General features: G+C 43.0%; 64 protein-coding genes, 2 pseudogenes and 1 other annotated feature (1 of these 67 running past the window's edge). Of the genes and pseudogenes, 47 read left to right on the plus strand and 19 right to left on the minus strand.

Annotated features, from left to right (window positions below; translation table 11 throughout):
- Positions 1–61: 61 nt before the first annotated feature.
- The 9 genes and pseudogenes from D7Y06_RS25870 to D7Y06_RS06340 all read right to left on the minus strand — a co-directional run bounded on the left by D7Y06_RS25870 (position 62) and on the right by D7Y06_RS06340 (position 4,825).
- Positions 62–217 (minus strand): hypothetical protein, encoded by a 156-nt coding sequence (locus D7Y06_RS25870; RefSeq protein WP_158591274.1) that lies wholly within the window; start codon positions 215–217, stop codon positions 62–64.
- Between the two features lie 13 nt (positions 218–230).
- Positions 231–677 carry a translation initiation factor IF-2 N-terminal domain-containing protein gene (locus D7Y06_RS06300; RefSeq protein WP_158591276.1) on the minus strand — a complete coding sequence of 149 codons (447 nt, stop codon included), beginning with the start codon at positions 675–677 and terminating at the stop codon, positions 231–233.
- 106 nt (positions 678–783) lie between these two features.
- Positions 784–1,113, minus strand: a pseudogene (locus tag D7Y06_RS06305) (sigma-70 family RNA polymerase sigma factor); the annotation flags it as partial.
- A 66-nt stretch (positions 1,114–1,179) separates the two neighbouring features.
- Positions 1,180–1,623, minus strand: a complete 444-nt coding sequence (locus tag D7Y06_RS06310; RefSeq protein WP_120406981.1) for an RNA polymerase sigma factor — start codon at positions 1,621–1,623, stop codon at positions 1,180–1,182.
- Positions 1,624–2,114: 491 nt separating this feature from the next.
- Complete coding sequence (locus tag D7Y06_RS06320) at positions 2,115–2,306, minus strand: cysteine-rich KTR domain-containing protein (RefSeq protein WP_120406982.1); 192 nt, start codon at positions 2,304–2,306, stop codon at positions 2,115–2,117.
- A 14-nt stretch (positions 2,307–2,320) separates the two neighbouring features.
- Entirely contained in the window at positions 2,321–2,851 is a 531-nt protein-coding gene (locus D7Y06_RS06325) for a GNAT family N-acetyltransferase (RefSeq protein ID WP_243119132.1), read from the minus strand.
- A 30-nt stretch (positions 2,852–2,881) separates the two neighbouring features.
- Positions 2,882–3,703: an MBL fold metallo-hydrolase gene (locus D7Y06_RS06330; RefSeq protein WP_120407071.1), complete on the minus strand. Its 822-nt coding sequence runs from the start codon at positions 3,701–3,703 to the stop codon at positions 2,882–2,884.
- Between the two features lie 66 nt (positions 3,704–3,769).
- Positions 3,770–4,372: a TetR/AcrR family transcriptional regulator gene (locus tag D7Y06_RS06335; RefSeq protein WP_120407072.1), complete on the minus strand. Its 603-nt coding sequence runs from the start codon at positions 4,370–4,372 to the stop codon at positions 3,770–3,772.
- Positions 4,373–4,450: 78 nt separating this feature from the next.
- The gene (locus D7Y06_RS06340) at positions 4,451–4,825 is read right to left on the minus strand and encodes a TnpV protein (RefSeq protein ID WP_120406983.1); all 375 of its coding nucleotides are present in this window, start codon (positions 4,823–4,825) and stop codon (positions 4,451–4,453) included.
- A gap of 56 nt (positions 4,826–4,881) precedes the next feature.
- On the opposite strand from D7Y06_RS06340, the gene D7Y06_RS06345 reads away from it, so the two are divergent.
- From D7Y06_RS06345 to D7Y06_RS06370, 6 genes are all read left to right on the plus strand, one after another.
- Entirely contained in the window at positions 4,882–5,505 is a 624-nt protein-coding gene (locus tag D7Y06_RS06345) for a carbohydrate ABC transporter permease (protein ID WP_243119133.1), read from the plus strand.
- A gap of 263 nt (positions 5,506–5,768) precedes the next feature.
- Positions 5,769–6,704 carry an AraC family transcriptional regulator gene (locus D7Y06_RS06350; RefSeq protein WP_120406984.1) on the plus strand — a complete coding sequence of 312 codons (936 nt, stop codon included), beginning with the start codon at positions 5,769–5,771 and terminating at the stop codon, positions 6,702–6,704.
- A gap of 239 nt (positions 6,705–6,943) precedes the next feature.
- Positions 6,944–8,323 carry an ABC transporter substrate-binding protein gene (locus D7Y06_RS06355; RefSeq protein ID WP_120406985.1) on the plus strand — a complete coding sequence of 460 codons (1,380 nt, stop codon included), beginning with the start codon at positions 6,944–6,946 and terminating at the stop codon, positions 8,321–8,323.
- A gap of 263 nt (positions 8,324–8,586) precedes the next feature.
- Positions 8,587–9,465: a carbohydrate ABC transporter permease gene (locus tag D7Y06_RS06360; protein WP_120406986.1), complete on the plus strand. Its 879-nt coding sequence runs from the start codon at positions 8,587–8,589 to the stop codon at positions 9,463–9,465.
- A 16-nt stretch (positions 9,466–9,481) separates the two neighbouring features.
- Positions 9,482–10,264, plus strand: a complete 783-nt coding sequence (locus D7Y06_RS06365) for a carbohydrate ABC transporter permease (RefSeq protein ID WP_120406987.1) — start codon at positions 9,482–9,484, stop codon at positions 10,262–10,264.
- Positions 10,265–10,311: 47 nt separating this feature from the next.
- Complete coding sequence (locus tag D7Y06_RS06370) at positions 10,312–13,359, plus strand: glycoside hydrolase family 2 TIM barrel-domain containing protein (protein WP_120406988.1); 3,048 nt, start codon at positions 10,312–10,314, stop codon at positions 13,357–13,359.
- Positions 13,360–13,432: 73 nt separating this feature from the next.
- On the opposite strand, the gene D7Y06_RS06375 is transcribed toward D7Y06_RS06370, so the two are convergent.
- Positions 13,433–13,666, minus strand: a complete 234-nt coding sequence (locus D7Y06_RS06375) for a hypothetical protein (protein ID WP_120406989.1) — start codon at positions 13,664–13,666, stop codon at positions 13,433–13,435.
- Positions 13,667–14,300: 634 nt separating this feature from the next.
- Here D7Y06_RS06375 and D7Y06_RS06380 point away from each other — a divergent pair.
- From D7Y06_RS06380 to D7Y06_RS06435, 15 genes are all read left to right on the plus strand, one after another.
- Positions 14,301–15,656: an MATE family efflux transporter gene (locus tag D7Y06_RS06380; protein ID WP_120407073.1), complete on the plus strand. Its 1,356-nt coding sequence runs from the start codon at positions 14,301–14,303 to the stop codon at positions 15,654–15,656.
- Positions 15,657–15,808: 152 nt separating this feature from the next.
- On the plus strand, positions 15,809–16,099 hold the full coding sequence (locus tag D7Y06_RS06385; RefSeq protein WP_158591278.1) for a glycerophosphoryl diester phosphodiesterase membrane domain-containing protein: 291 nt from the start codon (positions 15,809–15,811) through the stop codon (positions 16,097–16,099).
- Positions 16,100–16,241: 142 nt separating this feature from the next.
- Entirely contained in the window at positions 16,242–16,442 is a 201-nt protein-coding gene (locus tag D7Y06_RS26920; RefSeq protein ID WP_243119135.1) for a hypothetical protein, read from the plus strand.
- 143 nt (positions 16,443–16,585) lie between these two features.
- Positions 16,586–16,726 (plus strand): hypothetical protein, encoded by a 141-nt coding sequence (locus tag D7Y06_RS26470; protein WP_199714646.1) that lies wholly within the window; start codon positions 16,586–16,588, stop codon positions 16,724–16,726.
- A 26-nt stretch (positions 16,727–16,752) separates the two neighbouring features.
- Positions 16,753–17,028, plus strand: a binding site (T-box leader).
- Between the two features lie 166 nt (positions 17,029–17,194).
- The gene (locus tag D7Y06_RS06390) at positions 17,195–19,843 is read left to right on the plus strand and encodes a valine--tRNA ligase (RefSeq protein ID WP_120407074.1); all 2,649 of its coding nucleotides are present in this window, start codon (positions 17,195–17,197) and stop codon (positions 19,841–19,843) included.
- A 247-nt stretch (positions 19,844–20,090) separates the two neighbouring features.
- Positions 20,091–20,237: a hypothetical protein gene (locus tag D7Y06_RS26475; protein WP_199714648.1), complete on the plus strand. Its 147-nt coding sequence runs from the start codon at positions 20,091–20,093 to the stop codon at positions 20,235–20,237.
- 18 nt (positions 20,238–20,255) lie between these two features.
- Entirely contained in the window at positions 20,256–21,722 is a 1,467-nt protein-coding gene (locus D7Y06_RS06395; protein WP_120406991.1) for a tetratricopeptide repeat protein, read from the plus strand.
- A 107-nt stretch (positions 21,723–21,829) separates the two neighbouring features.
- Positions 21,830–22,174 (plus strand): STAS domain-containing protein, encoded by a 345-nt coding sequence (locus tag D7Y06_RS06400; protein WP_120406992.1) that lies wholly within the window; start codon positions 21,830–21,832, stop codon positions 22,172–22,174.
- On the plus strand, positions 22,164–22,598 hold the full coding sequence (gene spoIIAB, locus D7Y06_RS06405; RefSeq protein ID WP_120406993.1) for an anti-sigma F factor: 435 nt from the start codon (positions 22,164–22,166) through the stop codon (positions 22,596–22,598). The genes D7Y06_RS06400 and spoIIAB overlap by 11 nt, the downstream gene beginning before the upstream one ends.
- Positions 22,599–23,318 (plus strand): SigB/SigF/SigG family RNA polymerase sigma factor, encoded by a 720-nt coding sequence (locus D7Y06_RS06410; protein ID WP_120406994.1) that lies wholly within the window; start codon positions 22,599–22,601, stop codon positions 23,316–23,318.
- Between the two features lie 7 nt (positions 23,319–23,325).
- Positions 23,326–24,168 carry a DNA-3-methyladenine glycosylase family protein gene (locus D7Y06_RS06415; RefSeq protein ID WP_199714649.1) on the plus strand — a complete coding sequence of 281 codons (843 nt, stop codon included), beginning with the start codon at positions 23,326–23,328 and terminating at the stop codon, positions 24,166–24,168.
- An 80-nt stretch (positions 24,169–24,248) separates the two neighbouring features.
- Positions 24,249–24,719: a hypothetical protein gene (locus D7Y06_RS25875; RefSeq protein WP_158591280.1), complete on the plus strand. Its 471-nt coding sequence runs from the start codon at positions 24,249–24,251 to the stop codon at positions 24,717–24,719.
- 167 nt (positions 24,720–24,886) lie between these two features.
- Positions 24,887–25,927, plus strand: coding sequence for a lysozyme inhibitor LprI family protein (locus tag D7Y06_RS06425; protein ID WP_120406996.1), 1,041 nt, complete (start codon positions 24,887–24,889; stop codon positions 25,925–25,927).
- A gap of 116 nt (positions 25,928–26,043) precedes the next feature.
- Complete coding sequence (locus D7Y06_RS06430; RefSeq protein WP_120406997.1) at positions 26,044–27,132, plus strand: sugar kinase; 1,089 nt, start codon at positions 26,044–26,046, stop codon at positions 27,130–27,132.
- A gap of 244 nt (positions 27,133–27,376) precedes the next feature.
- Entirely contained in the window at positions 27,377–28,369 is a 993-nt protein-coding gene (locus tag D7Y06_RS06435) for a glycosyltransferase family 2 protein (RefSeq protein WP_158591282.1), read from the plus strand.
- A 5-nt stretch (positions 28,370–28,374) separates the two neighbouring features.
- Here D7Y06_RS06435 and D7Y06_RS06440 read toward each other — a convergent pair whose 3' ends face one another.
- Positions 28,375–28,686: a helix-turn-helix domain-containing protein gene (locus D7Y06_RS06440; protein WP_120406999.1), complete on the minus strand. Its 312-nt coding sequence runs from the start codon at positions 28,684–28,686 to the stop codon at positions 28,375–28,377.
- Between the two features lie 91 nt (positions 28,687–28,777).
- On the opposite strand from D7Y06_RS06440, the gene D7Y06_RS06445 reads away from it, so the two are divergent.
- The 3 genes from D7Y06_RS06445 to D7Y06_RS06455 are packed head-to-tail and all read left to right on the plus strand — an operon-like array spanning position 28,778 to position 31,497.
- Positions 28,778–30,304 (plus strand): hypothetical protein, encoded by a 1,527-nt coding sequence (locus tag D7Y06_RS06445; protein ID WP_120407000.1) that lies wholly within the window; start codon positions 28,778–28,780, stop codon positions 30,302–30,304.
- A gap of 12 nt (positions 30,305–30,316) precedes the next feature.
- On the plus strand, positions 30,317–31,084 hold the full coding sequence (locus D7Y06_RS06450) for a HesA/MoeB/ThiF family protein (protein ID WP_120407001.1): 768 nt from the start codon (positions 30,317–30,319) through the stop codon (positions 31,082–31,084).
- The gene (locus D7Y06_RS06455; protein WP_120407002.1) at positions 31,081–31,497 is read left to right on the plus strand and encodes a M67 family metallopeptidase; all 417 of its coding nucleotides are present in this window, start codon (positions 31,081–31,083) and stop codon (positions 31,495–31,497) included. Before D7Y06_RS06450 ends, D7Y06_RS06455 begins: the two co-directional genes overlap by 4 nt.
- Positions 31,498–31,544: 47 nt before the next feature.
- Here the strand turns inward: D7Y06_RS06455 and D7Y06_RS06460 are convergent, their stop codons facing one another.
- The gene (locus D7Y06_RS06460; protein ID WP_120407003.1) at positions 31,545–33,338 is read right to left on the minus strand and encodes a methyl-accepting chemotaxis protein; all 1,794 of its coding nucleotides are present in this window, start codon (positions 33,336–33,338) and stop codon (positions 31,545–31,547) included.
- 157 nt (positions 33,339–33,495) lie between these two features.
- Here D7Y06_RS06460 and D7Y06_RS06465 point away from each other — a divergent pair, with 157 nt between their 5' ends.
- Entirely contained in the window at positions 33,496–33,984 is a 489-nt protein-coding gene (locus D7Y06_RS06465; protein WP_120407004.1) for a superoxide dismutase family protein, read from the plus strand.
- Here D7Y06_RS06465 and D7Y06_RS06470 read toward each other — a convergent pair.
- The 5 genes and pseudogenes from D7Y06_RS06470 to D7Y06_RS06490 form a co-directional block, all read right to left on the minus strand.
- Entirely contained in the window at positions 33,981–34,856 is an 876-nt protein-coding gene (locus D7Y06_RS06470) for an alpha/beta hydrolase (protein WP_243119136.1), read from the minus strand. The genes D7Y06_RS06465 and D7Y06_RS06470 overlap by 4 nt on opposite strands.
- 96 nt (positions 34,857–34,952) lie before the next feature.
- Entirely contained in the window at positions 34,953–35,243 is a 291-nt protein-coding gene (locus tag D7Y06_RS06475) for a hypothetical protein (protein WP_120407006.1), read from the minus strand.
- Entirely contained in the window at positions 35,240–35,617 is a 378-nt protein-coding gene (locus tag D7Y06_RS06480; RefSeq protein ID WP_158591284.1) for a hypothetical protein, read from the minus strand. Before D7Y06_RS06480 ends, D7Y06_RS06475 begins: the two co-directional genes overlap by 4 nt.
- A gap of 40 nt (positions 35,618–35,657) precedes the next feature.
- Positions 35,658–36,263: pseudogene (locus tag D7Y06_RS06485) on the minus strand (ABC transporter ATP-binding protein).
- Between the two features lie 58 nt (positions 36,264–36,321).
- Positions 36,322–36,906: a TetR/AcrR family transcriptional regulator gene (locus D7Y06_RS06490; protein ID WP_120407008.1), complete on the minus strand. Its 585-nt coding sequence runs from the start codon at positions 36,904–36,906 to the stop codon at positions 36,322–36,324.
- 136 nt (positions 36,907–37,042) lie between these two features.
- On the opposite strand from D7Y06_RS06490, the gene D7Y06_RS27910 reads away from it, so the two are divergent.
- The 9 genes from D7Y06_RS27910 to D7Y06_RS06540 all read left to right on the plus strand — a co-directional run bounded on the left by D7Y06_RS27910 (position 37,043) and on the right by D7Y06_RS06540 (position 42,461).
- Positions 37,043–37,381, plus strand: coding sequence for a hypothetical protein (locus tag D7Y06_RS27910; protein ID WP_199714650.1), 339 nt, complete (start codon positions 37,043–37,045; stop codon positions 37,379–37,381).
- A 26-nt stretch (positions 37,382–37,407) separates the two neighbouring features.
- On the plus strand, positions 37,408–37,632 hold the full coding sequence (locus D7Y06_RS06500) for a hypothetical protein (protein ID WP_442970390.1): 225 nt from the start codon (positions 37,408–37,410) through the stop codon (positions 37,630–37,632).
- Positions 37,633–38,346: a M48 family metallopeptidase gene (locus D7Y06_RS06505; protein ID WP_243119138.1), complete on the plus strand. Its 714-nt coding sequence runs from the start codon at positions 37,633–37,635 to the stop codon at positions 38,344–38,346. It begins immediately after the preceding gene.
- Positions 38,347–38,519: 173 nt separating this feature from the next.
- The gene (locus D7Y06_RS06510; RefSeq protein ID WP_120407009.1) at positions 38,520–38,822 is read left to right on the plus strand and encodes a BlaI/MecI/CopY family transcriptional regulator; all 303 of its coding nucleotides are present in this window, start codon (positions 38,520–38,522) and stop codon (positions 38,820–38,822) included.
- A complete protein-coding gene (locus tag D7Y06_RS06515) occupies positions 38,823–39,824 on the plus strand; it encodes a M56 family metallopeptidase (protein ID WP_120407010.1) in 1,002 nt (333 codons plus the stop codon). It abuts the gene before it with no gap.
- Positions 39,825–40,052: 228 nt separating this feature from the next.
- On the plus strand, positions 40,053–41,276 hold the full coding sequence (gene nifS / locus D7Y06_RS06525; RefSeq protein ID WP_120407011.1) for a cysteine desulfurase NifS: 1,224 nt from the start codon (positions 40,053–40,055) through the stop codon (positions 41,274–41,276).
- Positions 41,266–41,703 (plus strand): Fe-S cluster assembly scaffold protein NifU, encoded by a 438-nt coding sequence (gene nifU, locus D7Y06_RS06530; RefSeq protein ID WP_120407012.1) that lies wholly within the window; start codon positions 41,266–41,268, stop codon positions 41,701–41,703. Before nifS ends, nifU begins: the two co-directional genes overlap by 11 nt.
- A gap of 240 nt (positions 41,704–41,943) precedes the next feature.
- The gene (locus tag D7Y06_RS26930; protein ID WP_243119139.1) at positions 41,944–42,132 is read left to right on the plus strand and encodes a hypothetical protein; all 189 of its coding nucleotides are present in this window, start codon (positions 41,944–41,946) and stop codon (positions 42,130–42,132) included.
- A 188-nt stretch (positions 42,133–42,320) separates the two neighbouring features.
- A complete protein-coding gene (locus D7Y06_RS06540; RefSeq protein ID WP_243119141.1) occupies positions 42,321–42,461 on the plus strand; it encodes a hypothetical protein in 141 nt (46 codons plus the stop codon).
- Between the two features lie 12 nt (positions 42,462–42,473).
- On the opposite strand, the gene D7Y06_RS25620 is transcribed toward D7Y06_RS06540, so the two are convergent.
- The gene (locus D7Y06_RS25620) at positions 42,474–43,040 is read right to left on the minus strand and encodes an alpha/beta fold hydrolase (RefSeq protein ID WP_147415598.1); all 567 of its coding nucleotides are present in this window, start codon (positions 43,038–43,040) and stop codon (positions 42,474–42,476) included.
- A gap of 429 nt (positions 43,041–43,469) precedes the next feature.
- On the opposite strand from D7Y06_RS25620, the gene D7Y06_RS06550 reads away from it, so the two are divergent.
- From D7Y06_RS06550 to D7Y06_RS06565, 4 genes are all read left to right on the plus strand, one after another.
- Positions 43,470–43,856 carry an integrase DNA-binding domain-containing protein gene (locus tag D7Y06_RS06550; RefSeq protein WP_120407013.1) on the plus strand — a complete coding sequence of 129 codons (387 nt, stop codon included), beginning with the start codon at positions 43,470–43,472 and terminating at the stop codon, positions 43,854–43,856.
- A gap of 235 nt (positions 43,857–44,091) precedes the next feature.
- Entirely contained in the window at positions 44,092–46,680 is a 2,589-nt protein-coding gene (clpB, locus tag D7Y06_RS06555; RefSeq protein WP_120407014.1) for an ATP-dependent chaperone ClpB, read from the plus strand.
- Between the two features lie 130 nt (positions 46,681–46,810).
- The gene (locus D7Y06_RS06560; RefSeq protein ID WP_243119143.1) at positions 46,811–47,554 is read left to right on the plus strand and encodes a GNAT family N-acetyltransferase; all 744 of its coding nucleotides are present in this window, start codon (positions 46,811–46,813) and stop codon (positions 47,552–47,554) included.
- A gap of 1 nt (position 47,555) precedes the next feature.
- Entirely contained in the window at positions 47,556–48,182 is a 627-nt protein-coding gene (locus tag D7Y06_RS06565; protein WP_120407016.1) for a hypothetical protein, read from the plus strand.
- Between the two features lie 31 nt (positions 48,183–48,213).
- On the opposite strand, the gene D7Y06_RS06570 is transcribed toward D7Y06_RS06565, so the two are convergent.
- Positions 48,214–49,053 carry an AraC family transcriptional regulator gene (locus D7Y06_RS06570; RefSeq protein ID WP_120407017.1) on the minus strand — a complete coding sequence of 280 codons (840 nt, stop codon included), beginning with the start codon at positions 49,051–49,053 and terminating at the stop codon, positions 48,214–48,216.
- A gap of 514 nt (positions 49,054–49,567) precedes the next feature.
- Between D7Y06_RS06570 and D7Y06_RS06575 the strand changes: the two genes are divergently transcribed.
- The 9 genes from D7Y06_RS06575 to D7Y06_RS06610 form a co-directional block, all read left to right on the plus strand.
- On the plus strand, positions 49,568–50,173 hold the full coding sequence (locus D7Y06_RS06575; protein ID WP_120407018.1) for a lactate utilization protein: 606 nt from the start codon (positions 49,568–49,570) through the stop codon (positions 50,171–50,173).
- Positions 50,174–50,191: 18 nt separating this feature from the next.
- Positions 50,192–50,377 carry a hypothetical protein gene (locus D7Y06_RS27915; RefSeq protein ID WP_330566402.1) on the plus strand — a complete coding sequence of 62 codons (186 nt, stop codon included), beginning with the start codon at positions 50,192–50,194 and terminating at the stop codon, positions 50,375–50,377.
- On the plus strand, positions 50,335–50,487 hold the full coding sequence (locus D7Y06_RS28210) for a winged helix-turn-helix domain-containing protein (protein WP_334294998.1): 153 nt from the start codon (positions 50,335–50,337) through the stop codon (positions 50,485–50,487). The genes D7Y06_RS27915 and D7Y06_RS28210 overlap by 43 nt, the downstream gene beginning before the upstream one ends.
- Positions 50,481–50,804: a hypothetical protein gene (locus D7Y06_RS26485; RefSeq protein WP_199714651.1), complete on the plus strand. Its 324-nt coding sequence runs from the start codon at positions 50,481–50,483 to the stop codon at positions 50,802–50,804. The genes D7Y06_RS28210 and D7Y06_RS26485 overlap by 7 nt, the downstream gene beginning before the upstream one ends.
- A 199-nt stretch (positions 50,805–51,003) precedes the next feature.
- Positions 51,004–51,969, plus strand: a complete 966-nt coding sequence (locus tag D7Y06_RS06590; RefSeq protein WP_120407019.1) for an Rpn family recombination-promoting nuclease/putative transposase — start codon at positions 51,004–51,006, stop codon at positions 51,967–51,969.
- A gap of 613 nt (positions 51,970–52,582) precedes the next feature.
- Positions 52,583–53,359, plus strand: a complete 777-nt coding sequence (locus D7Y06_RS06595) for a polysaccharide deacetylase family protein (RefSeq protein WP_243119145.1) — start codon at positions 52,583–52,585, stop codon at positions 53,357–53,359.
- A gap of 66 nt (positions 53,360–53,425) precedes the next feature.
- Complete coding sequence (locus tag D7Y06_RS06600; protein ID WP_120407020.1) at positions 53,426–54,739, plus strand: replication-associated recombination protein A; 1,314 nt, start codon at positions 53,426–53,428, stop codon at positions 54,737–54,739.
- 31 nt (positions 54,740–54,770) lie between these two features.
- Positions 54,771–56,057 (plus strand): aminotransferase, encoded by a 1,287-nt coding sequence (locus D7Y06_RS06605; RefSeq protein WP_120407021.1) that lies wholly within the window; start codon positions 54,771–54,773, stop codon positions 56,055–56,057.
- A gap of 1 nt (position 56,058) precedes the next feature.
- Positions 56,059–56,930, plus strand: the 5' portion of a protein-coding gene (locus tag D7Y06_RS06610; protein ID WP_120407022.1) for a hypothetical protein. Its footprint extends 214 nt past the window's final position; only the first 872 of its 1,086 coding nucleotides appear in the window; the start codon lies at positions 56,059–56,061; the stop codon falls past the right edge of the window.

Genomic DNA, 56,930 nt, shown 5'->3' on the forward strand with positions numbered 1-56,930 from the left:
AATTTGCATATCCTAATTCTTACCAAAAAGGAGCCATTTATTTCCAAAAACACAAACTTATTTACACTACCCGGTCATTTTTTGCGGACAGTTCAATACATACCTGTCTTTTTCTCTCCCTGCTCCTGCGTTTTCCCTCAATCCCACGCTCCCTCTGTATCTTCTTGGCACAAGCAGGGCAATGCCCATGATACATAAAAGATGATAGTCCTTTCAACTACCGCCTTAATTTATTGATTATCACAAATATATTTAGCAATTCTTTGGATTTCACTCTTTTCAAGACTAGATTGAGAACTGTTTAATTTTATCCCTAACAAGTCTCCAACGGCAACAATAACTTTGCTGTATGTATTCCACTCTTTAGCCAGTTCATATACTCTCATTTTATTTCTATATAGCGATTCATCTGCTACTTTATTTTTATCTACATGTTTTAATTCATTTACAAATTCGCTAACTGTATACTCTTCATTAATACTAATAACCCCTGTGTTTTCCGAAATATTTATATTTGTTTCAGATTGTAAATCAGAAATAGAATCTAAAATGTCCAATAATAGCTTAATTTCCGTCTCCTTTTCTGTTCCATTTGACATTTTCAATAGATTACCAAATTTATATGCTGTATAAATCGGATTATCTGAATAGTCTACTCCATAATCAATTTCGACCAAAAACCGTTTTAGGCTCTCCTTCAACTCACTAACGCCCAACATATCATTTTCATAAAAAATTGTTCTGCTATCTTTTATATCAAATGGTAATATAGTACCGTTTTCACCGCCTTTGTATCTCTGGCAGTCGGGCAACCGCTTTAGCGAATATCTCATTCCGTTCTTTTTCAATCATTCTTTCATCAAGCGTTTTGGGAACACGCAATGCCCGTCTGTAAAGGGTTTCATCCCATACCTCGTTAAACTCCCTGTGCCGCTGGTTCCATTGCTGAAGGTTTCTGTTCCTCCTTTCCATCTGTCGAAATTCAAGAAAGAGTTTCTCGGACACTTCTATCTCGTGGTGTTCCCCCTGCCCGTCCTTAAAGCTGATAAAATATCTTTTGCCGCTTTCCGTGGATTCCTCCCGAAGCGTGTATGTCTTTGCCCCGTATGCCATTTCCTTTCCTCCCGAAAAAAATTGAGCGGGAGGATTGCCCTCCCACCCAATAGCCCGTGGAAATGGTTAAATTTCCCCGAAAGGATAAAAAATAGGCTTTAATTTTTTACGAAGCCGTTCAAGGCGTTTGTAGACCGCCCTTTCGGTAAGCCCTGCCATTGCCGCAATCTCCCCTGTGGAATACCCCTGCATTTTCAGCAGGAGAATGAGCAGGGTATGCTTGTCCATCGTAAGAAGTGCCTGATACAGTTTCTCGTCTTCAATCTCGTCCAATAAGTCCGCAACGCTATTCGGCTCTGCCTGCTGTTCAGCGTCCGCCATTTCCTCAAGGTATTCGCCGAAGTCGCTCGTCCATCGGTAAAACCTCCTGTTGGAATTAAAATCTGCCCTGTCCTCCATGCGGATTTGCTCAATGACCGCTTCATCAACGCCATGCTCACGCAGCACTTTTTCCTCGGCTTCTTTCCAGATACGCCATTTCCTGTCCTCACGTCCGTGGTTATATGCCATTCCTTATTTCCTCCAATCCGAATTTTTAAAAATGTAAAAATCCAGATTGGATAGGCGGCGAACGACAGCCAACAGCGGAAACAGCCCTGCGGCACATTCCGATAAAAAACGACAAAAGAAAAACCGCAAAGGTTCTGTGACCTCTACGGTTATAGGAGATATATGTTCTATTAAGTGGAGATTCTACTTCTGGTTTCATGGTGAGAAGTAGCGTTGCATAAGCAGGGATTTTTTTAACTGGCTTCCTGCAAATCCCCGATATGCTATGTATAAGTCAAATCTGCGTTGCATGAGCAGATAGATCACTGCCCGAAAAAAGAACATAAAAAAATCCCTCCAAACTTTTAAACAGGTCTGGAGAGTGTCTGTTAAGTCTTTTCGGGCATAGCAATACCGCCCACCAAAACACCGTTTTTTTATATGGTGGACGTTTGCCTTAAAACCTTATGAAATAAAATAGAGCCAACGAACTGTGATTTTATTTCACAAGTTCATCGGCTCTGCGTCTTTGCGTCTGGCTCTGCGATGACTGTCATCCTCAAATTTGTTACTTCAATCAATGTTTCCTGTCTGCATTTCGGACAATAAAGAGGATAGTTTCTTAAAATGGTGTCCTCTCTGATTTTGTTACGGGTTTTGTTTCCGCATATAGGACAATATACCCATTCTATTTTATGTAACACGACTAATATCCTCCTCAAAGATTTATCAAATATACATATGCTTCCTCGTTATCAAAAGTAAAGCTCCTACAATAATTCCCACCATTTTTCTCGATTGTTTTTATTGAAGCAGCATTGTCCTTTTCAACTGATAACTGCAACTGTTTCAGACCGTATTTTCTCGCAACCAAACATATTTGTCTTAATATTTCAGTAGCATACCCTTTTCTTCTTTCTGACGGTCTTACGCTATATCCACAATTACCAAAATCTTTTAGGAAATCATTTAATTGATACCTCAAATCAACAATGCCAACAATTTTATTATCTGACATTCTAACTGCAAAAAATGTATCTGTTAAAACCCAATTAGGGTCAACAGTCTCCGTACTTGAATTGGCAATGACTTTCTTAAGCCATTCCTCATAAGAAGCAATCTTATCAAATAATTCACTCCCATTGATTATCTGTTCTCCAAAATCAAAATGCTCCTGCCGATATTCAAGCGCTTTATCTTTCAATCCTAAACTCGGCTTTACAAGCCGTATTTCTTCATATGCCATCATTCATTCCTCCACTTTATAAAATTTAATTTTTCAAACCATGATTTCCATGCCATCATAAGCGAATAAGATATTATCAAGTTCTTTTTCAAGTTTCTTGTAATAGCCATATGATTTTCCCCATATTTCATCAATATGTGTAACTATAATCTTCTTGATTCTATAATAGTTTTTCAGTTCTATAACCTCATCAAAAGTGAATATTTCATCTTTCAAAGGCGTATCCATAAGCTTCGTTCCATCATTTAATATTCCATCATCAGAAACCATGCTTATAATCAAAATATCTGCATCAAAATATAAGTCATTATGAGCAAAAGGTTTCGGATTGCAACAGGCATAGATAACCTTTTTTTCATGCTCTTTCAGAACATAAAAAGTGATATTTCGGCTTGGGTTATTGTTGATTAAGTCTATGTCAATATTATCTATTTTTATATGCGGTGTTTCATTAACAGAAATACAATGAAGAACGTCACCATAATATTTAAAGCAGTCACGGTTCATTTGGTTTATATCTCTAATGACCTCTGGAAGAGCATAAAAGCCAATAGGCATACTCGTTCCTTTAATAAAGTCACAGCCTATCTTTTCAACAATCCGAATACCCCTGACATGGTCTGGGTCACTATGGGAAATGGAAAGGTGCTTCACTTCCGATATTCTTTGTCTGTTGCAGGCTACCGCAATATCTTCGGGTGTGTCTATCAACATTTTTATATCGTCAATATACAGGCTTGGTCCTAACCGTTCATACCTGCCGCCTTTTCGTCTGGCTTCTTCACAAATTTTACATTTACAAAATGAACTCGGAATAATTGACATGCCGCCACTACCAATAATTTTCAATTTCAAATCTTTCACACCACCTTTCGCATGAATTGCAAGGAATAATAATGCGTTTTTATTCATGTTAAATATTTAAGCAATATCGCTATTACTGCCGCTTTTCACTAATATTTTTCTTATTTCTTTTATGATTCTGGAAGGTGTTTCTTTATCCATAGGCATAAGTTTACTGTACATCCTTACCCCTTGATACGAGAACACAATTAAATCAAATACCGCAGAAATATCCACTTCATTAAATTCATGCCTGTCCATTCCGTATTGTATTAGCTTCTTCCATGTATTTGCTGAAATTAAATATTGTTCATATAGCGTATTGCTCTGATTTGCAATATCACGAATACTAAAATACTCATATATTGCTATGCTTAATGAAGATTGGCTGTCAAGCATTTCATTCTCATACTTGTTTAAAATTTCATCCAAAATAGTCACTGCCGAACAATTTTGTTCAATCCTTAAATCAATCTCATTATCCTGCTCACTTGTCATATCATCAATAATCTCTTGAAAAATTTGACGTGTGCTTTCGTAATGGCAATATAGCCCGCCTCTGCTTAATTTCGCCGCATCGCAGATATCCTTCATTGTAACTTGCTTAAAGCCTTTTTCTGCAAACAAAGAACATGCACATTTCTTTATATGTTTCCTTGTTTCTTGTCCTCTTTTATTCATAAGCAGCCCTACTTTCCGACACATGTGTCTGGAAGTCAATAAAAAGCGGCAAAGATTTCTCTCTACCGCCATCAACGTCTAACTATAAATAATTTCCTCGTTCACAATCTCCCTCGCACAAGCCCTTATGTTATTGAGCCGCCCTGTCCATTCTAAGGCGTTTTCTTCCTTTAGACGTTCTGTTATGCCCTGTGCCTGTTTCATGCCCTCTATGAGCCTTTCAAAGCGTTCCTGCGCCTGCCTGTTGATGTCGGCAAGATAAGTGTTCAGCCTGCCGCTTGTGAGAAGATTGATGTATGTAACCCTTCGGTATTGCTTCAGATAGTCCAAATGCCGCTGTCCCCATGTGCCTATCGGCTGTTCTTCTTCGGCGGGTACAGTTAAGCACGGTATTAAGTAATCTCCTTGCCGCTCGTATTTGCCGCCCAGTTCCTCAAAAATCGTCTTTGCCATTGTCTGTTACCTCCACATTCTTTTTTATTTGAATGTCCGCAAAATCCGTCCTACACATGTGGGCCAGCGTGCGCACCAATGTGATTTCCATATTTTTCATTGCGCTGTTTGGATTTATTGTGGGGTATATTCTTTCCAGAATTAAATTTAAGGGAAACAGGCTTCTCTATGTAATGTTTTTAATGGGAATGCTGATTCCGGTACACTCCCTTTTAGTGCCTATCTATGTGGTGTTTAACAAGACAGGGCTTGGAAACCAGTGGTTTACTTTGATTATCCCCTACGTGGCATTTGGAATGCCCATTGCGGTGTTCCTTGCGGAGGGATTTATAAAGGCCATCCCGGTGGAGCTTGAGGAAGCTGCTGCCATAGACGGAAGTTCTTTTACCAGAACGCTTTTTTCCATTATTCTTCCCGTGGCAAAACCTATCCTTGTGACCATTGCAATTATCCAGACATTTTCCTGCTGGAATGAGTTCTCTTTTGCCCTGGTTTTAATTAAGGATGTGAAGCTTCAGACAGTTCCCCTTGCAATGACCATGTTTAAGGGCCAGTTTGCTTCGGATTACCCTAAGATTATGTCTGCAATGCTCACAACCATGGCGCCTGTAGTAGTCCTGTACTTTGCGTTCAGCAAGCAGATTATCAAAGGTATGGTTGCAGGGGCGGTAAAGGGATAAAAAATTTGGTATTGTGTAATTTTCGTATCATTTTGTGATATTTTGGTGTACTTTTGATGTACTCTCTGTATTAGAATATAATTGCAGGTAGTTATTATACCTCTCTTCCAAATTTTTTATATACACCCCAATTTATAACCCAAAGGAAAAGGGCCGCGCTTGTATCCCCATACAGGCAGCGGTCCTTTTCACTTAATCTGTTGGACAAATGTTTTTATCTTTAGTAAAATAGGACAAAGGCGAAAGGGCAAAGAGGAGGAAGTATGCCAGGGAAAAAAAGACAGGAAATGGAGTTTCGGTACTATGAGATTCCCCACGGGGAGATTGTGCTGGCTCTTTTGGGGAACAGCTGGATTAGGGAGTACGGCAATGACATTGCAAAACTTCATTTTCACAATCTCTTAGAGGTTGGGTACTGCATAGACGGGGAGGGGGAAGTGGTTGTGGACGAGGAGACGGTGCCTTACGAGCCGGGAATGCTTACGGTGATTCCCGTAAACTGCCCCCATACCACCAACAGCCGCCTTCATACAAAAAGCTACTGGGAATATCTCTTTTTTGACCCGGAGAGTATCTTAAAAGATCTGTATCCGGAGAACCAGCTTTTTGTCCAGAGGATTATGGAACAGGTAAATAAAAAGGCAAAGGTGTATCAGCCTGGGGAAAACTCCCAGCTTGTGACCCTGGTCCGGCTGATTATGGATGAGTGCAGGGTAAAAAAAAGTTTTGCAAGGGACAGTATCCGGGGGATGCTTCTCTCGGCCCTGATATCCATTGCAAGAAATGATACCGGGGAGAACCAGACGATGGAAAAAGTACAGGGGGGGGGTATTTACCAGATTTCCAGCGCTTTGGAATATATCAGCAGGCATTATATGGAGCCCATTACGTTAAAGGAGCTGGCGGATGCCTGCAGTTTCAGTGAAACCCACTTCCGCAGGCTGTTTGTGGAGTCTATGAATATGACCCCCATGGAGTATCTGAATCTGGTGCGGGTGCGCCAGGCCTGTGATTTAATGAAAAAAAGCAATCTTTCCATGGGGGAAATTGCGGTGCGTGCAGGCTATATCTCCATCTCAACTTTTAACCGGAATTTTAGAAAAATTGTGGGGACATCCCCCTACCAGTATAAGAAAAACAGCGACGCTTACCAGGGAAAACTTTTAAATGCCAGGGTTTCTGCAAAGAAGGGATGGTAATCACTGGTTTTATTTGTAATATTACACAATGGAATTTGGAAAAAGAGCATATTCGTCCACTAAAATGGACAGATATGCTCTTTTTATGGTTGATAATAAAGACAATTATAGCAGAAGAATAGGTATAATGCACATATAAACAAAAAGGAACAAGACAAATGTGTACAAAACACACAACAGCATTTGGCCAAATGCGTACCTTGATGTTTTAACAAATTTTTTTGGGAGGACAAAAAAAGATGAAGAAGAAATTATTATCCCTTTTAATGGTAGGAGCAATGACAGCAACTATGTTGGCAGGCTGCGGAGATTCCGGCAGCGGTGACACAAACACAGACGCAGCAAAAGATGATGCAGGAGATGAGGCAAAAGACGACGGTGCAGCGGATTCAGAAGCAGCAGGCAGTGATGCAGCAGTTTCCGAAGGCGGAAAAACCCTTACCGTATGGTGCTGGGACCCGGCATTTAATATTTTCTCCATGAAAGAAGCTGCTAAGGTTTATCAGAAAGACCATCCTGATGTAACAGTAGACGTTATCGAGACCCCATGGGAAGACATTCAGACCAAGCTTACCACGGCGGCTACCTCCAATGCGTTAGATACCCTTCCGGACATTATGCTGGTGCAGGACAACGCATTCCAGAAAAATGTTATGACCTTCCCGGATGCATTTACAGATCTGACTAACAGCGGAGTTGACTTCTCCCAGTTTGCGGCAGGTAAGACAGCTTACTCTGTAGTAGACGGAAAGAACTACGGCGTTCCCTTCGATAACGGTGCAGTTATCGCATGTTACCGTACCGACATTTTGGAGGAGGCAGGATTTACCATTGACGATTTCACAGATATCACTTTTGACCAGTACATTGAAAACGGCAAGAAAGTTTTGGAAAAGACGGGCAAACCCTTAATTTCCATGCAGGCCGGCGAGTGCGACCTTATCATGATGATGATGCAGTCCGCAGGTGCTTCCCTCTTTAACGAGGACGGAACAGCAAATATCCAGGACAATGCTACATTAAAAATCGTTATGGAGACATACAAAGAGATGAAAGATTCCGGTGTGTTAATCGAGGTAAACTCCTGGGATGAGTACATTTCTTCCATGACTTCCGAGACAGTTGCAGGAACCATCAACGGATGCTGGATTATGGCTTCCATTAAGACAGCAGAAGACCAGTCCGGAAAATGGGCTATTACCAATATGCCAAGCCTTGTAGGGGCAGAGGGCGCTACCAACTACAGCAACAACGGCGGTTCCTCCTGGGCAGTAACTTCCAACTGCAAAGACACAGAACTGGCATTTGATTTCCTTGCAAGCACTTTCGCAGGAAGCACAGAGCTGTATGACAATATTATTAGCTGCGGCGCTCTGGCTACTTATGCTCCGGCAGGAGATTCAGACGCATATGCTCAGCCGGATGAGTTCTTCGGCGGAGATGCAATCTCTTCCAAGATTGTAGATTTCTCCACAAAAGTACCTTCCAATATCACCGGAGTGTACTATTACGAAGCACGTGACGCTGTGGCAACGGCAATTACAAATTATATTAACGGCGGAGATATTGACGCCGAGTTAAAGACAGCATCTGACACTGTAAATAACCAGATGCAGTAAATTTTCCAAGATTATCCATAGAGGATTTTATGAGGGAGCGGTTCTTGCCGGGCCGTTCCCTTTTTATGCACACGGGGCAGAAAGGAATATGCTGCTGACGCAGCCTGCCCCGGCGCACGAGCAGGGAAAATTTTTCCCTGCCCGATTACCTCTTTTTCCGTGAAATTTACACGGAGGGCAGAGTTTCTGCCCCTTTACCAAAGGAGTTTTATCATGTTTAATGAGAGAAGGAGGGAGTTATTTTGAGTAAGCCATCCAGTAAAATGTCTTTAGACAAAAAGCACAATTTAACCGGCTGGATTTTTTTGACGCCGGCAGCGCTGTTGATTCTTCTCATGAGTTTTATCCCCATGATACAGGCGTTTCTGCTTTCCTTTAAAATGGGAAAAGGAAATGACTTGAAGCCAGCAGCCCCCATATTTGCAAATTACACACGAATGTTTACGGATACGGTATTTACCCAGTCCATTAAGAATACATTTTTTTATTTGATTATCCAGGTACCTATAATGCTGGTACTGGCGCTGATTCTGGCGTCTATCTTAAACAACCGCCAGCTTCGGTTTAAAGGATTGTTCCGCACCATGATTTTCCTGCCCTGCGCCACATCACTGGTTGCATATGCTATTATTTTCCGTACATTGTTTGCCAATGACGGTCTTGTGAACCTGGTGCTTGTAAACCTTGGAATATTGAGTACGCCCTATTCCTTTCTGACCCATGCCACAAGCGCTAAGATTATCATTATTATCGGCCTTCTCTGGCGGTGGACCGGATACAACATGGTATTTTACCTCTCCGGCCTGCAGAACATAGAGTATTCCGTATATGAGGCGGCAAAAATTGACGGAGCAAGTCCCGTTCAGACATTCTTTAAGATTACAGTGCCATTGTTAAAGCCTACGATTCTTCTCACAGCGATTATGTCCACCAACGGAACACTGCAGCTGTTCGACGAGTCCGTAAACTTAACAGACGGCGGCCCTGCCAATGCATCCATTACCATGTCCCATTACATATACAATATGTCCTTTAAATATGTGCCCACCTTCGGATATGCGGCGGCAATGTCTTTCCTGATATTGATTCTGGTTGCAATCCTGGCATTTATTCAGATGAAAGTAGGTGATAAACGTGACTAAAGGTAGAAAATTTTTCATGTATGCTTTTTTGATACTAATGTCCATTATATCGGTTTTTCCTCTGTTGTGGATGGTAATTGCCGCCACCAATAAGAGTGTGGATGTTACCAGGGGACGTTTGATTCCGGGCACGTACCTCTTTGAGAATTTTAAGAACCTTATAGCTGCCCAAAATGTGGGAAGCGCAATGTTAAATTCCTTTAAGTATGCGATTATCCTTACATTTGTGTCTCTGGTTATCTGCTCCCTGGCAGGTTACGGTTTTGAGATTTTCCATGACAAGGCAAAAGATGCGGTGATGAGCGTGATTCTTTTAGCTATGATGGTTCCTTTCGTGGCTACTATGATACCTCTGTTCCGGATGTTTTCCAAAGCACACCTTTTGAATACCACACTGGGATTTTTACTTCCCACGGTTTCCACGCCGTTTTTGATTATGATGTTCCGGCAGAGCGCCAGGTCCTTTCCCCACGATATTATTGAGGCGGCAAGGATTGACGGGTTATCGGAGATAAGGATTTTCTTCCAGATGTTTATACCCACCATGCGTTCCACTTATGCTGCGGCAATGACCATCACCTTTATGAACGCCTGGAACAATTACCTGTGGCCCAAGGTTATTATGACTGACGCAGAGAGCCAGACCATGCCTATGGTAGTGGCAAACCTGACCCAGGGGTATGTGACAGATTACGGTATGCTGATGCTTGCGGTGCTTATCTGTACACTGCCTACCGCCATTGTATTCTTCTGCCTGCAGAAATCCTTTGCAGAAGGTATTACCGGTGCGGTAAAATAGTCTTGTGTAAAACAAAATAAATTCATAAGAAATACGAGGATATGATTATGGCAAAGTTCGATTATAGTAAAGTGAAAGACCCTTTATACTTTAAGGACAATGTACTTCCAGCTCATTCTGCCCACGTAGCTTATGGAAATAAAGGAGAGCTGTTCCAGGGGGACAGCTCTCTTACAGCTTATTTGGACGGCGTGTGGAAGTTCCATTATGCGAAAAATTACCAGGCTGTAATTTCCGGTTTTCAGGCAGAAGATTATGACTGCAGTGTGTGGGATGACATTTCTGTGCCCGCCCACATCCAGATGGAGGGATATGATGCTCCCCAGTACGCCAACACCCAGTTTCCCTGGGACGGAAGGGAAGATTTAGTGCCGGGGGAGATACCGGAGAGATTTAACCCGGTGGCAAGCTATGTGAAATATTTTGAAGTTCCCTCCCATATGAAAGGGAAAGAAATTCGCATCTCCTTCCAGGGAGTGGAAAGCGGGATGGCATTGTGGCTAAACGGAGAGTTTGTGGGCTACAGCGAGGACAGTTTTACCCCTTCGGATTTTGAATTGACGCCTTATTTAAAAGAGGGGTTAAACAAATTGGCAGTTCAGGTGTTTAAGTGGACTTCCTCCAGCTGGTGTGAAGACCAGGACTTTTATCGTTTTTCCGGCATTTACCGCAGTGTGTTTCTGTATGCCGTTCCCTCTCTTCATGTGGAGGACATAAAGATTCAGACACTGTTTGGAGAGGATTTGAGGGAAGCTAAGTTTTCGGCGGAGTTTAAGTTAAAAGGCCAGGGTTCTTTAAAGCTTACTTTAAGGGACGGGGAAAAGGTGTTATTTGAAAAGAGCATTGTTGCCGGAGATTTGGTAAAGGCGGAGGAAAATATAGACAACCCTCATTTGTGGAGCGCAGAAGACCCATATCTTTACGATTTTGAGATAGAAGCCCTGGGAGAAGAGGGGGGGGTTTTGGAGTTTATCACCCAGAAAGTGGGATTCCGAAAGTTTGAGATGAAGGACAACCGTATGCTCTTAAATGGAAAGCGCATTGTGTTTAAGGGGGTAAACCGCCATGAGTTCAGCTCCGTGTCTGGCAGGCATGTGACATATGAGGAACTTTTAAAAGATATTGTGACCATGAAAAGGAACAATATCAATGCCATCCGCACCTGCCATTATCCCGACGGCGTGGATATCTACGACCTTTGTGACCGTTACGGGCTTTATCTCATTGCAGAGGCAAATATGGAAACCCACGGAACCTGGGACGCCTATATCCGAGGTGTGGCGGGGAAAGATTTTATCCTGCCCGGGGATAAAGAAGAGTGGCAGCCTATGATGCTTGACCGGGTAAATTCCTGTTACCAGAGGGATAAAAACCATCCCGCTGTTTTAATCTGGTCCTGCGGCAACGAGTCCTACGGAGGGAAGACAATTTTTGAGATGTCGGAATTGTTCCGAAAACTTGACCCGGAAAGGCTGGTGCACTATGAAGGTGTGTTCCATGACAGAAGTTACAACGGCAGTTCCGATATGGAAAGCCAGATGTACCCTTCTGTGGAGCAGATTAAAGAATATTTAGAGAGCCAGGAAAAACCTTTTATCTGCTGTGAATATTCCCATGCCATGGGAAATTCCTGCGGCGCCCTGCACAAATATACGGATTTGGCGGATGAAGAAAATTCTGCTTACCAGGGAGGCTTTATCTGGGATTATATTGACCAGTCCATTTATAAAAAAGACCGTTACGGCCAGTGGTTTTTAGCTTACGGAGGAGATTTCGGGGAGCGTCCCACGGACTACAATTTTAGCGGCAACGGCATTGTATACGGCGGGGAGAGAAATCCCTCCCCGAAAATGCAGGAGGTAAAATTTGACTACCAGAATATCTCTATTTCCGTAGGAAAAACGGAGTTTGAAGTGTGGAATAAAAATCTCTTTGTAAATACGGATACTTTTGCCTGCATTGCAGAGCTGATGCTTGACGGCAAGGTGATTGAGAGGAAAAGCTTAGAGGTTTCCGTGGCGCCGGAGAGCAGAAAATCCTATCCCCTGCCCTTTGAGATTCCTTCCTGTCCGGGTGAGTACGTCCTTACGGTTTCCTTTGTGTTAAAGGAGGATACCCTGTGGGCAAAAGCAGGCCATGAAGCGGCATTTGGCCAGGGTGTGGTGAAAAAGGTGGTGAAAGCGCCCCTTCCCCTGAAACCCTTTACCATTATTCGGGGGAAAAATAATATCGGCGTCCGGGGAGAAAACTTTGACGTTTTATTCTCTGAGCTTAGCGGAGGGCTGGCGTCTTACCGATATGCGGGGAAAGAATTGATACAGGCCATACCGAAACCCAATTTCTGGCGTGCACCCACGGACAATGACCTGGGAAATAATATGCCCGGCAGATATGCCCAGTGGAAGACTGCCAGTATGTACTTAACCCACAAAGGGGTGGGGGAAGAGCGGAAAGGGCCGGAAGGGACATGGTATGACAATCCGGTGTTAAAAGAGGAAAAGGATTTTGTCTCCGTGACCTATACCTACAGCCTTCAGACCATCCCGGAAGCCTTCTGCCAGGTGGAATATAAAGTGTTCGGGGACGGCAGGATAGAGACTACCCTCTCTTATGACCCAGTGAAAGAACTTTCCGATATGCCGGAATTTGGCATGATCTTTAAATTTGATGCAGATTATGACAATGTGGAGTGGTACGGAAATGGCCCAGCGGAAACTTATGCGGACAGGCAGAAGGGTGCAAAGCTTGGAATTTATAAAAATAAGGTAATGGATAATATGGCAGAGTACCTGGTTCCTCAGGAGTGCGGCAATAAGACAAATGTCCGCTGGGGAAAGGTGACAGACAGGAAAGGCAGAGGGATTTTATTTGCCGGAGATCATATGAATTTCTCCGCACTGCCCTACACGCCCCACGAGCTGGAAAATGCCATGCATCCCTATGAGCTGCCCCAGGTGCACTACACGGTGGTGCGGGTGTCTGCACAGCAGATGGGCATAGCCGGGGACGACAGCTGGGGAGCGTTGACCCATCCGGAATATTTGATTGATGTGTCTTCTAAGTTGGAATTTACCTTTACATTCAGGGGAATTTAAGAATTTTTTGATATTAACATGAAAAGAACGCCTTTTATATAGATAGGTTTTGTCTATATAGGAGGCGTTTTCTTTATATTAAAAGGATTATTTTATTACTATCCCTTGATAACATAAATTTAACAATTTGGCATCCAACGTCTCTGGGTTTTGGTGCATTATCTGCATATTTCCACTGTTCCATATCATTCCAAGATTCAATATCCAGTTGTTTTACGAACCTTTCTATTTCTTTATTATGGTCAATCATACCAATCATCTCACCAGAAGCTGTAATAATTTTTTCATAGCTAGTCTCCTTAAACATTTTAATAGGATTGCTTTATTCTTTATCTCATTCTCAGTAACAGTGTAAAAAATTATACCATGCCCAATTACGAAAATCAATTCCCGTCCCACGTCCCTTGAGGGTTTGGATTTTTGCCGTTGCCATTTCGCTGCCGAAAACGGGGAACAGGAATTTTTCAATCATGACCCGCTTTCGTCTGCTCTATTCTAACGGCAAAACCGTCTGCACTACTGCGGCGGCTGTTGGTAGGTTTTGCGGCGGCTCTGCCCCCACGTCCCCGACCTCGCCCAAAAAACAGAATGGAATGTTACGCAATAGGGAAGGCGGTATTCTGGTCTGCCGCTACAGTAACCAGACAGTGTTCCTTTTTTTCAACGATGCTGATTTTGGATAAGTCCATGGTAAGCAGGGTGTCCATATTCCGGTGATGCGTACATAAAGTTGTCCTGACTGCCTGCAGACGGGGTTCTGCATGTTAAGGGATCTTATTTTTTCTTCCAGGAGGTGTTTTAAGTTGTCTGCGGACCGGTATTTCATGAATAGAAATGTCCAACTCTCATAAAAAGATAAATATTGCATTGACTGAACAGTTACTGTACGGTTTATGATATCATACACAGGAAACAAATACAAGATGAATGGAGGAAAATTTATGGAAAACTCAAATGTATATGAAAAACCTGTAACATTAAAAAATATCCTGAAATTTGCCGTACCTACTATTGCGATGACAGTGTTTATGTCCTTTTACACAATGGTAGACGGTCTGTTTGTTTCGAACCTGATTGGGACAAACGCTCTCTCGGCAATCAATCTGACGGCGCCTGTTATCCAGCTTGTCACGGCAATCTCAACCATGCTTGCCACCGGAGGAAGTGCGGTCATTATGAAAAAGATGGGTGAGCAGAAAACGGATGAGGCAAAGGAAGATTTTACATTCCTAATTTTGGTAAATGTCATTGTGGGGATTGTCATGTGCGTAGTCGGGTATCTGGCAATGGATCATATTTTTGCCGGTATGAACCTTTCCGCTGATGTGGAAGGGTACTGTGTGGAATATTTAAGCCGTTATCTGGTGTTCACGGTGCCGATTCTTCTGATGAACAATTTTACGCTTTACATGATTGCCAGCGAAAAGGCGAACCTTTCCCTGATCTGTTCGGTGATGGGCGGTGTTTTGAATATGGTACTTGATTATGTGTTTATTGCCGGATTTGATATGGGGATCAGCGGTGCGGCGATTGCAACTGGGCTTGGATATTCTGTAACAGCAGTGGTGGGCCTGTTTGTTTTCATCCGGAAAAACAGTCTGCTTCATTTTAAAAAGCCTGTATTCCGATTCAAAGTTCTTGCGAGCGCGGCTGCAAACGGATGCTCGGAGATGGCAACTGCGCTTGTTACCGGGATCATTACAATGATGTTCAACGGGACGATGCTTCATTATGTCGGGGAAGATGGAGTTGCTGCTGTTACCATCATCATGTATGTGCTGATGTTTGCAAGCTCTTTATATACAGGGTATTCTTACGGGGTTGCGCCCATGGTGAGTTTTTATTATGGGGAGCGCAGTTTGAATGAAGGGAACATTCAAACGCATGAAAAATTAAAAAAGCTGGTTGCGTTAAGCATGAAAGTGATCGCAGTGATTTCCGTGGTCACGGTTGCGGCTTCCTTTATGCTGACAAGGCCGCTGGTATCTGTATTTGCCCGGCCGGATAATCCAGTGTATGATCTGGCAGTAACAGGAAACAGGATATGCACGGCAGCATTGTTCTTTATTGGTTTTAATATTTTTGCCAGTGGGATGTTTACCGCATTATCCAATGGAGTAGTTTCGGCTATTTTAGCATTTTCAAGGTCATTTGTATTTATGCTGATCACGATGATTGTGCTTCCGATTATTTTAGGCGTAAGTGGAATCTGGCTGGCGACTCCTGTAGCGGAATTGATGGCGCTTGCATTGTCTGTTTTTATGTTTTTAAAATATAGGAAGAGGTACGGCTACTAGGTAGGGTGCTATAGATGAACAGAATGTGCTAAAAATGCAGCAGAGAAAAGATTTTCTAATAAAAAATGGAATTTTGACGGATATATCCAAACGCAATACGGCAGTCGATGAGTCTAGGTAAAGGGCAGGGAAAGGAAATGGAGGCGCAGCTTATGAGGAAAATAAAAAAAGTAATGGATCTGCTTCGGGTAAACTGGCGGACGATGGCAGAGTTTGAAATTCTATATAAAGTATTATCCCTGACCATATTTACACCGCTTTTTCTGTGGGCATTCAATGGGATTATGAAAGTAACGGGATATCAATATCTGACGATAGAAAATATCTTTTCTTTTTTCCTGAATCCCCTGACTCTTCTGGCGCTTCTTCTGCTGATTGTCTGCACATCTGTCTATTCTATGGTTGACATCGGGGCGGTTATATTTTTGCTGGATCAGTCTTAGCAGGGAAAAAAAGCAGACCTGGTGCAGACGGTAAGATATGCTCTTCATAATGCGGCCAGAGTGTTTCACAGGAAAAATATACTGGTGGTTTTTGTTGTATTATTTTTGATACCGTTTCTGAATATCGGAGTGGCCTCAGGATATGTGGGCAGTATTGCAGTCCCAGAATTTATGTTCCCTTATTCCATATCAGTGCGGGGAGGCGGTTGTCAGTGGAAAAGAAAAGGAGTTTACAGAGCGTGTCTGGGAAGCGTCCGACCAGAAGCAAGAGAAAACCATCAAGGAATGTAAGCAGAAAGTCAATAAGGACAGAAGCGGCGAAAGGAGCTGGACGGGCTTGTGAAAAAGATGTACGAGGGCAACGCCACGGGCAAGACCAAAAAGCAGCCTTATCATAATTTGAAAAAAATTCTTTCCATTTCAGGTAAATTAGGTTATAATATAACAGTAAATGGTGAATAACTGAATGACAAAGGAGTGGAATTCATGACAGAGAGCGGATTATTGATATTTTTGATGATTATCATTTTGTTTGTAGTTATCGTTGCAGTGATCGCAGTGGTGGCAGCCGTATCCGGCGCAGCAGCGGCCATTGCACAGAAACGTGACGAGGATGAGGGAATATAGAATATAAGTAATAAACAGGATATATTGTAAAGGTAATGAAGGAGAGGAGTACCGGAATACGCTCTTTAGAGAGAACGGCCCATCGGGTGAAAGGCCGTTTAGAAAACGGCTTCGGGAAGGTAGCTCCCAAACTGGAGGGCAGAACCTGTTTTTATGCTGGTCATAATATAAATGGAAAGGTTTATGAACAGTTCCTTAAAGACAGCAAGTAAGTCCACACGGGTGATTCCGTTACAAATCAAAGAGATGTATCTCTTTTGAGATATAATCAAGGTGGTACCGCGTATAACTGCGCCCTTGGAATGTATGTTCCAGGAGCGCAGTTCTTTTTTATGCGCAGGCCCGCATGGGGAAGTTTACTGCTGATGCGGTATGCGGGCTGCGCGGCGAGTAGGGGGAAAAGAAATCCCCCCTACCCGATTGCACATGGGCACCCAGAGGAAAAATATAAGAAAAGAGGAACAGATTATGAGCAAAGAACTGGCAAAAACCTATGATCCAAAGGGCATTGAAGACCGCCTTTACCAGAAATGGGAGAAAAACGGTTATTTCCGTGCAAAGGCGGACAAAAGCAAAAAACCATTCACTATTGTGATGCCGCCCCCAAATATTACAGGGCAGCTGCACATGGGACATGCCTTAGACAACACTATGCAGGATATTTTAATCCGCTTTAAGCGAATGCAGGGCTACAATGCCCTGTGGCAGCCGGGGACAGACCATGCGGCTATCGCCACGGAGGTAAAAGTTATCGATTCCCTGAAACAGCAGGGGATTAACAAAGAGGATTTGGGAAGGGAAGGTTTTCTTGACAAATGCTGGGACTGGAAAAAAGAGTACGGCGGGCGCATTATCAACCAGTTAAAGAAAATGGGCTCTTCCGCAGACTGGGAGCGGGAGCGGTTTACCATGGACGAGGGCTGTTCCGACGCCGTTCTGGAAGTTTTTGTAAAGCTGTATGAAAAGGGATATATCTATAAAGGTTCCCGTATTGTCAACTGGTGTCCGGTGTGCCAGACATCTATCTCCGATGCGGAAGTGGAGCATGAGGAGCAGGACGGGTTCTTCTGGCACATTAACTATCCGGTAGAGGGGGAAGAGGGGCGTTTTGTGGAAATTGCCACCACCAGGCCGGAAACCATGTTCGGCGATACAGCCGTGGCGGTAAACCCGGAGGATGAGCGATATCAGGATATTATCGGGAAAACCCTCCGTCTGCCCTTTGTGGATAGGGAGATTCCTGTAATTGCGGATTCCTACGTGGATAAGGAATTTGGAACGGGCTGCGTAAAAATCACCCCCGCCCACGACCCTAACGACTTTGAGGTGGGAAAACGCCACAACTTAGAGGAAGTGGTAGTCATCGGTGATGACGGAGTGATGAATAAAAATGCGGGGAAATTTGCAGGGATGGACCGGTACGATTGCAGAAAGGCCCTGGTGGAAGAGTTAAAGGAAATGGGACTTTTGGTAAAAGTAAAACCCCATGCCCATAACGTAGGAACCCACGACCGCTGCGGAACTACCGTGGAGCCCATGGTAAAGCAGCAGTGGTTTGTAAAAATGGACGAGCTGATTCAGCCTGCAGTGGAGGGAGTAAAAAACGGGGAGATTAAGCTTCTTCCAAAGCGCATGGAAAAAATATATTTTAACTGGACAGACAATATCAGGGATTGGTGTATTTCCCGGCAGCTCTGGTGGGGGCACAGGATTCCCGCCTATTACTGTGAGGACTGCGGGGAGATGACGGTGAGCAAAACAAAGCCGGAAAAATGCCCGAAATGCGGAAAAAACCATTTAAAGCAGGATGAAGACACCTTAGATACCTGGTTTTCCTCTGCACTTTGGCCTTTTTCCACATTGGGATGGCCCGAAAAGACAGAGGATTTGGACTATTTTTATCCCACGGATGTTCTGGTGACCGGGTATGACATTATTTTCTTCTGGGTAATCCGCATGATTTTCTCCGGCTATGAACAGATGGGAAAAGCGCCTTTCCATACTGTATTATTCCACGGGCTGGTAAGGGATTCCCTGGGAAGGAAAATGAGCAAATCCTTAGGAAACGGCATTGATCCCTTAGAAGTCATTGACAAGTACGGGGCGGATGCCCTGCGGCTTACCCTGGTGACCGGAAATGCGCCGGGAAATGATATGCGGTTTTACTGGGAGCGGGTGGAGGCTTCCCGGAATTTTGCCAACAAAATCTGGAATGCATCCCGCTTTATTATGATGAATATGAAAGATGTGGCCCTTAAACAGCCGGGGAAAGAGGATTTCCTTGCGGAGGATAAATGGATTTTGTCAAAAGTAAACCGCCTGGCCAAAGAGATGACGGAAAATATGGATAAGTATGAACTTGGGATTGCAGTTCAGAAGGTATATGATTTTATCTGGGACGAGTTCTGCGACTGGTATATTGAGATGACAAAGCGCCGCACCTATCACAGGGAGGAAAACCAGAAAAGTGCGGATACAGCCCTATGGACATTAAAAGAAGTTTTGACAAAAGCCCTTCAAATGCTCCACCCCTTTATGCCCTTTATCACAGAGGAGATATACTGTACATTGCATCCCCAGGAGGAGACGATTATGCTTACTTCCTGGCCGGAATTTAAAGAAGAATATAATTTTGAACAGGAAGAAATGGAAGTGGAGCGGTGCAAAGAGCTGGTGAAAGCTGTGAGAAACCGTCGTTCGGAAATGGATGTGCCCCCCTCCAGAAAGGCAGCGGTGTATCTTGTCTCTGAAAAGCCGGAGGTCAGGACAGTTTTTGATGGTTTAAAGGATATGTATGCAAATCTGATGGGAGCCAGTGAAGTAACGGTCCAAAAAGACAAGGAAGGGATTGGGGAGGATGCGGTTTCCATCGTTATCCCCGACGCAGCCGTTTACATCCCCTTAGAGGATTTGGTGGATATGGAAAAGGAGCGGGAGCGCCTGACGAAAGAGAAGGAGCGCCTGACAAAAGAACTTGCACGTTCCAAAGGCATGTTAAACAATGAGAAATTTTTAAGCAAAGCGCCGGAGTCAAAGGTTCTTGAGGAAAAGGAAAAACTGGCAAAATATGAACAGATGATGCAGCAGGTTTTAGCCCAGCTTGATTCCATGAAATAGGAAGTTTTGTGACAAAACGGATACTTTGGCCTGTAAAATCTGTCATGTTGCCACGGAAAATGGAATAAGAGACAGAATCAGGGCGCATAAATAATATTTTTGCGATAAAATAATAAAAATTTCATATTTTTTTACTTGCATATTAGCACCACTATATTATAATGTTATTGATATTGGAATACATGAAAGATATAGTGGTGTTTTTACATGGAAAATCATTTACTGTTTTTTATCCAGGAGGAATCGTATGCTTAATTTTGAAGAAGAATTGAAAAAATTTCAGCCAAGCCTTGAGGTGGAGGAGGCAGAGGAGTCTATATATAACCATGGCCTTACAGATATGACAGATATATTGGTGGAAATGATGAAGGAAAGAAATAGCAGCAGCCATTAGCAGGCAAAGGAGATATAGATGGAATGTTTTAACTGTGGAGCACTTCTTACGGGAAAAGATTTTTGTGAGAAGTGCGGCGTGGACGTAAAAATATACAAAAAAATTATAAAGACATCTAACACTTTTTATAATGAGGGCTTGGAGCGGGCCAGTGTGAGGGATTTATCCGGAGCCGTAAACAGCCTTAAAAAAAGTCTTGAATTAAATAAATTAAATATAGATGCAAGAAATCTTCTCGGCCTTGTGTATTTCGAGATGGGAGAGACGGTGTCTGCTTTAAGCGAGTGGGTGATCAGCAAAAACTGCCGGTCTGGGAATAATGAGGCAGGGCATTATTTAAGCGAGGTACAGAGCAATGCCTCTATGCTTGACACCATCAATCAGACAATTAAAAAGTATAATCAAGCCCTGCAGTACTGTAAGCAGGACAGTCGGGATTTAGCGGCCATACAGCTTAAAAAAGTGCTTTCCTTAAATCCGAAGATGGTAAAGGGCCATCAGCTTTTGGCTCTCTTGTATATCCAGGAAGGAAAATATGACCAGGCAAAAAAAAGCCTTGCGAATGCCGCCAAAATAGACAAAAATAATACCATTACCCTTAGGTATATGCGGGAAGTGGAGAAACAATTAAAAGAACAGAATCCTAAGAAGAAAAAGAATGATGACTTAATTTCTTATCAAAGCGGCAATGACACCATTATCATGCCGGCTAATTTTAAAGATAACACAGCGGGACAAACTATCATTAATATTATTATCGGAATTGCCTTAGGGGTGGCTATTATGGTATTTCTTATGCTGCCGAATATTAACCAGAAGGCAAAAAGCGATGCTAACGAGGCGTTAAAGGCTGCCAATGATACGATTTCTACCAAGGAACAGTCTATTGCATCCCTGGAAAATAAGGTGGAAGATCTAACGAAGGAGCTGGAAACGATAAAGGGGGATTCCAAGGAAGCGGAGGCGAAACTTTCTTCCTATGAGAATCTTTTAGGGGCATATTCTGCCTTCAGCAGCGAAGATATCGATGGGGCCGGGGACAGTCTGGCAAAAGTGAAGGAAGAGGATTTAAGCGGTGCCGCCAAGGGTATTTACAGTGATATCAGCGGAAAAGTGAACGAGAAATATCTGGCCACTATGTATCAGGAGGGCTATAGCGCATACACCAAGGGAAGCTGGCAGGAGGCCATAGACAAGCTGAGCAAAGTGGTGGAGATTGAAGAAGATTACCAAAATGGAAATGCAGTTTATTATCTGGCACAGTCCTACCGCAGGACGGAAGAATTGGAAAAGGCTTTTGCGTATTACCAGATTGTGGTGAATACTCACCCGGGGACGGAGCGGGCCAGGGTAGCTCAGAGTTTTATAAACTCAAATCCAAATTTAGTAAAGCCACAGGATGGCGGAGATGCAGGAGAGAACGGGGAGAATCAGGAGGGTCAGGATAACGGGCAGACACCGGAAAATCCAGGCGAAAACAGGTAAAACTCAGGCTTTTTAATTAAAAAATATTTTAACAAAAGACATAAAATACTTTGGTATTTTATGTCTTTTTTTCAGAAAGAGATAATGGCAGAAAGGGAGATGATAGAATGAGACAGAGTTATCAGTGTAAAAATGGACAATTGATTGTGGAAATGCCAAAGGAAATTGATCATCACTGTGCCAAGGAGCTGCGGGAGGATATCGACAGGATGATTGAGATTTCCCATGTAAGAGTTTTGGTGTTTGATTTTTCTCAGACAGAGTTTATGGACAGTTCAGGGATCGGTGTGTTGATTGGACGGTGCAGGAATTTTGGGTACAGCGGCGGAAGTGTACAGGCTGTTCATCTAAATGACAGGGTTAAGAAAATTTTTATGGTTTCAGGACTATCAAAACTGATTCCGATTGGTACAGAGCAGGAAAGGGCGGGAGGAAGAGTTGATGGAGAATAGGATGAGATTGGAATTTGATGCCGTATCGGTGAATGAAAGTTTTGCCCGAGTGGCTGTTTCCGCCTTTTTTGCACAGTTAAATCCTACGGTAGACGAGATTGAAGATGTGAAAACCGCAGTGTCGGAGGCTGTGACCAACTCCATTATTCACGGATATGGAGAGAAGGAGGGCACGGTGGTGGTTACCTGTACATATCACGATAAGGATTCGGAGGTGGTGGTTATAGATGAGGGCGTGGGGATTGCGGATATTGAAAAATCAATGGAGCCTTTTTTTACCACGAAGCCGGAATTGGAGCGCTCCGGTATGGGGTTTGCATTTATGGAGGCATTTATGGACGAAGTGTCAGTGGAATCGGAGCCTTTGAAAGGGACAAAAGTAACTATGAAAAAAAGGTTTGGAGAGAGGAAACTGGAAGAATAGATGGATGTGACAGCTCTAATGAATCAGGCACACGCAGGGGATAAAGCTGCCAGGGAAAAGCTGATTTCAGATAATCTTGGGCTGGTGTGGAGCATAGTAAAGCGGTTTGAACACCGGGGGCACGATAAGGAGGAATTGTTTCAGATTGGAACCATTGGACTTATCAAGGCGGTGGATAATTTTGAAACTTCCTACGAGGTGAAGTTTTCCACTTATGCCGTACCCATGATTATGGGGGAAATGCGGCGTTTTTTAAGGGATAACAGTATGATGAAGGTTTCCCGGTCTTTAAAAGAAAATGGGTGGAAAATAAAGAAGGCATCCGATTCCCTGTGCCAGAAGCTGGGGAGGGAGGCTACCCTGGAAGAGATTTCTGCAGAGACAGGGTTTACAGTGGAGGAGATTGTGGAGGCAATGGAGGCAAACGGGGAAGTGGCATCCATTTACCAGCCAGTATATAAGGATGGGGACAGCGAGCTCTACCTTGTGGACCAGGTGTGTAATTCCGGGGCGGAGGGTACGGAAAAACTGGTGAATCATTTGCTCTTAGAACAGCTTCTTGCAGGGTTAAGTGAGGAAGAAAAGGAGCTAATTGAGCTTCGGTATTTTAAGGAGATGACTCAGGTGCAGATAGCAGAGAAACTTGGAATCAGCCAGGTACAGGTATCCCGTATGGAAAAACGTATTTTACTTAGAATGAGAAAATCTGGAGAGGAGTAAGAGAAAAGTGTTTACTGCAAAAGAGGAGATTGAAAATTTTATAGTACATATAGAAGATGATTTTGATTTGGGAAAAATAGCGGACAGCGGCCAATGTTTCCGGGTTAAGAAATTTGAGGATGGTGTCTGCCGTTTTATAACGGGAGATGAGATAGTTTACATTGGCAGAAGAGAGGATGGGAAGTATCATGTTTCCTGTAGTAAAGATGCATGGGAGCAGGTATGGACAGACTATTTTGATTTGACCAGAAATTACAGGGCCATACGGAAAAAAGCAGGGACCTTAAATTCTTTTGTGGACAGGGCCATACAGGAGGGAACAGGAATCCGTGTGCTGCGTCAGAATACCTGGGAAATGCTAATTACTTTTATTATTTCTCAGAGGAAAAATATACCTGCTATTTCCAAGGCCGTGGAGTCATTGTCTATACGGTACGGAAAGAAAATAGAAACTCGGTATGAGTGCCTTCATTTGTTTCCCACGCCCCAGGAACTTAAACGTGCCACTTCAGAGGAATTAAGAGCCTGTGGCCTGGGTTACCGCACGCCTTATGTGATAGATGCCGCAGAAAAAGTTTCCAACGGCTTTTTGGATTTGGAAGTAATAGCTGCGTACAGAGACGAGGAACTTTTTGATGCGCTGCAAAAGGTGCATGGGGTGGGAAAAAAGGTGGCAAACTGCGTGTGCCTTTTCGGATACGGCAGAACTGCAAGAGTTCCTGTGGATGTGTGGATTGCAAAGGCAATACAGACAGAATGTGAGGGAGAAAATATTTTTGAAGATTTCGGGGAGTATGCCGGAATTATACAGCAGTATATTCTCTATTATGAGAGAAGCCGGAAAAAGTGAAAAACGGGTAGTGACAATTTGTTTATTGTGTGATATAGTATTTTTGCTAAAAGAATCAGTGAGGAAGGAGGTATGGCAATATGACCAATAATGAATGGCTGTTGGCAATGTCGGAGATGATGGATGAAAAACTTGTGGGCATCAAAGATGATATTCAAGATATGAAAGGTGACATCCAGAACATGAAGGGAGATATCCAGAACATGAAGGGAGATATCCAGAACATGAAGGGAGATATCCAGAACATGAAGGGAGATATCCAGAACATGAAGGGAGATATCCAGAACATGAAGGGAGATATCCAGAACATGAAGTGTGACATTCTAAATATGAAAGGAGAAATCATAACTATAAAGGGTGAGCTTCATTTGGTTAAACTCTGCCAAGAAAATATGATACTGCCGAGGCTTAATACGATTGAATCTTGTTACACTGATACATATACACGTTACAAAGAATATGCTGACAAAATGGACAGCACTTTTTCGGATGTGGATTTGTTAAAGAGAGTAGTGGCGGAGCAGTCTGAAAAAATCCAGAAACTGGCATAATTTCTTAGAAATAAAATCAGCGCTGCCTGAAAGTTTTTTATGGGCAATTTCTAAATCATTATCTTATTAATCTTTGTATGACATATTCCGTAGAATAATATTTTCAAAACTGATTCTTTTAGAACTTAAGTTTACCGTGAAATTTTTTACATTGGAGGAAAAAAGAATTGAAAAAGGATCTATTAATATTGATGCTGGCAGGCATTTTGGCAGGCTGTTTTCTAGGTTGCGGCAATTCTTCAGATACAGGCAAGAGGGAGGTGGGAAATGTTGAAACTGAGGTTTCAGAAGAGAAAAAATTTTCAAAGGAAATGGAGCCGTCAGAGGAAGCTGTAAAACCGGAAGAACAGGAGGAATTCTCTTTTTCCCATATAAAAAATCTTGAATTTGAGTTTTCCAGCGGTGCAGGAGGCTGGAGAACTATGCTGGTAATCCGTGGGGACGGAAGTTTTTCCGGGGAGTATTTTGACAGTGATATGGGGGCTATAGGGGATGGCTATCCTGTGGGAACCGCCTATCTTTGTGATTTTTCCGGGAAGTTTACGAAGCCGGTGAAAGTGAATGAATATACATATTCTATGGAGATAGCGGAGATAGAGTATGAGCAGGAAACAGGGACGGAGGAGATAAGAGATGAAATGCTTTACAGGTATACGGACCCTTATGGTCTTTCGGGGGCGAAAAATATTTTAATTTACCTCCCAGGAGCGCCCCTTTCGGAACTTCCGGAAGAGTTTAGAAGCTGGATTGGGCATTATGACCTTGCTGATACAGAGGATGCGGCCCTTACTTTTTATGCTTTAAATAATGAAAATGAACAGCAGGGATTTATAAGCTTTCCTATATTGGATAATTTAAATCAGATGCTTGCATCCACAAAGGAGAGGGCATCTGAACTGGAAAATTCCATTAACAAGGAACCTTTAGACCAGTCTCAGCTAAATGAAACTTCCATGCAGCTATATGAAATCTGGGATTACGCCTTAAATTCCATATGGAATACCCTGAAGCGAACCATGGATGAGGATGCCATGGCAAATCTCATAAAAGAAGAGAGGGAATGGATTGAAAAGAAGGAGCAGGAAGTGATTAAAGCCGGAGCAGAATTTGAAGGGGGAAGTATGGAGCCCATGCTTAGAAATTTAAAGGGTGCAGAGCTGACGAAGGCGAGAGCGTATGAGCTTATGGAAATTATTGAAAAGAATTAGGCAAAAACTGGCGTAACGAAATGTGAAGCCAGGTTTCTGTTGAAATATCCGGGGGAAAGAAATACAATAAAGTGGAGAAGATACTATATAGAAATGTAGAGGGAGGAATTTTAAATATGGAACATTGCAATCCTATTACGAAAGGGGCAGCAGCAGACCACAGATTTATAACCATCGGTGAGATTATGCTGCGCCTCACGCCGCCAAGTTATGAGAAAATCAGAATGGCATCCACCTTTGAGGCAAGTTATGGGGGAAGCGAGGCCAATATAGCCCTGGCTCTTGCCAATCTGGGGGTGGACAGCACATTTTTCAGCGTGGTGCCCAATAACAGCCTGGGAAAAAGTGCGGTGCGCATGTTAAGAAGCAATGACGTGCATTGCACCCCTATGATTTTAAGTACCAGGGAGGAGACGCCAACCCACCGTCTTGGGAGTTACTACTTGGAAACAGGATACGGAATACGGCCCAGCAAAGTGATTTATGACAGAAAGAACAGCGCATTTGCAGAGTATGATTACAGCAATGTGGATTTGAATCAGCTCCTGGAGGGATTCACCTGGCTGCATTTAAGCGGAATTACCCCGGCACTGTCCAAAAACTGCAGGAAGCTTACGATGGATTGTTTAAAGACGGCGAAGGAAAAGGGGATTACCGTGAGCTTTGACGGTAATTTTAGAAGTCTGTTGTGGAGCTGGGAGGAGGCCAGGGATTTCTGTACGGAATGTCTTCCCTATGTGGACGTGCTTTTAGGCATTGAGCCTTACCATATCTGGAGGGATGAAAATAATCACGGCATGGGGGATGTAAAGGATCATATTCCTCTGCAGCCAAGCTATGAGCAGCAGGATGAGGTGTTTCAGGAATTTGTGAGCCGATACCCAAATCTCAAATGTATTGCCCGCCATGTGCGCTATGCCCACAGCGGCAGCGAAAACAGTCTGAAAGCTTACCTCTGGTATGAAAACCATACCTTTGAGAGCAAACTTTTTACCTTTAATATTTTAGACAGGGTAGGAGGCGGGGACGCCTTTGCCAGCGGGCTAATCTATGCTATGATGCACGGCTATAAACCAATGGATATGGTTAATTTTGCAGTTGCCAGCAGCGCTATTAAGCACACGATCCGGGGGGATGCAAATATAACAGATGATGTGGGCAGCATCCGAAACCTTATGAATATGAATTACGATATCAAACGTTAGTACAACGAATACTAAATTTCTTAATAGATGATATTCCTTTCGGCAGCGTGTCATTTGTGGGTAAATACAGTCAGATTCTGAAAAATTCAGAGCCTGGCTGTTTTTTTATACAAAAAATTATGTGAATATGCTATAAAAACACTTAAAGTTGATAAAACAACAAAATAGTACACTAATAGTTGACAAAAAGGAGAATATTTTTATAATGTACAGAGATTGAATAATGAAGATGGAGGAGATATGCGTGAAAAAAATCTCTGTTATTATGCCGGCCTATAACGTGCAGCCTTATATCGGCAGGTGTTTAAAGTCATTGGAAGCCCAGTGCTTTAAAGATTTTGAGGTTATTGTAGTCAACGATGGGAGTACGGATGGAACGGAAGAAATTATTTTGAATTATATGTCGGATTCCAGTCTTGATATAAAATACATATATCAGAAAAATGCAGGGCAGGGGTATGCAAGGAATGAGGCTATGGCTATGGCCCAGGGAGAGTATATAGCGTTTATCGACAGTGACGACTATGTGGATTCGGATTATTTACAGGAACTTTTGTTGTGCGCCGAAAGAAATGCTTCAGACATGGTATCCTGCGGATACCGCTTAATAGATGAAGCCGGACGGGTTTTAAGCGAATGTGACGTTTCTCCTTTTGCCCGGGAGAGCGGTTACGGCAGGCCGGGGATATTTGTAGTTTGGGGCAGGCTGTTCCGCCGGAGTTTTTTAACAGAAAACCAGATTATTTTCGCAGAAGGAAAAATTTATGAGGACGTGCCTTTTGTCATCTATGCAAAATTTAAGGCCAATCAGGTGAGAAGCATTTCCTATATTGGATATAATTACTGCAGGCAAAAGAACAGCACTATGGCAAAAAGCAGGGTAGAAAGCAGCAGATTTCCCATGAAAGAATTTGACAGCGCATTAAGCCGTCTTTTGGAGGAAGAAATAAAAAATGTCCGGGAATTAGAGTTTGATGTGTTAAGTTTTTTCGCAGGGTTTCTGTTCTTATACTGTGGGAAAGCCAAGAAGAAAGAAGTATATTATTTGTGTGAATTTGCACTGAGGGAACTGAAACACTATTTTCCGAAATATTATAAAAACCCCTATGTGGGAATTTTTAAATCGAAGGAGCTTCCTTTTATCAACAGGCTTTGTATTAAAATTTTTGTGGTGACAAGCAGGCTGCCATTCTTTCAAAGTCTCGTGTATCTTGTCACCAGGGTGACACAGGGATAGACTCTTTACCCGTTATCGTTAGTGAAAGGATGGGAGCGGTGTTTCATGGCCTGTACCAGTTGGTAGAGGGCTTCTTTTTCCTCGAAACTCAAACCGGAAAGGTCCAATTCTGTTTTCTTTTCTACACCCAGCAGATAATCTGTGGTTACGTGAAAAATATTTGAAAGGCCAATCAGTACGTCATAGGAAGGGAGACGTGCTCCTGTTTCATAAGCACTGATTACCGATTTTGTAATATTTAACCGGCTTGCCAGGTCTTTCTGGGTAAGGGAATTTGAAATTCTAAGTGTTTTTAATCTGTTTCCAAAGTCAACCATAAGTAACCTCCTCTTTTCAATCTTACTATAATAGAATAAGACATTAGGTGGAAAAAGAACGCTTTTAGTGGATTAAAATGAGGGAATAGGTATGGTAAATATGAAAAGAATTTTTAAATGTACAGGGAAAATCGTGGTTGGACTATTCGGATGCATCACTGCAATGCAGTTTCTCTTTTCTGTTTTTGAGACAAGTAAGATAAGCATATCGGAAGTCGTCAGTTATCACAGGGATTTTCCTGTAATACACTTGCTGTTTCTGGCAGGCATCTGCGCTGCTTTTACATTTTGCAGTGCAGGTGGTTTTAAAATGCGAAAGGGGACATTGTATGGAATTTTTCTGGCCTTTATGCTGTTATGGGTATGGATGACACGTCTTTACCCAAAGGCGGACCAGTTTATTATTATGGACAGGTGCAAAAATATTGCCGGGAAGAATTATCAGGATTTTCTGCCGGGAGGATATCTTTATAATCAGCCCCACCAGATTTTTCTGGCATATTTTAGCACCTTGTTATATTCAATTTTTGGAGAAAAATACGTCTTTGTTTTCCAGGGGCTGAATTGCCTGGCGGTTTTGGGTATTTATGAGGTGCTTTCAAAATTTTACAGGCGTCTGAGTGCCAAATGTTCCGGGAATCTGTTTTTGGTACTGTCTTTTCTGTTTTTCCCTCTGCTTTTTTATGTTACCTTTGTCTACGGCACATTAATTGGGCTGTTTTTTGCGCTGGGGGCGGTGGAAAATTGCATCACTTATTTGGAAAAGGGAAATGTGCGGCATATTTTATCTGCTGTGTCATTGATTTTGCTGGCCCGCCTGTTTAAAACAAATTACCTGATTTTTTTTCTGGGAATAGTTTTTGTTTTACTCTATGATTTTGTACTTTGTGGGAAAAAGGCCCATATTGCATTTGTCTGTGGGCTGTTATGTTCTATGGTTTTGTGTAATTATTCCATTACAGTCTTTACGGAAAAATTGACAGGCATTCATTCAAAAGGAGGGATGCCGGGGGAGTTATTTGTGATGATGGGGCTTTCAGAAGGGGAAAGCGGGCCGGGGTGGTGGAACGGTTTCCATGAACTTGTTTTTATGAATATGGATTTTGACGTGCAGGAATCGAAAAAGGCAGCCGGAAAGATTATCCGGGAACAGTTGGAGAAGATTCGGAAAAATCCCTTCTATGGAGCAGAATTTTTTCTGAAAAAAACTTTATCCCAGTGGAGCGAACCAACCTATGAAAGTCTTTGGATACAGCAGCAGCGGGAGTCCGCAGGAAAGATGGCCTGGGTTTCGGACAGGCTGGTAAAAGGGGGAGGACGTTTATCCCAAATCTATATTTTATACTGTGATTTGTTTCAGAGCTTTTTGTATTTTGGTATACTTTTATATGTAATATTCTGTCATAAAAAAATTTCCTCCGGCGAACTTTTTCTTCCTGTAATATTTATAGGAGGTTTCCTTTTCCAATTTTTTTGGGAGGCAAAAGGACAATATACCCTGCCCTACTGCGTGGCGCTGCTGCCTTATGGTGTGTGCGGTTATGAAAAATTAGCGGCAAAATTGCAGGAAGTTCTTGAAAGATGGAAGGGGGAAAGCTATAATAAAACATTAGAGTGAAGGAGGGGGACAATGACAGAAGAGCAGAGGATGCGGTATGCCAGACATATCGCATTAAAAGAGGTGGGAGAGGAAGGTCAGGAAAAACTTCTCAGGGGCAAAGTTCTGCTTATCGGGGCCGGAGGGCTGGGAAGTTCCGCAGCGCTGTATCTTTCCGCAGCAGGGGTGGGAACCATTGGAATTGCAGATGGGGACACTGTGGATATTTCCAATCTCCAGAGACAGATTATCCACGGTACAGGTGATATTGGCAGGGAAAAAACGGAGTCGGCAAAAGAAAAAATCCATGCCATTAACCCGGAGGTAACTGTCAGGACATATTCTATGCCTGTCACAGAGGAAAATATATGTGAGCTTATTCTTGCATATGACTTTGTCATAGATGCCACAGACAACTTCCCTTCTAAATTTTTGATTAATGATGCCTGTGTTTTAGGGGAAAAGCCATTTTCCCATGGAGGAATTTTAGGGTTCGGGGGACAGACCATGACCTATGTGCCGGGGAAGGGCCCCTGTTACCGCTGCATTTTTAAAAACCCGCCTCCAAAAGAGTCTGTTGTAACCTGCAAAGAGGTTGGAATTATTGGGGCAATGTGCGGAGTCATAGGAAGTCTGCAGGCTATGGAGGCTATAAAATATTTTACGGGGGCCGGAGAATTGCTCACCGGGAAACTGTTAAGCTTTAACGCCTTAAAGATGGAGTTTCATACAGCAAAATTTCCCAAAAGGGACGATTCCTGCCCGGTTTGCGGAAAAAATCCAGCAGGACAAAAAGTATGATCTATATAAGGTATAAGGAATACTGTGCTATTTTGGATTACTGTAAGTCTCAGCTTCCTATAGAAGCATGCGGACTTTTAGGGGGGAAAAAAGAAGAGGGGAACTGCTATGTAGAAAAAGTTTATTTTCTATCAAACGTTGAAAAGAGCCGGAACCACTTTTCTATGATTCCCAGGGAACAATTTCAAGCGGCAAAGGATATGCGAAGGGATGGGCATGAGCTTTTGGGAAATTTCCATTCCCATCCCTGTGGGAAACCATGGCCATCCCGGGAAGACAAGCGCCTGGCATGTGATACCAATCTGATTTATTTCATCATTTCCCTTATGGAAAGAGAGAACCCCCAGTTAAAAGCATATACCTATGATCAGAAAAAAAATGCAATCTGTGAGGAGTTTAAGGTTATTAAATAAGGAGCGCATCAAAGGGGATGCACTCCTTTTCTTTTGGAATAGGAATGTTATACCTGAAATTTGTTTACATTTTCTATGAGGATGCTGACCTGGCTGTCCAGCTCGTTTACAATGTTGCTGGAATTTTCCACAATCTTAGACAATTCCATGGCCATGGCGGAGGATTCTTCTGCAACTGCCGCATTGTCCTGGGCAAGGCCGTTTAAGAAGGATAAAGCGTCTGTTACGTTTGCCCTCTGGTTTTCTATCGAATGGGTCATAGTATCCACAGATTCCACGGAATTGACACAGTTATTTAAGCGCGCATACAAATTTTCAAAGGACTGTTTCGTATTGGTCAATGTGGTGTCCTGCTCTTCCACAGAATTATTGATTTCCTTCATAATGTTCACAGATTTCTTTGAATTTTCAATCAGGTCGTTTACCACATTGCGGATTTCATTTACGGCGTTGGAGGACTGGCTTGCAAGGCTTGAGATTTCATCAGCCACAACGGCAAAGCCCCTGCCGGATTCCCCTGCCCGGGCAGCCTCGATGCTGGCATTTAATGCCAAAAGGTTTGTCTGGCTGGAAATCTCGTCAATGAGATGGGCGGCATTGCTGATAGATTCCACAGAGTGCTGGGTATTGGTTGTCTGCTCAGCCATAACAGCGATATTATTTCTTGTGTGGTTATTCACATCAATAAGGTTTGCCAGGGTATGCATGGATTCTTCGCTGATTTCTTTCATCTCAGTGGAATCCTCATTTAAATTCCGGATTTCTGAGCCTGTCTGTTCGATATTGTTCCCCATGGTGTTCACGTCCGTTGTGGCATTGTCCGTGGATGCTGCCTGCTGGGTGATGTTGTCTGCAATGGACCCCACTGCTTCTGTCACCTGGGTGATGGAACTTCTCATGTTTATAAAGGCATCGGCAAAGTCATTCATTACCCGGTTAATATTCTGGGAAACTTCATTGATGCGGTGTATCAGGCTCCGCATATTTTTCCTTGCTATTTTAAGAGCATCGGCAGCCTGGCCAATTTCACTTCTGGAACTGATATTGACTTCGGTAGTGAAATCTCCCCGGGATAATGCGGTGGCAAATTCCTGCATCTTTTTTATTGGGATGATAATCAATTTGCTGATAATGTATGCGGCAGCCAGAGAGATGATCATGGCGCCGGCAAAGACAAGGAGCAGCTTTACCAGAGTAGAGTTGTAACTATTGTTTAAGGTTTCTTCCATACTGTCTTTGGCTATGCTGATGTCATCGATGTAGTTTCCTGTAGATACGATCCAGCCCCAAGGTTCAAAAATTTGGGAGTAGGAAATTTTCGGTGCCACTGTCACGCCGTCTGATTTGGTAAAAGAAAACTGGTTAAATCCACCTTTCTCAGGGGTTTGGCAAGTTTTTACAATCTCCTGGATAATCATAATTCCGTCAGGGTCCTTAAGTTCAAAGCGGCAGCTTCCCTCCTGGTCAACTAAAATAGGATGCATCACAAGTATGTAGTCTAAATCATCAATCCAAAAGTAACCGCTGGCATCGTCTCGATAGCGCATAATGCGGATGGTTTCTTTTGCGTCTTCTTTTGCCTGTTCCTCTGTTTTCTCACCGGATTGCGCTTTTGCATACTCGCTTTCCAGGACGGACATGGTGCTTTGTATCTGTGATTTGATTTCTGTTTTGTAGCCGTCATCCATGGCGGTTTGATATGTGTCGTATGCCCTGTGGGACAGGCTGGACAGAGAGAAGATACTGCTTCCCCCAATGGTGACACCTGTGACTACAGCCACGCCGAAACATAATTGCATGATAATCGTTCTAAGACTTTTTTTTCTGGCTTCTCGTTTCATAGATCTTCTCCTTCGCTACAAAATGACCGTATACTTTATTATAGCATAAAAATACAAAAATGAAGAATTTTTTTGAAAAGTATCTGAGAAAGTGCATAATATAAAAGAAAAGGGTAACAGGAAAGCTTGGCTTATCTGTTACTAAAGGTGGTTAATTATGAATCAAATGCCAGAGAGAATGGCCTTCTACCGGATGCTGGAAAGAGATATGCCCCAGGCAGTGGCACAGATTAACGGCAGCAGCAGAGTCGCCCCCCTCCAGGGATTTGTGCGTTTTTTTGCAGTGCCCCAGGGCGGGGTGTTAATTGAGACTAACTTAAGCGGTCTGCCCCGGGGGGAGGGAGCCCCGGAAAACAGGTTTTATGGATTTCACATTCATGAAAAGGGAGATTGTTCGGAAAACTTTACAAAAACCGGGGACCATTATAACCCGGAGGGGAGAGAACATCCCATGCATGCCGGGGATTTGATTCCCCTGATGTCAAAAGACGGCAATGCGTGGATGGTGTTTTACGATGGAAAATTAGAGATTTCCCAGATTGTGGGAAGGTCTGTGGTAGTGCACAGCATGCCGGATGATTTTACCAGCCAGCCTTCGGGAAATTCTGGGGATAAAATTGGCTGCGGCGTAATATTTGCCACTTAATCAGCCTTTTCGTTTAACAGGGAAAGGACTTTCTCACAATATTCCCGGTTGTGGTCCAGCCACATGTCGGTATGTTTGCTGTCAGGGACAGTCCAAAGTTCCTTCCGGGCGCCCCCAAGGCTGTCATAGATATCCTTTCCCATAAAATAAGGGGTTACTTCATCGGCTTCACTGTTTATCACAAGGGTGGGGATGCGGATGTTTTCTGCGGCTTTCGTGCAGTCTGCATCCCCGTAGGAAAATCCAAGTTTTATGCGGTTTACCAGGTTTCCCCAAAACATGAGGTAGGACAGGGGAAGTCCTGTATCCATCTGGCGCATCTCCTCCTCAATCATCCATTCCATACTGCTCACGGGGCAGTCCAAAATAAGGAAGCTTAGGTTATCCTGGGTATTTTCACAGGCGGCTGCCTGCACTGCCGTTGCCCCTCCGAAGGAGGTGCCCCAGATGCCAATGGTGTCTCCCAGGCCCTTTTCCCTGGCATAGGAAACACAGTCCATAAGGTCATATTTTTCCCAGTATCCAAAGGTAGTTTTTTGGGCCTTGTTCTCCCCGGAACTTCTCTGGTCGTAAGTAATTACGTTATAGCCGTTTTTCAGAAAAAATTCTGCCACGGGATAGTTTGTATATCTGTTTCCTCCAAGGCCGTGGACAAGAACCACTGTGTTTTTTGATGCTTCCGGGGAATAAATCAGATCCCCGGGGATGGTATGCCCTTCAAAAGAGGAGGGAATGGCAAGAGGTTTTATCTCGTATGTATTTTGGAAAGTTTCATAAGAAATGCCGTATTTTTCCCAAAAACTTTCTGAGACATCTTTGGTATCTTCATTTGTGACAAGTTGTGTGGATCCGTCTACCACTAAAGTTCCCATATAATAGGAGCCTCCCAAAAATAGAAACAGCAGAAGAATGACAGTGATGAACAAAATTTTTCTTAGGATTTTTTTCTTTTTCATATACATTCCTTTCTAAGCCAGCATGATTTCTTTTAAAGACAGGCCTTTTATTTCCTTTGTGTAAAAATACATAATAGATTCATATAATACCACAAACAAGGCCAAAGTGACTGCCATTGCTTTTACGTCAAATCGGTAATCCGGTACATTGGCCACATCGGCAAACACCACAGTGACAGCAATGCGCAACAGCCCGTACTGGTAGCCGGTGCCAAGGGCGAAGTCCAGGTATGCAAAAGGGCGGTACCCCCCTAACATTACATGGGAGCAGTCTTTTTCATCATAGCCGAAAATCTTCATCATGGCAATGGTTTTGCCGCCCGCAAAAGTTCCAGTGTGGGAAGTTTTAATTTCAGGTAACTGTAAAAAACGGCCAGCAGGGCAAAAAAGCAGGCGGGAAGGATTACCAGGAGAAAAAGCAGGAGAGGGGAAAATCCAATATCTATATCAGGCAGCAGCCCCTTTTCATTTTGCATTTCGTAAAATTTAGGCATCAGAAGATATGCGCAGATAAATCCCAGGGCATCATAAAAAGATTGTAAGGGCTCCATTGCCATCTGGTCTTTGATTCCCGCTAAATCCAGATTGTAGTTTAAAAACAGGGTACATATGAACACGGCGCAGAAACTTACAATTATGATTCCAATCATTTTATAAATATCTTTAAAACCAATCATCTTATCTTCCTTACCACTGGATTTCAAATGCGGATTTTTTCTATTCATTGCGGTATTCATCTATGACGTTTCCGCTGTTCATGCAGATGACAGTGTACGCCATCTGGGCAATATTTTGATTATGGGTCACCATAACCATGGTAAATCCCAGCTGTTTTTTCAGACGTACAATGTAGTCAAGGACTGACCTTCCGGTTTTCTCGTCCAGTGCCCCGGCAGGCTCGTCCAGGTATAAAATCTTTGGATTTTTTGCCAGAGCCCTGGCCACGGAAACCCTCTGTTGTTCTCCGCCGCTTAATTCGTGGGGGTATTTATTCAGCTTATTTAAAAGGCCCACGGCGTCTATAATTTCCCGGTGATTTTTATTTCCTGCCAGGTCTGCTCCCATCTTCACATTTTTGTCTACATTTAAGTTGGGAAGCAGGAAATACTGCTGAAAAATATAACCGATGTTATCTTTTCTGAATTTCGTCAGCTCTTTGTCTGTCATAGAGGTAAGGTTTGCATTGTTATAAGATACCATTCCGCCATCCGCAGGTTAAAGTCCTGATATGACATTTAAGAGGGTGGACTTTCCGGAGCCGGATGTGCCCAGGATAACCACAAAATCCCCGTCTTTTATGGAGAGGGAGATACCTTTTAACACCTGGTTTTTGCTCTCCCCGCTTCCGTAACTTTTTTTCAGATTTTCAATTTTTATCCTTTCAGATTCCTCCGTTTTTTATATGCTCTTCCATGAATAAAAGGCTTTTAAATACTTCCGTAAGCCTTTGGGAAATCTCTTCCCCGGTGTAGCTGCAAAGCCTGGTGGCGCACATGGTGGCAATGCCGTGGGTGTAGGTCCACAGATGCTGGTAGATTTTGTCTGCTGCCTGCCTGTTTAAGCCGTAGGATTCTTCTACGGAGTGCAGAATATCTTCGTAACTGGCATCGATTAAGGGCAGGATATGTTCCACAGTGGTGAGGGTGGATAAAGGGTTCATAAAAAGAAGCTGGAATAGGGCGGGCTCTTCTATGGAAAAACGGATGTAGGCTGTTCCTACGCCTTTAAAGGCAATTTCTTCTTTCAGTCCTTCTATAACATATTGCCTGTACAGTTCTTTTGCCCGGGTGATAACGTCGTTTTTCAGTTCCTCCATATTTGTATATACCGTAAAAATAGGCCGGGGGGAACTGCCCAGGCATTTTCCCAGCTCTCTGGAAGTGATTTTGTCAATACCATGTGTCCTTGCGATTTCAAAAGCAGTATCCAGAATCTCGTTTTTTGTAAATTTCGCTTTTGGGGGCATAGAAAGTCTCCTTTTTGTAAATGATGATTCCCGTTGTTTAGGGGGAAATTTGAGTGTGTTTCACACAACTTAAATCATGTGTTTTAAAACGTTTGATTTAATATAGCATATAAGGAAAAGTTCTGTCAAGATTTTTTTGATGTTTGAATCTCATTGGCATGGTGGTATACTGTATAGAGAAGAAGTTTTGCCTGACTTTATAAAAGAGGGAACTAAGATGATGAAAAAAAGTAAAAGAAAAGTCCTGGAATTGTTTGAAAGCGGTTATCCGGACAGTTTAGAGCCTGGAACTTATTCCGCTTTGGCGGAAATCCATAGATACTTATTTGAGGATATTTATGATTTCGCAGGACTTGTAAGGGATGTAAATATTGCGATAAGCAGAGAAGACGAAGCAGTATTTATCAGCAGTAGAAAAGCATTATCTGGAAGCTATTTCCACTTTGGAAGGAATTATTTTTTGTCCTATACTTGACATGAACTGAGGGAAACGGCCGTAGTATGAGGATTTGGCTTGACCTGATTTTAAAGAAGGAAATTGGAAAAGCAGGATTATCTTCTGGAATGGAGAGAAGCCCCATTAAGGATATTGAGATAAAACATCTGTTAAGGCAGGACCTTACCGACAGAGTTCATGACAGGGAATTGTACATGAAAGGCATTGACTATAGTTATTATTATGAGGGATACTCTGTTTATAAGACAGGAGAAACGCACAGGGATTAAATGGGAAATGATATGGAAGAGTTTGAGTTGGAGGGAATTACAATTTCCGTGGCAAAAAAGAAGATTAAAAATATGTATCTCCGGGTGACGCCCCCTAAGGGGGATGTGAAACTTACGGCCCCAATGGGAGTCAGCGATGACTGTATCCGGAAGTTTGCCTTGTCAAAATTGGATTGGATGAAAAAACAGCGGGAACGGTGCAAATCAGTTTCCGCCGGGACAGAGAGGGATTTTGTTACAGGGGAGAGCTGTTACCTGTGGGGGAAGAGATACATACTTGATGTTCAGAATACGGATTACGGAAGCCGGGTTTTTCTGTCAGGAGAAAATCTGGTGTTAAGAATAGGACGTGAAAGCACGAAAGAAGAGCGGGAACGGGCGTTAAACGACTTTTACCGCAGGGAGCTAAGCCGGGCAGTGCCAGGTGTCCTTAAGAAGTGTGAAAAAATTGTGGGAGTGTCGGCAAAGGAATGGCGGATTAAGAATATGCGCACAAGATGGGGAACCTGCAATATTGCAAAACAGCGGATTTGGCTGAACCTTGCCCTTGCAAAAAAGCCCCCGGAGTGTCTTTGGTATGTGGTGGTGCATGAGCTGGTGCATTTGCTGGAGCGGAATCACAATGGAGTTTTTTATGGGTATATGGATGAGTTTTATCCTGGGTGGAGAGAAGTAAAAAAGAGGTTGAATGAGACAGAAGTAAATATTCTTTGATTTTTTCCATTTTTTCGGGCATGTACCTGAAAGCTGTCTGTAAGACATGCACAAACTTGTCAGTTTTGTGGTTTGGATTTGCGTAAAGTGTATCTCTGCTCTGCTAGTGTCCTCGGCGAGGTCCGTTTTGCTTGCTGTGGGCAGAAATTTCGGGATGGGAATGCTAACGGGCTGTGTCCTTTACGGAAGTCCGCACAGAGCTGAGCAGTAAAATGGGTTGGGAAAAATCTACAATTGCAACGCTTTTGCGCAGGCTGCAAAAGAAAGGCGTTATTTCAATGGAGGAGAGAGAAATCCATTACTATGCGCCAAATATTTCTAGGGAAGAGTATGTTAAATACAGGGAAAAAAGTTTAATAAACAAATTATATGAAGGCAGCACAAAGAAATTTATTGCTGCTTTTTGTCAAAGCGGTGATCTTACAGAAGACGATATTGATGAACTAAAAATGTTTTTTCAAGGGGAGAAAGAATAAATGACTGTTGAAAAGTATTTTACAGAAATTCTTAAAATTATCCTTGCGATGACATTTACTGGCAGTATCATATCCATTTTCCTATTTGCCATAAAGCCAATTATCAAAAACAAACTGCCAAAATCATTTCAATACTGTATGTGGTTTCCAGCAATCTTAGCATTGATATTACCTGTATCCAAAGTTGTTATGATTCCAATACCCAGCACTTTAGCAACGTCAATGATATCAAGATATGATATGATTCAGAGGATTTCAGATAATGCCTTTAAAAAGCCTATACAATTTATGTCGGCTTGTCAGCTATCTGGCATATGTGGGAAATCTAAAAAAAATAATGTTACTGCAAACCAACAGGAAACAGTGTTGCTAAATCAGCTGTCAACATGTAAAAATACTCTGAAACCGTATAAAAATTCAATAGTTGCAACTCCTATTTTACTTGGTGTATTCCGTCCTGCAATTATTCTTCCAGATAAAATATATGAGGGCAGAAACCTGCAAAGTATTTTTATGCATGAAATTGAACACATAAAAAGGCATGACATTGCTGTTAAATGGCTGCTAATTTTTGCTGGTGCGTTACACTGGTTTAATCCAATGATACGTATTGTCCATGGGGAGATTAGCAAATCATGTGAGTTATCCTGTGATGAGTCTGTTATAAAAAACTTTAATGAAGAAGAAATACAGCAGTACGGGAATACATTAATTGCAGTTGCAGCCGATACAATAAGGAAGACGCCTGTTTCCATAACGATGTTTGATAACAAAAAGAATCTGAAAGAAACTTTGTGCGCTTTTGAGAAAAAGAATATCGTTGAAGCTTATGTGAATTTGGGAGAGTCAGAAGAAAGTATCACCAATGCAACGAGACTTATTATATGCCAGGATAAAAATCCCAGTCCTGAAATGAAAAGCGGGATACAGGCTGCAGGGGCAAGCTGTTCCCCAGCGGCTTCCAGGATTTCCCCACGGAATAATCTGCGGGATTTCGGATAAGTTTATACCCGCCGCTTTGAAAATTCTTTTAAGGGCACATAACTGTCCATATCTTGAGCTGCCAGATCAAGCATCAGGCGCAGGGCATATCTTCCTTTTGTTGATATCATAAAATATCCCCCTTAATATTTTTTAGTATAGCTTATCTGTTTTGGAAATGTCAACACCAATAAACCTATTGACTTGATAGGAAAATAGTGTTAGGATGTTTATGCAGGAGGAAAGAATATGGACAGATTAATTTATTTAGATAATGCGGCTACAACAAAGGTGAAGAGGGAAGTGATGGATGCCATGCTCCCCTATTTTTCAGAAAATTACGGAAACCCCTCTGCAATTTACACTTTTGCGGGCCAGGGAAAAAAGGCAGTTGATTTGGCCAGGGAACAGGCCGCAGGGCTGATTGGGGCAAAGCCGGAGGAAATATATTTTACCGCAGGGGGCAGCGAGTCGGACAACTGGGCGCTAAAAGCCGCCGCGGAGGCATATAAAGAAAAAGGGAAACATATCATCACAAGCAAAATAGAGCATCACGCCCTTTTGCACACCTGTGAATATCTGGAAAAACAGGGATTTGAAATCACCTATTTAGATGTGGATTCGGAAGGAAAAATTTCCGGGGAGAAATTAAAAGCAGCCATCCGGCCGGATACAATTTTGATTTCTATCATGATGGCAAACAATGAAATCGGAACTATAGAAGATGTGGCGGAGATTGGAAAAATTGCAAGGGAGGTGGGAGTGCCTTTCCATACCGATGCAGTGCAGTCTTACGGGCATATTCCAATTGATGTGGAGGAGATGAATATTGATATGCTCTCCGCCAGCGGCCATAAGTTTTACGGGCCAAAAGGGGTGGGGATTTTATATATCAAAAAGGGAATAAAAATCCGTTCCTTTATCCACGGAGGAACCCAGGAGAGGAACCGTCGGGCAGGAACTTTAAATGTGCCGGGAATCGTGGGCTTTGGAAAAGCGGCGGAGCTTGCAGGAAATTCCATGGAAAAGGATGTGGAGAAGATAACAGCCTTGCGGGATCATCTTATCCAAAGGGTTTTATCGGAAATTCCCTATTCCAGGTTAAACGGCCATAAAACAGACAGGCTTCCCGGAAACGCCAGTTTTTGTTTTCGGTTTATCGAAGGGGAATCCATGCTGATTCTTTTAGACCAGCTTGGTGTGTGCGCTTCCAGCGGATCCGCCTGCACTTCCGGTTCCTTAGACCCCTCCCACGTGCTTCTTGCCTTAGGGCTGCCCCATGAAATCGCCCATGGCTCTTTAAGGCTCACGCTGTCGGAGGAAACCAAAATGGAAGAGATTGATTTTGTGGCGGATGAGTTAAAGAAGATTATTGGGAGGCTTCGGGACATGTCCCCCTTATATGAGGATTTTCTGAAAAAGAAAAGTTCCGGGGCTTTTTGCGATAGATTGGAGGGATATTATGTACAGTGAAAAAGTGATGGATCATTTTAACAACCCCAGAAATGTGGGGGAACTAGATAACCCCAGCGGAGTGGGAACTGTGGGAAACGCAAAATGCGGGGATATTATGCGGATGTATTTGGACATTGACGAAAAGGGCGTAATCAGGGATGTGAAGTTTAAAACCTTTGGCTGCGGCGCAGCGGTGGCCACAAGCAGTATGGCCACGGAGCTGGTAAAAGGAAAAACGGTGGAAGAAGCCCTCACTGTCACCAACAAAGCGGTGATGGAGGCATTAGACGGACTTCCCCCGGTGAAGGTGCATTGTTCCCTTTTGGCGGAGGAGGCCATTCATGCGGCTCTTTGGGATTATGCCCAGAAAAATAATCTTGTGATTGAGGGATTGAAAGAACCCGTGGAGGATATTTCGGAGATAGAAGAGGAAGAGGAGTATTAAAAATTGCCGGGAAGAATTCAAGAAGTTACATTGAAAAACATTGCAATGTACTTGATACTGTTTAGAGCCGCAGTATCTTAAACCGCATAGGCGACAGGCAGCAGAGGGTAAAAACTCTGCTGTTTTTTGATTTAAAATGCTTTAGCGTATTTTAAAATTATTTCTTGGCGTTTTCAGGAATAGGGCGTATTATAATTATGACCGATATGGTATTTTAAGTCATAAAGGGGAGAAAACTATATGCCTAGAAGTTTTACAGAACGAGAAAAAGAAAACATCAAAAGAAGTTTGCGGGAAGCCTTAAAGCTCATTTATCGGGAATATGATAAAAATAATTTTTTGTACGATTCGGACAGTGCGGATTTTACAATTTTGATGAACAAGTTATCAGAGGAACAGGCAAAAAAATTGAGGAATCTTATCATATGAGCCAACAGATTTTTTAAGTCAGCCGTATTTGAAATTCAAGGTTAATGCGGATTTGGCGATGTCAGTTATTTACTCTTTCATTATGAATATCAAAAATAAGGATATTCTTCTACAGAATCACATGGAAACTTTTGATTTTATAGTCGACCATTTGATTGACAGTTTGTATGAATAGCAGGAGATAGAAAATGAAAACAGAAGTTATAGAGAAGAATAATACAGAGGTTGCAGTTGTGAGCAGTGATGAACTGCTGATTACAGATGTCCAGTCGGCATTAGACTTGATTATGACAGTAAAATACGAAACGGCTGCACCAATATTGCCGTAAACAAGGAAGCTATTATAAACGATTTACTTGTGGTATATTATCCGATTCAACTTTTCTTGCATTTTCCTTAATGCTTTTTACTTCGTTAAGCATTGTAATTGTCGCTGTTCGATTATAGAAAACTGCTCTATATCTCTCTTTTTCCTTACTAGAGAGAGTGCCATTTGTTATTGCGTCACTATCTGAAACACCCGGCAGTAATCTCGTTATTCCAATAGCAGATGCAAACTGACTTAATTTAAGCATAGTCATATTGATATTATAATCTTGATATGATTTGGGAACTGCCATATCAAGACCTATGATAGCGAATACTTCTTCGGGATATTGTTGTGCCCAATATAATGCTTCAATTCCTGACATGGAATGGGGACAAAGGATATAGGATGCTTCGATACCTTCCGCTTTTAGAGCAGCCCTTGTGTCTGCTAATATGGATTCAATTCCTCTTTTTTTGTCAACGACATCACTGAAACCATATCCGAATTTCTCTACAACTACAATTCGATATTTACTGCTTAATCGTGAGTAAAGAGATTTGAAATCCAATATGGGAGAACAGGTTCCATCACCAGACATAAATACAAGTGTTTTTTCGCCGCTGTCGATTTGTTCCCAGCTGCATATCTATAAAATGCGTAGCAAAGCGCTTCTAAAGCGTCATAGCCACTAACCCCTGCTACTGCATTTAATATTACTTGTCTAATTATAGCGTATGCCGCCATATATGATAAGCAGTAAATGTCAAACCGGCAGGAACATATGGGGAAGGAGGGGACGCACATTATGAACAGGACGTTAAACAGGGCATCCGAACAGCCGATAGCCGTGGATATTGAAAAATTATCCGCCATGCTTTCCTGCGGCCATGCCACGGCACGAAAAATTTGAGAACAGTCGCACGCAAAAATCACCATTGGGCGCAGGGTGTTATATTCCGTTGAAAGGGTGCGGGGTTATTCGGATTCTTTAGCGGAATAGGGAGCGCACAGGGAAAGGAATGGTTTTATGGCAGGAAGAAAAGACAGCAGAGGAAGGAATCTGCATACAGGTGAAAGCCAAAGGAAAGACGGAAGCTATATGTACCGTTATACGGACAGACGGAGCGGGAAACGCCTGACGGTCTATGCGGGGGATTCGCACAGCACAATCAAGCTGATACATGCGCTTTTATACCCTGCGCTGGAAAGGGCGGCAGATGATGACATTATCCGCAAAAACCCTGCCAAAAATGCCCTGTCGGGCAGTTATGGGGAAACGGCGGGGGAGAGGGGCGCGCTGACGCTGGGACAGCAGGAGAAGCTGTCTGCATTTATGAGGGAAAGCGGCATATACAATGCGTACGGCCCCAAAAAGCAGTTTATAAAAATTTTAGGAACCTGCAAACCCGCATAAACACTGGGCTTGCAAGAATTATCAGAAAATATTAGCACTCATCTCTTGACAGTGCTAACAAACGGTGCTATAGTTCACTTAAACCAGTAAAGGAATGCAGGAATTGAAAAAAAGGTTATAATTTTTTAAAAAATCGAAAATCCTATGATACAGGCATAATTTACCGGTTTACACACAGCAGTACTGACCGTAAATGGCAGCAGTTTTGTCTGCGCCGCAAGAGAGGGGTGTTATTATGAACATACACAAATTTACACAAAAGTCAGTGGAAGCCATTAACGATTGTGAAAAGCTTGCCTATGAATATGGCAACCAGGAGATTGAGCAGGAGCATTTGCTCTTAGCCCTTCTGCGCCAGCAGGACGGCTTAATCCAGAAAATGATTGAAAAGATGGAAATCAATAAAGAGCATTTTATGGACAATGCCGTCCGTCATTTGGAGAAACGTGTAAAAGTCTCCGGCGGGCAGATTTATATGGGGCAGGCCTTAAATAAAGTATTAATCAGTGCCGAGGATGAGGCAAAAGCCATGGGAGATGAGTATGTTTCCGTGGAGCATTTGTTTTTGTCCATGATAAAATACCCGAACCCTGCCTTAAAAGAAATTTTTAAGGAGTACGGCATCACAAGGGACAGATTTTTAACAGCCCTTTCCACAGTGCGGGGAAACCAGCGGGTGACCACGGACAATCCTGAGGCCACTTACGACACATTGGAAAAATATGCTTACGATTTGGTGGAACGGGCCAGAAACCAGAAATTGGACCCGGTTATCGGCAGGGACGGAGAAATCAGAAATGTGGTGCGCATCCTTTCCAGGAAAACGAAAAACAACCCGGTACTCATCGGTGAGCCAGGTGTGGGAAAAACCGCAGTGGTGGAGGGCCTTGCCCAGCGAATTGTAAGAGGGGATGTGCCGGAGGGATTAAAGGATAAAAAACTCTTTGCATTGGATATGGGAGCATTAGTGGCAGGCGCCAAGTACAGGGGAGAGTTTGAAGAGCGTTTAAAAGCCCTTTTGGATGAGGTAAAAAAATCTGACGGGCAGATTATCCTCTTTATCGATGAACTGCACACCATTGTGGGGGCAGGGAAAACCGACGGCGCCATGGATGCGGGAAATATGCTAAAGCCCATGCTGGCCAGAGGGGAACTCCACTGTATCGGCGCCACCACCTTAGATGAATACAGGCAGTATATTGAAAAAGACGCAGCGTTAGAGCGGCGGTTCCAGCCGGTTATGGTAGAGGAGCCCACAGTGGAGGATACCATTTCTATCTTAAGGGGACTAAAAGAGCGGTACGAGGTATTCCACGGGGTTAAAATTGCAGATTCCGCCCTGGTGTCGGCAGCGGTGCTCTCCAACCGCTATATTTCCGACCGTTTCCTGCCGGATAAAGCTATTGATTTAGTGGATGAGGCATGTGCCCTGATCAAGACGGAGCTTGACTCCATGCCCAGTGAATTGGATGAATTAAACCGCCGGGTAATGCAACTTGAAATTGAGGAGACAGCCTTAAAAAAAGAGGAGGATACCTTAAGCAAAAACCGCCTTGCCACACTGCAGAAGGAACTGGCAGAGTTAAGAGACGAGTTTTCCAGCAAAAAAGCCCAGTGGGACAATGAGAAAAATTCTGTGGAGCATGTGCAGAAGCTGAGAGAAGATTTGGAAAATGTGAAAAATGAAATAAAGCAGGCACAGCAGAATTATGATTTGGAGAAAGCCGCAGAGCTTCAGTACGGCAAACTGCCCAGTATCCAGAAAGCCCTTGAGGCGGAGGAGACCAGAGTAAAGAGTGAGGAGTACTCCCTGGTTCACGAAAATGTCAGCGAGGAGGAAATCGCCCGGATTATCTCAAGATGGAGCGGGATTCCCGTGGCAAAACTTACGGAGAGCGAGCGGAACAAAACTCTGCATTTGGACGAGGAACTCCACAGAAGGGTTGTGGGGCAGGACGACGGCGTAACCAAGGTATCAGAGGCCATTATCCGCTCCAAGGCAGGCATTAAAGACCCGGGAAAACCCATCGGCTCCTTCCTGTTTTTAGGGCCTACGGGAGTGGGAAAAACAGAGCTTGCAAAAGCTTTGGCAGAGAGCCTTTTTGACGATGAGAGCAATATGGTAAGGCTGGATATGTCCGAGTACATGGAGAAATATTCCGTGTCAAGGCTGATTGGGGCGCCTCCCGGATATGCGGGTTACGACGAGGGAGGGCAGCTCACGGAGGCCGTTCGGAGAAAGCCCTACTCCGTGGTGCTTTTCGATGAGGTGGAAAAAGCCCACCCGGATGTGTTTAATGTGCTTTTGCAGGTGCTTGACGACGGAAGGATTACGGATTCCCAGGGCCGTACCGTGGACTTTAAGAATACCATTATCATTATGACATCAAACCTGGGTTCCGCCCATCTTCTGGAGGGTATGGATGAGAACGGCAGTATCCGCCCGGAGGCGGAAGAAGCAGTGATGCAGGAACTTCGGGGAAGTTTCCGCCCGGAATTTTTAAACCGTCTGGATGAGATTATTATGTTTAAGGCATTGACAAAAGACAATATCGGAAATATTATTCATCTTTTGATGGAAGAATTAAACAGCAGAGTCAAAGACAAGGGGATCCAGGTGGAATTAAGCCCTGCTGCGGAGGATTATATAGTGGAGAACGGTTATGACCCGGTGTACGGGGCAAGGCCCTTAAAGCGTTTTCTCCAGAAATATGTGGAGACTCTTTCCGCCAAAATTATCTTAGGAGACCAGGTAAAGGGCGGGGATACCATTTATATTGACACGGTAAACGGGGAGCTTAGTGCTTCTGTGAGAAATGGTTAGCAGACTGTAGGAAAAATAGTGCCGGAATGGCCCATTGGGTGTTCCGGCATTTTAAATACTTGCAAAAACTTGCGGCTGTTTATTAGACTGTGGTATTCTATAGGTGAAGTTTAAAATGTGGAGGAGCCGGATGAAAGAGAAAATAAATGAAATATTTAAAGACTGGAATGAAACACTAATATGGTCCTGTTTACAGGGTGTAATGGGAGAAATACATACGAATCCGGCGGAAGATGCCGCAATGGCAATATTAGGGGATTTTGCATTTTTTGCAGGAAACCCAAGTGAAGAACTGATGAAATATAAACCGGAAAGTTTTCGGCAGGACTTTATGATTTTGGTCCCTCAGGATGAAGCGTGGGCTAAATTGATGGAAAAGTGTTATGGAGATAAAGCCAAGAAAGTTACAAGATTTGCAATCAAAAAGGAAAAAAATATTTTTGACAGGGCGAAATTAGAGGAGGCTGTATTAAACATTCCGGAGGGTTATGAATTAAAAATGATTGAAAAAGCAGAATATCATATGTGCCTTAACAATGAATGGGCAAAGGATTTGGTATCACAATATAAAGATTATGATACTTATAAGGATTTGGGTTTGGGTGCGGCTGCTTTGAAGGATGGGGAATTAGTATCCGGAGCTTCCTCTTACAGTACATACAGGGGAGGGATTGAGATAGAAATCGACACAAGGGAAGACCACCGAAGAAAAGGCCTGGCATATGCCTGCGGCGCAAAACTGATTTTGGAATGTTTAAAAAGGGGCCTGTATCCAAGCTGGGATGCACAGAATAAATGGTCGGTGGCATTGGCAGGGAAGCTGGGATATCATTTTAGCCATGAATATATTGCTTATGAAATAAGGGAATATTAGTATGCGGATAATAAAAAAATATTGTTTGGTTCTTGTATTTGCAGCTTTCACAGGACTGGAAGGGTGCAGCACTATGTCATCTGAATCTGCCCAGGGAAACGAAAAAGCAATCGTCTCTAACATTGATGATACGACAGCACAATACCATGGGAAGGGGCAAAATTCGGGGACGGAATCGAAAGGCAACGGGGAAGAACGTGTTGGTTTGAGCGAAGCAGAGATAGTGAATGCAGCCGAATTTGGCAATCCCAAAGAAGTGTTAGATCAAATGCCCATTGTATCAAATGTTGAAGTGAAAAAAACAGGGAAGGATGAACTGCAAATGGAATTTGAATTAGAAAATGTGGGCCTGTGCACTTTTGCTGCCAATAAAGGAGCGAAATCCGTTCTGCCGGATGAAGTTTTTGTAGACGCCACTAAAGTTGAGTGGACGGCAGTAACCGCAGATGGAGAGAATATTTTTCCTTATATGAGGGTGAATGAACCTGGGGATATGTTTATGATAGATTGGACATATAATGGATACAGTTTTGCTATTTATGGGAAGTCACCCCAGGAAAGAAGCGATAGAGATATGGCCGGAAAGATTGCGTTAGCAATTATATACAACTTGAGTGGAGGGGAATAATTGTGCCCTCAGATTTGAAAAAAGGGGCGTTTCACCCCTTTTCCCTTACCGGAATCCAGATTTCACTGACATAATCGGGGGAAGTGTTATCTCCCGGTAAATAATTTTCAAAATCATAATCAGGAATCAATTCATAATCTGTCCCCGGAAGCCATTCCCGGTAAATATCTTCCCAGGTTTTTTGAATGGCTTCCGGCATTGGCCCCACACATTTAAAAATGGCCCATGTATAAGCCGGAATATGGATAACACGAAAACCCTCCGGTGTTTCTTTCACATCATCCGCATCGCATCCTATCCCGTACAAAAAACCTTCGGCGTCGTTTTTTTCCTGGGCGCAGACACCTAAATATCCCGGAGCCTTTTTGTACATTTCTTTTTGATAATATTCGTCCCAAAATGCAGGAATCCCTTTTTCACTGCTCTCATCCGTAAACATTTTACCATAAACAAGGAGCCGGAACTCTTCTTTTTTCTCAATGCGGTAATCCATAATTTTACCACCTTCCACTGATATTTTAACAACAAGTTTATTAAAAGATTTCAACTCACTTCCCTTTTTAGCCTGGCTTGGGGTGATTCCGTGAAACCTTGTAAATGCCTTTGAAAAACTTTCCGGTGATTGATATCCATACTTAAGTGCAACATCAATCACTTTTGAATTTTGCCTGGTCAATTCTTCTCCGGCTAAGGACAATCTTCTTTTTTTCAAATATTCCCCCACAGCCATGTCTGTGAAAAGGCGGAACATTCTTTGGAAATGGAAAGATGAAATATGTACATAATTGGAAATATCTTCACAATGTATATTTTCTGTCAAGTGAGTTTCCATATATTCGATTGCCCTGTTGATTGACTGTACCCATTCCATACACTTACTTCCTCCTGTCAATTATTCTATTGGAATATCTATAAAAAATCCTGACATTTTATGCTTCGATTTGTCTGTTTTATCTTGTTTTGTCACTCCAACACATAATTCTATTGGCGATGAATACGTTTATTTCCATCTGCTTTCCAAGGTAAGCAATAGATACGAAAAACGCAAAGAAAAAGATAAGAGAATTCTCTTTTTAGAGGGCAGTTTCAATTTCATTAAAATATATAAGGAAAGTCCCACAGACTAAAGGGATAAAAGCACCATAAGGCTTATCTCCATTGTTATGTAACAAAAGAAAAAGACGAGAAATAATGTCCACAGGGAAATAAATTTTTTGTTGTGTTTCAAATGTGAAATCCTTTTTTCAAACTGCTGCCGAATATTATGCTGACATTAAGAATAGCACTGTCCGCCTGACAAATCAACCGATATTTCAGTTGGCTTATGGGAAAAATATATGGTAAAATAAATTAATATTTATATTACAGTAGAAGGGAGACAACAAATGGATTTCACCACAGTAGAAAAAAATTTAAATGACAGGGGATTTCAAGTAACCATTTTTGAAAATCAGGAGGAAGCGGTAAAATATCTGGAAACACAAATCAACGGACAGACCGTTGGCTTTGGAGGTTCCGTCACACTGGAGCAAATGGGATTATATGAGGCCCTTCAAAGCCACAATCAGGTATTCTGGCACTGGCGGATACCAGAGGGGAAAACGGGGCAGGAAGTGAAACAAGCGGCAGCTGCTGCAAAGGTATACATATCCTCCGTAAACGCACTGGCCAAAACGGGGGAGATTATTAATATTGACGGGAACTGCAACCGGGTGTCTTCCATTTTTTATGGACATGAGAAAGTTTACCTCATCTTGGGAGAGAATAAAATAGAAGAGGATTATGAAAGGGCATTATACCGTGCCAGAAATACGGCTGCTCCCCGAAATGCGAAAAGGCTTAGGATAAATACTCCCTGTGCCCAAAAGGGAGAGAAATGCTACGACTGTAAAAGCCCTGACAGAATCTGCAGAGGGCTTTCTGTTTTATGGGAAAAGCCCACATCAGGGGAATTTGAGGTGATATTGGTTTGTCAGGATCTGGGATTTTAAAAGAGAGGGGAAATACATATGAAACCTCTTATTTTAATTGTGGAAGACGATACGGAAATAGGCAGTCTCCTGAAAAAAATCCTTAAGTGCCAGGGGTATGAAATTTTATATCTTTTCCTTCAAAACCCGGAAAAGTATATTCCAGAGAAAACCTTTATGAATTGGTCTGGAAAGACGGCTATTACGGAACGGATCACACGGTAAATGTCCATGTGAGCAATCTGAGGAAAAAAATAAAAGAGCAGGACGGGGAAGAGGAGTATATTCAGTCTGTATACGGGTTACGAACCCCTATGACTCCCTGCTTGTGTTAGACAAGGTGTCCATACATGTAAAGCCCGGAGAGATATACGGGCTGATTGGGGATAACGGAGCGGGAAAAACAGGGGAAAAGGTTTTGGAAGAGACGGATGTGGGCAGGGTTTTGCGGGAAGTTTTTGTTGACAACTGCCTGATTTTGGAACAGGCAGATTTAAAAGCGGAAACGTGTTTTCCATGTCACCCTGTTTTAATCAGGGAAAACAAAGATGCACTGGAAAGGATTTTTGTAAATCTTCTCCAAAACGCCGGCAGATATGCTTACAGTTATGTGAAACTTGAGATGGAAGAGGAAGAAATGGGGGGAGTTTAGAGGCCGGTGTGAAAGAGGAGGGGCAGGATTCAGGAAATGATGGGAGGATTCTATGATCGTTTGTTTTGTGTTGTGTTTTCCTTTGGCTTTTTATGTCAATTTATGAGTGTGAAAATATTTGTCATAGATTTACAAATATTTTTCTTGACGTAGAAGTATATTCTGCTTATAATATTAATATAGAAAGGAGACTGACGCTATGGATACATTTCTCATGAAACCTAAAATCGATTTTGCATTTAAGGAGATTATGACGGACGAAAAAGCCCGCATTGGTTTTCTCTCCGCTGTCTTAAAATTAAATCCCAATGATATAAAAACGGCCATCCTGCTCAACACAGACTTGAAAAGGCTTCATGAAGATGACAAGCAGGGGATTTTGGATGTCAGGATCCTTTTAAATGACAATACCGAGATTGATATTGAGGTGCAGCTTTCCAAGCTGGCTGTCTGGGCAGAACGCTCCCTTTTCTACCTTGCTAAGATATATGTTGATCAGCTGGAACCCGGGGATAGCTACCATAAATTAAAGAAATGCGTCAGTATCAGTATTCTGGACTTTTCACTTTTCCACGATTCCGACAGTTTTTATTCGTGCTTCCACATAGCAGAAGATGCCAGACATACGCTTTTCACAGACAAAATGGAATTCCATGTTTTGGAGCTTTCCAAGCTGCCGGAGGAATTAAAAGAGGACAGCAGTGATATTTTATTGTGGGCGAAATTTATCAATGCGGAAAAGAAGGAGGAATTTGACATGATTGCAGAGAAAAATCCTTATATTGATAGTGCATACCAGAAGCTGCAGGTCATCAGCCAGGACAAACAAAAGCGCATGGAATATGAAGCCAGGGAAAAGGCGGTGAGGGATTACAATGCCTACCGTTATGAAGCCGAGGAGATTGGGCGAAAAAAAGGCTGGATCGAGGGTCGCGTCAAAGGACAGGCAGAGGGGCGTGCAGAGGGGCGTGCAGAGGGGCGTGCAGAGGGGCGTGCAGAGGGGCGTGCAGAGGGCCATGCAGAAGGATTGGCTGAGGGTATTGTGGCGATGTTTTCCCTCCTTATGGACATAAATACTCCATATGTAAAGGCGATTGAAACTATCGCTTCCAAATTTGATATTTCTGCAGATATGGTAGAAACTTACGTGAATAACAAGAAATAATAGGTACACGGTACTTTCTGGCTATAGATTCCCCTTAAGATTATCTGGGAATCTATAGTCTACAATTTATACTGGCGGACAAAATTTTCTGATTATGCTAAATTACGGTCTAAATTTTATCGGCAAGCCGCTCCGCCATCAAGATCAGGGTGTCAGGGTTATGTGCATCACCTCTGTTATTTCATGTTGTATCCAGATAATTTTTATCTTTATCATAAAGTAGTCATGGTGATACTTTGAAATAGTCGCATTTCGACGATAATGATTGCGGGAGTTCTGTCTAATGTTTTCCACAGGGAAGAAAAATAAGCATTTACATGTCAAAGTATTAAAAATATGGTTGAAATCATCGTTTCAGCTTGCGAAATGCAAATACTTGGGAGGATTATATTTATTGATAGAAGATAGATAATAAAATTGTGAAAAGAATCAATGAACTGCTGAAAGACATAAAAAGAATGGAATTATGTACTACATATGAAGACGGTGGACTTGATTAATTCTTGCACAAGCCGCAGCATGTATAATCCTGTGTAATAGGAAAATAAAGTATTAATTTCCAAGCTGCCCCCGGCATATATTATTGTAAGCAAATTTTTATGGCTGGTCATAGATGAAAAATTTTAAAAATTTCCTTGCGGCCTTTGATGTGGTAATGGTTTTTGTGCTGGCTGGTTTGTGGGCGGAAAAGAACATGCTGCAAATGGTATCTTCCTATATGGAACGGGAGGGGGAAAATGTACCGGCAATGCAGACAGAGCAGATACAAAAAAAACAGGGGGACACGGAGGAGCCTATTAAGATACAGGAAGATACGAATTATTTTGAGTTAGAAGACAAAAAGATAGCGATTACATTTGACGACGGCCCCAATTTAACTTACACCCCCGGCCTTTTGCAGGGGCTAAGGGAGCGGAATGTAAAAGCTACTTTTTTTGTGATTGGGAAAAACGCAGCGGAGCACCCGGAGCTTATAGAGGAGATGAAAAAGGACGGACATCTCATAGGAAACCATACCTATAACCACATTCAGTTAAACGACTCAAACAGGGAGGTATTTAAGGAAGAACTGAAAAAAAACAGCGAAACCATAAGGAATATTACAGGGGAAGACACTTTGTATGTAAGGCCCCCCTACGGAAGCTGGGATAAAGATTTTGAGAAGGAGTTAAATATGTTTCCCGTTTTGTGGGACATTGATCCCAGGGACTGGTGCAGCAGTGATGCGGGGAAAGTTGTGGAAACCGTGTTAAGCCAGGCGGAGGAAAATTCCATTATCCTTCTTCACGACCAGTATGACACTTCCATAGCGGCGGCATTTGCCATTATAGACAAATTGAAAGAGGAAGGGTATCAATTTGTCACTGTGGATGAGATTTTATTTGACTGACGCATTGCTTATCTGGAAACAATGTAGTAAAATACATAATTAGGAAAAGTGCCAGGAGAATAAAACATGGATTTGTTTGATTATATGAGAGAACAGAATAGAGAAAAAGAATCGCCGTTAGCCTCAAGGCTTCGGCCTTCGGACTTGGAGGAGGTTGTGGGACAGCAGCATATTATCGGAAAAGATAAGCTGCTTTACCGGGCCATTAAGGCGGACAAGCTCTCTTCCATTCTGTTTTACGGGCCGCCGGGGACGGGGAAGACTACCCTTGCCCGGGTGATTGCAAATACCACCAGCGCAGAATTTAAGCAGATAAACGCCACTTCCGCAGGGAAAAAAGATATGGAGGCTGTGGTGGCGGAGGCAAAGAACAATCAGGGGATGTACGGCAGGAAAACGATTCTTTTTATCGATGAGATTCACCGGTTTAACAAAGGGCAGCAGGATTTTCTGCTCCCCTATGTGGAGGACGGCACAGTGATACTAATCGGGGCCACCACGGAGAATCCTTATTTTGAGGTGAACGGGGCTCTTATCTCACGCTCTATTATCTTTGAATTAAACTCCCTGTCAAAAGAGGATATTAAGACTCTGATTTTAAGGGCGGTACAGGATGAAAAGAAGGGTATGGGGGCATACAATGCCTGTATTGAGGATGAAGCCTTGGAATTTCTTTCGGATATCAGCAACGGGGATGCAAGGGCGGCTTTAAATGCCATTGAGCTTGGAATTTTAACTACTGACCGAAGTTCGGACGGAAAAATTCATATTACCCTTTCCGTGGCGGAGGAATGTATACAAAAAAGGGTGGTAAAATATGATAAGGACGGGGACAACCACTATGACACCATCTCCGCATTTATAAAGAGTATGCGTGGTTCCGACCCGGACGCGGCGGTTTACTATCTGGCGAGGATGCTCTATGCAGGGGAGGACATTAAGTTTATTGCAAGGCGGATTATGATTTGTGCAGCGGAGGATGTGGGAAATGCAGATCCCCAGGCCCTTGTGGTGGCAGTAGCTGCGGCACAGGCCGTGGAGCGCCTGGGACTGCCGGAGGCAAGGATTCCTCTCTGCCAGGCTGTCTCCTATGTGGCCTCCGCCCCCAAAAGCAATTCTGCTATTTTGGCCATTGATAAGGCAATGTCTGTGGTGGCGAAGACAAAGACAGCTCCTATCCCGGTTCACCTTCAGGACGCCCACTATAAATCTGCGGGGAAGCTGGGGCACGGGAATGGATATCTCTATGCCCACGATTATCCCGGCCATTATGTGAAACAGCAATACCTGCCTGACGGCCTTACAGGGGAAAAATTTTATGAACCCACCCAAAACGGCTACGAGGCGGAAATTGTATCCTATTTAAACAGTTTGCAATAAGATTTTCTATACAAAGTCAGGAGGAGTAAAGATGAAATCATATCAGGAAATGACAAATGAAGAGCTGCTGCAGGAAAAGAAGGTTCTTGAGGCAGAGTACAAAAAGTACCAGAAGAGGGGGCTTCAGCTGGATATGTCCAGAGGAAAACCTTCGGCGGAGCAGTTGGATATATCCATGGGAATGATGGATGTCTTAAGCAGTACCACGGATTTGGCCTGTGAGGACGGAACCGACTGCCGCAATTACGGGGTGTTAGGAGGGATCCAGGAGGCAAAAGTGCTGATTGGGGATATGATTGAATGTAATCCCGACAACATTATTATCTATGGAAATTCCAGTTTAAATACCATGTACGATATTGTGTCCCATTCTATGACCCACGGTGTTATGGGAAGCACGCCCTGGTGCAAACTGGACAAAGTGAAATTTTTATGTCCTGTGCCGGGATATGACAGGCACTTTGCCATTACAGAGCACTTTGGCATTGAAATGGTCAATGTGCCCATGCTCCCCACAGGGCCGGACATGGATATGGTGGAGAACTTGGTATCAAAAGATGATGCCATCAAGGGAATCTGGTGTGTGCCCAAATACTCCAATCCCCAGGGAATTACCTATTCTGACGAGACGGTGCGCAGATTTGCCAGATTGAAACCTGCTGCAAGCGATTTCCGTATTTACTGGGACAATGCTTACGGGGTTCACCATCTCTATGATATCGACCAGGACAGCCTGATTGAGATTCTTGCAGAGTGTAAACGTGTGGGAAATCCGGATTTGGTTTACAAATTCTGTTCCACATCCAAAATCAGTTTCCCGGGTTCCGGCATTGCGGCGGTTGCCACTTCCGCAAATAATCTGGAAGATCTGAAAAAGCAGTTAAAGGTTCAGACCATCGGCCATGACAAGGTAAACCAGCTGAGACATGTGCGGTTTTTCAAAGATATTTACGGCATGACGGAACATATGAAAAAACATGCAGAAATTTTAAGGCCCAAATTTGAACTGGTGTTAAGCAAGTTTGAGGAGGAGTTAAAAGATTTGGGCGTGGGTATGTGGTATACGCCCAAGGGAGGATACTTTATCTGTTATGAAGCATTGGAGGGATGTGCAAAAGCCATTGTGTCCAAGGCAAAAAAAGCCGGAGTGGTCATGACTCCTGCAGGAGCTCCTTTCCCCTACGGAAAAGACCCGAAGGACTGTATTATCCGTATTGCCCCCACCTATCCGGACCTGGAGGATTTGGCAATCGCGGCAAATATTTTTGTGGTGTGTGTAAAATTAGCAAGTGTGGAGAAGTTGTTGGGAGAAATCTGATATGACATTTCACAGGAAAAAATATATAGCGGCGGCAGCAGGATTCCTGCTGCTTTTCGCATTGACGGCAGGAGTTTTATGGTTTCTTTTTCAGCCCAAAAGCCAAATTATCTTAGCGGCGGCGGGCACATACAAGGATTCAGAATGGGTTCCTGTGTTACAGGAATCCCAATTTTTAAAACAGGATGATATATCTGTTCGTGTAAAATGGCATTCCGGTGCGGCGGCAGGAAACCTGAACCTGGCATTTGCCGGTGAAGAGACGGGGATATCTTTCCGCACAGGGGTTTTGGGCACATCGATTGATATGCAGGGGATTTTGTCGGAGGATATTTTGAGACTTCAGATACCTGTGACGGGGGATATGGTTTATACCCATAGTCTAACGGAGGAGACTCCTTTTTTTGATAAGCTTTTCGGAAAGAGGAATGCAGAGGGGTTGGATCAGTTTTTGAAAAAACTCTCCGGGTTCCGCTGGAAAAAAAAACAGGAGATTACCTTTTCTTCAAAGGATTTTGCTGGAATTTTAAAGGATGTTTCCGTGGAGAGGGCCAAGTCGGAAAAATATGAGATTGACGGGAAAGAGGTTTCCTGCAGAGGTTTTTCCCTGGATATCTCCGGCGGCATCCAGAGGGTGGATGCCGGGTTTATCCCGGAGGAGATGTATGTGTATCTATATCGCAATAAATTGGCGGCTGTACGGGTGAAATACCAGGGAGACATATGGGAACTGCGTTTTTTGGGAGGAAAAAACAGGGATAGCAAAATTATGTTTGTAAAGGAAGGGGAATTACTTCTCACGGTAAAAGGGGAGCAGAAGGGGGATGATTTTCCCATTTCTATTGGAATTAAAAACAGTGAAGGGTCACGGTT

Source organism: Roseburia sp. 1XD42-69 (assembly GCF_003612565.1).
In the GTDB taxonomy this organism is placed as follows: Bacteria; Bacillota; Clostridia; order Lachnospirales; family Lachnospiraceae; genus Roseburia_B.

Coding starts and splice junctions, on each gene's coding strand:
- D7Y06_RS06310 (WP_120406981.1), bottom strand. CDS start 1,623: ATGGCATATAACCACGGACGTGAGGACAGGAAATGGCGTATCTGGAAA.
- D7Y06_RS06325 (WP_243119132.1), bottom strand. CDS start 2,851: ATGATGGCATATGAAGAAATACGGCTTGTAAAGCCGAGTTTAGGATTG.
- D7Y06_RS06335 (WP_120407072.1), bottom strand. CDS start 4,372: ATGAATAAAAGAGGACAAGAAACAAGGAAACATATAAAGAAATGTGCA.
- D7Y06_RS06340 (WP_120406983.1), bottom strand. CDS start 4,825: ATGGCAAAGACGATTTTTGAGGAACTGGGCGGCAAATACGAGCGGCAA.
- D7Y06_RS06345 (WP_243119133.1), top strand. CDS start 4,882: ATGTGGGCCAGCGTGCGCACCAATGTGATTTCCATATTTTTCATTGCG.
- D7Y06_RS06350 (WP_120406984.1), top strand. CDS start 5,769: ATGCCAGGGAAAAAAAGACAGGAAATGGAGTTTCGGTACTATGAGATT.
- D7Y06_RS06355 (WP_120406985.1), top strand. CDS start 6,944: ATGAAGAAGAAATTATTATCCCTTTTAATGGTAGGAGCAATGACAGCA.
- D7Y06_RS06360 (WP_120406986.1), top strand. CDS start 8,587: ATGTCTTTAGACAAAAAGCACAATTTAACCGGCTGGATTTTTTTGACG.
- D7Y06_RS06365 (WP_120406987.1), top strand. CDS start 9,482: ATGTATGCTTTTTTGATACTAATGTCCATTATATCGGTTTTTCCTCTG.
- D7Y06_RS06370 (WP_120406988.1), top strand. CDS start 10,312: ATGGCAAAGTTCGATTATAGTAAAGTGAAAGACCCTTTATACTTTAAG.
- D7Y06_RS06375 (WP_120406989.1), bottom strand. CDS start 13,666: ATGTTTAAGGAGACTAGCTATGAAAAAATTATTACAGCTTCTGGTGAG.
- D7Y06_RS06380 (WP_120407073.1), top strand. CDS start 14,301: ATGGAAAACTCAAATGTATATGAAAAACCTGTAACATTAAAAAATATC.
- D7Y06_RS06385 (WP_158591278.1), top strand. CDS start 15,809: ATGAGGAAAATAAAAAAAGTAATGGATCTGCTTCGGGTAAACTGGCGG.
- D7Y06_RS26920 (WP_243119135.1), top strand. CDS start 16,242: ATGTGGGCAGTATTGCAGTCCCAGAATTTATGTTCCCTTATTCCATAT.
- D7Y06_RS26470 (WP_199714646.1), top strand. CDS start 16,586: ATGACAGAGAGCGGATTATTGATATTTTTGATGATTATCATTTTGTTT.
- D7Y06_RS06390 (WP_120407074.1), top strand. CDS start 17,195: ATGAGCAAAGAACTGGCAAAAACCTATGATCCAAAGGGCATTGAAGAC.
- D7Y06_RS26475 (WP_199714648.1), top strand. CDS start 20,091: ATGCTTAATTTTGAAGAAGAATTGAAAAAATTTCAGCCAAGCCTTGAG.
- D7Y06_RS06395 (WP_120406991.1), top strand. CDS start 20,256: ATGGAATGTTTTAACTGTGGAGCACTTCTTACGGGAAAAGATTTTTGT.
- D7Y06_RS06400 (WP_120406992.1), top strand. CDS start 21,830: ATGAGACAGAGTTATCAGTGTAAAAATGGACAATTGATTGTGGAAATG.
- spoIIAB (WP_120406993.1), top strand. CDS start 22,164: ATGGAGAATAGGATGAGATTGGAATTTGATGCCGTATCGGTGAATGAA.
- D7Y06_RS06410 (WP_120406994.1), top strand. CDS start 22,599: ATGGATGTGACAGCTCTAATGAATCAGGCACACGCAGGGGATAAAGCT.
- D7Y06_RS25875 (WP_158591280.1), top strand. CDS start 24,249: ATGACCAATAATGAATGGCTGTTGGCAATGTCGGAGATGATGGATGAA.
- D7Y06_RS06430 (WP_120406997.1), top strand. CDS start 26,044: ATGGAACATTGCAATCCTATTACGAAAGGGGCAGCAGCAGACCACAGA.
- D7Y06_RS06440 (WP_120406999.1), bottom strand. CDS start 28,686: ATGGTTGACTTTGGAAACAGATTAAAAACACTTAGAATTTCAAATTCC.
- D7Y06_RS06445 (WP_120407000.1), top strand. CDS start 28,778: ATGGTAAATATGAAAAGAATTTTTAAATGTACAGGGAAAATCGTGGTT.
- D7Y06_RS06450 (WP_120407001.1), top strand. CDS start 30,317: ATGACAGAAGAGCAGAGGATGCGGTATGCCAGACATATCGCATTAAAA.
- D7Y06_RS06455 (WP_120407002.1), top strand. CDS start 31,081: ATGATCTATATAAGGTATAAGGAATACTGTGCTATTTTGGATTACTGT.
- D7Y06_RS06460 (WP_120407003.1), bottom strand. CDS start 33,338: ATGAAACGAGAAGCCAGAAAAAAAAGTCTTAGAACGATTATCATGCAA.
- D7Y06_RS06465 (WP_120407004.1), top strand. CDS start 33,496: ATGAATCAAATGCCAGAGAGAATGGCCTTCTACCGGATGCTGGAAAGA.
- D7Y06_RS06470 (WP_243119136.1), bottom strand. CDS start 34,856: ATGGGAACTTTAGTGGTAGACGGATCCACACAACTTGTCACAAATGAA.
- D7Y06_RS06475 (WP_120407006.1), bottom strand. CDS start 35,243: ATGATGAAGATTTTCGGCTATGATGAAAAAGACTGCTCCCATGTAATG.
- D7Y06_RS06480 (WP_158591284.1), bottom strand. CDS start 35,617: ATGATTGGTTTTAAAGATATTTATAAAATGATTGGAATCATAATTGTA.
- D7Y06_RS06490 (WP_120407008.1), bottom strand. CDS start 36,906: ATGCCCCCAAAAGCGAAATTTACAAAAAACGAGATTCTGGATACTGCT.
- D7Y06_RS06500 (WP_442970390.1), top strand. CDS start 37,408: ATGAGGATTTGGCTTGACCTGATTTTAAAGAAGGAAATTGGAAAAGCA.
- D7Y06_RS06505 (WP_243119138.1), top strand. CDS start 37,633: ATGGGAAATGATATGGAAGAGTTTGAGTTGGAGGGAATTACAATTTCC.
- D7Y06_RS06515 (WP_120407010.1), top strand. CDS start 38,823: ATGACTGTTGAAAAGTATTTTACAGAAATTCTTAAAATTATCCTTGCG.
- nifS (WP_120407011.1), top strand. CDS start 40,053: ATGGACAGATTAATTTATTTAGATAATGCGGCTACAACAAAGGTGAAG.
- nifU (WP_120407012.1), top strand. CDS start 41,266: ATGTACAGTGAAAAAGTGATGGATCATTTTAACAACCCCAGAAATGTG.
- D7Y06_RS26930 (WP_243119139.1), top strand. CDS start 41,944: ATGCCTAGAAGTTTTACAGAACGAGAAAAAGAAAACATCAAAAGAAGT.
- D7Y06_RS06540 (WP_243119141.1), top strand. CDS start 42,321: ATGAAAACAGAAGTTATAGAGAAGAATAATACAGAGGTTGCAGTTGTG.
- D7Y06_RS25620 (WP_147415598.1), bottom strand. CDS start 43,040: ATGTCTGGTGATGGAACCTGTTCTCCCATATTGGATTTCAAATCTCTT.
- D7Y06_RS06550 (WP_120407013.1), top strand. CDS start 43,470: ATGGCAGGAAGAAAAGACAGCAGAGGAAGGAATCTGCATACAGGTGAA.
- clpB (WP_120407014.1), top strand. CDS start 44,092: ATGAACATACACAAATTTACACAAAAGTCAGTGGAAGCCATTAACGAT.
- D7Y06_RS06560 (WP_243119143.1), top strand. CDS start 46,811: ATGAAAGAGAAAATAAATGAAATATTTAAAGACTGGAATGAAACACTA.
- D7Y06_RS06565 (WP_120407016.1), top strand. CDS start 47,556: ATGCGGATAATAAAAAAATATTGTTTGGTTCTTGTATTTGCAGCTTTC.
- D7Y06_RS06570 (WP_120407017.1), bottom strand. CDS start 49,053: ATGGAATGGGTACAGTCAATCAACAGGGCAATCGAATATATGGAAACT.
- D7Y06_RS06575 (WP_120407018.1), top strand. CDS start 49,568: ATGGATTTCACCACAGTAGAAAAAAATTTAAATGACAGGGGATTTCAA.
- D7Y06_RS27915 (WP_330566402.1), top strand. CDS start 50,192: ATGAAACCTCTTATTTTAATTGTGGAAGACGATACGGAAATAGGCAGT.
- D7Y06_RS06590 (WP_120407019.1), top strand. CDS start 51,004: ATGGATACATTTCTCATGAAACCTAAAATCGATTTTGCATTTAAGGAG.
- D7Y06_RS06595 (WP_243119145.1), top strand. CDS start 52,583: ATGAAAAATTTTAAAAATTTCCTTGCGGCCTTTGATGTGGTAATGGTT.
- D7Y06_RS06600 (WP_120407020.1), top strand. CDS start 53,426: ATGGATTTGTTTGATTATATGAGAGAACAGAATAGAGAAAAAGAATCG.
- D7Y06_RS06605 (WP_120407021.1), top strand. CDS start 54,771: ATGAAATCATATCAGGAAATGACAAATGAAGAGCTGCTGCAGGAAAAG.